The following is a 56,228-nucleotide window of genomic DNA, read 5'->3' as shown; positions in this document are numbered from 1 at the left end:
TCGTGGTCGTGGTGCGGGCCGCGACGCCGGTCATCTCGCTCAGGTCCCGCATCCGCAGGGGTTCCTCCGCCCGAGCGAGCATGCGCAGGGCGCGCAGACGGGCGATCGACGCCCCGCCGGTCCGCAGACGGGCCTCCACGAACTGGCGCAGCTGGTGTGTCGTTTCATACAGCTCGTCGACCAGGATGTGGTAGTCGGTGACCCGCCGGCCGACGCCTCCCTCGGACTGCCCGGAGAAGGCCGGCGATGCGTCGGGCGCTGTCGGGACAAGCGCCGCGCCCGTGCGGCCCTCGCAGCCGCTCGGGGTGCTGGTCCACGACCCAGTGGAGCCGGCCGTCGGTGATGTCCGCGGTCACGGTGACCGCGGGGAGTGGTCCGACGGTACGGATCGACGCCTGGAGGACCGCCTGGATGATCGATTCCAAGGATGGGTGGTCGTAGTGATCCCGTACTTGCCGGACGGACGGCGCGGCCCCATAGGCTTGGCCTCCGTCCTTACTGTCTGGGGGAGTTATGACCAGTAGGTTCACTGAGTTGGTTGTCGACTGCCACGATCCGGAGCGGCTTGCGGCCTTCTGGTGCGCGGTCCTGGGCTTCAAGGTGATCGACCGCAGCGAGGGCAAGGTCGAGATCGGCTCCTGGGTGCCGACCGTCGAGGAGGTCCGGGCCCGCCAGATGCCGCCCACTCTGGTGTTCATCCAGGTGCCCGAGGGCAAGACCGTGAAGAACCGGCTCCACCTCGACGTGAGCCCGATCGACGGCAGTACCGACGACGAGGTGGCCAGGCTGCTCCGCCTCGGCGCCGCCAAGGTGGACGTGGGCCAGGGCCCCGGCCGGAGCTGGGTGGTCATGGCCGATCCCGAGGGCAATGAGTTCGACGTCGTGCGCACCCTGGCACCGTCCCACCAGATGATCGGTCCTCAGGGTTAGTGACTGTAGGCGGTCAGCGAGCGCAGGACGGGCTGTCTGCGTGCCGTGACGCCTCCAGCAGGTCGACGGTGTTCATGTACAGTGCGGTGGCCGGGGATTTCAAGACTGGCGTAGCAACCGCACTTTGGGCTTCCTCGCCTGATGCGCGCAGCCGATCCCTTGGAATCGGCCATTCAGGATTCCGGCAGTGGCCTCCGGATGGCGCAGGAGTGGGCCCAGGTCACCAGTTCGGGAGCGTGCAGCGCTGGTAGCCACAGATCGGCTCGGGCGGCGCCGTCGCCCTGGGGCCGGGGACCGACGCCCAGGACCCGTAGTCCGGCGCGGCGGGCCGCTTTCACACCGGTCAGGGAGTCCTCGACAGCCAGTGCTCGGTCCGGGCGGACACCACAGAGCCGGGCCGCCACGGCATAGACGTCCGGGTGCGGCTTGGGACGCATGCCGTCCCCGGTGTCGGGGACGACGATGTGCTGGAAGTGCTCGCGCAGGCCGGCCCGTTCCAGGCTCCCTTCCACCACCACCCTCGGGCAGTTGCTGGCCACCGCCAACGGCAGTCGGACGGAGAGCAGCCGGACGAGCTGGACCGCGCCCGGCATCGTCGCCGGGTCGTCGGTGACGAGTGCAAGGAAGTGGTCGAGGAGCGCGGCCGTCAGGCCCTCCGCCAGCTCGGGCTTGTGCACCGACCGCGCCATCAGCCGGCCGCAGTCCTCGTAGTGCAGGCCCGTGGCCTTGTCGGCGAAACCGGGCGGTGGCTGGAGCGCGTACTCCCGGAAGGCGCGGTTGCGGGCTTCCTGCCAGTGGCGTTCGCTGTCCATCAGGGTGCCGTCACAGTCGAAGATGACGGCTTCGGGTGACCAGTCGAGCAGATCGTGGGCCGTGGTGGTCACAGGGGCCTCCTATGCATCCGCACGCACGACAGGCGGCATTTCCGGCTATCCACGGGAAACGGAAAGATAGTGATGGCTACGTTATTTCTTGTCTGTCAATTCGTGCAATAACTCGATTTAGTGACTCGACTGTGCCGGGATTCGGGCGTATGGCCGTGCGGCGGCGGGCAGCGGACGGTTGACGATCGGATTCGTCAATACTGCTGGTGGGCAAGTCAGTTGACGTATGTACCGGGGTGACTCGACACCTGGGGCGAGCCGCGCCCATTACCACTCGCACGCGTTCCCTTTCGAAAGAATTGCGTAATTACCGCGTGAGTGTGACCGCCTTTACCCCAGGCGCACGCTGGCGCATTAAATTCGTGGCCGGCGGAAAAATCGAGCGAGGGCGGACGGGGCGTTGCAGGAACGGGCGAAGACAACCCGCAGATCACTACTGGAAGCCGCTGCCCAGCTCTTCGCCGAACAGGGTTTCGCGGGCACCAGCGTCAACGACATAAGCGCCCGGTCGGGCCGGACCAGCGGCGCCGTCTACTTCCACTACGCCGGCAAGGAGGCGATCGCCGTCGCCGTCGTCCAGGACCGCTTCGCCGCCTGGTCGCAGCTCGCCCCCCGCTACACGGACGAGGCGGTCCCCCCGGTCGAGCGACTTGTCGCCCTCAGCTACGACATCGCCCGTGCGCTCGCCGAGGACCCGGTGACGCGTGCCGGTGCCCGCCTGTGGTCCGAGCGCGCCACCATCAACGCTCCCCTCCCCGACCCCTTCGCCCTGTGGACGGCCGCCGCCACGCGGCTGCTCGCGCGGGCCCGGCTCGCCGGCCACCTGCACCCGCATGTCCGCCCCGCCCGCACGGCCCGGACTCTGGTGCGTGCGTTCTTCGGCCTGTGCGTCCTGACCGAGGCCCTCGAAGACGCGGCCGTCATCACCGACCGCCTGACCGACTGGTGGCAGCTGACCCTGCCCTCCCTCGGACCCCAGGTGCGCGAGGACCCGCCGGCGGGCCGATGACGCCCGGCGATTCCAGTCACCCGGTGCCCTGTGCCCCGGCCATGGCACCAGACCTGGTCCCTGACCTCAGGGAACCCGCTCCGCCACTGATTCGATCCGGCCGCCGTGTGTCCCGCGGGGGGTGCAGCCATGGCGGATTTCCCTGTACCGGCTGCGTGGGTGGGCGGATGCGCGCGGTGATGGGCGGGTATCGGGCAGTGCCTCGACGCGAACGCGAGACGGCTGGCCCGCGGGTCGAACGGACGGCACTCATGTCCACATCGGGGGGCGTCTCATCCTCGCGATCCCCTTGCCCGTCAGGTACTTCGCGGATGAAGCCGCCGCCGGTCACCGCCACGCGCCGGCCCTGGGCGAGGGAGGTGGTGATGCTTGCGGGCATCCGGCGGTCCCGTGCCAGGGATTTCTGGCCGGTTGCCGTCGAAGACCGACCGACGAGGTCCGCCTGCGCAGCCGCGGCCGGTTCGCCTCCATGACGTCCAGTGCGACGCTCTTTCGGCTCCTGTTGCCGGAACGGCAACAGGAGTGGCAGACCGGGACGCGGGGGGCGACGGTGGTCCCGTGACCGACAACATCGCAGCAGGATCGCCCGCGTCCGGCCTTTCATCGCCTGGCGACGGATACCTGGGAGACCCCGCGGTGCGCGCGGAGTGGGACAGGCGGTACGCCGAGCGGCAACAGTTGTGGAGCGGGAAGCCCAATGGTGTCCTCGTGGCCGAGCTTGCCGGGCTCACGCCCGGCCGGGTTCTCGACGTCGGCTGCGGCGAGGGCGCGGACGCGGTCTGGCTCGCGCGCGGCGGCTGGGACGTGACCGCGCTCGAGGTCTCGGGCGTGGCGCTGGAGCGGGCGGCCGGGCACGCGCGGGACGCCGGGCTCGCGATCCACTGGGTACACGCCGCACTCACCGAGGCGGTGCTCCCGCCGGCCTCCTTCGACCTGGTTTCCGCGCAGTACCCGGCCTTGCTGCGCACCCCCGACGCTGCGGCCGAGCGGACGCTGCTCGCGGCCGTCGCGCCCGGGGGAGTGCTGCTGTTCGTACACCACGCGGGGATGGACACCCAGCAGACGCACGACAGCGGCTTCGACCCGGATGACTACGTCTGGCCGTCGATGGTCGCCGATCTCCTCGACGACGACTGGGAGATAGAAGTGGACGAGCAAAGGCCACGCTTGGCACCCGAAGGTGGTGCCGGCGCGCACCACACCGAGGACAGGGTGCTGCGCGTGCGTCGGCTGCGCTGAGACCACTCGGCTCACAGACCGCCGGGCAGCCCTCGCGGTGAAACCCGCTCGACCTGGCCACCTCCTTGAAGAGATATTCAGGCATGGAGTTCCTCTGCTACCACCGCGACCGGCCCGCCTCCCTGCCACTGCGCTACGGACTGCGGGAAGAGCATTGGTCCTACATGGACCAGTACGCGAACGCCCCCGGTGGTGCAGTACCCCGTCGCCGAGCCGAGTCCCGCCGAGCCGGTTTCCCTGGAAGCGGTCACCCTCCGGCTGCAGGCACTGGCCCATCCGGTACGGCTGCGGCTGCTGCGCACCTTGGCCCGCGGCCCGCACACCACCAGCGAGCTGGCCCACTTCTGGGAACTCTCACCCCCGGAGGTGTCCCGCCACCTCGCCGTCCTGCGCCGAGCAGGCCTGCTCGCAGCTCGACGGCACGGTCGGTACGTCCGGTACACCCTCAATGTGCCCGATCTGGCGGCCTTGGGCACCGACCTGTTGTCGGCCGTACTGCGCTGAGCAGCTTCCGTCTGCCGGAACGGGCTCACAGGGAGCGGGTCGTCGTCACCGTCGATGCGAGCAGGACCGCCCCTTGGCCCCAGGTGTCGTTACTCCGCCAAGCTCGTCGCCATCTCGGCACCTTGGAGTCGTCGGTGACAGAGCCGCGCGGCCCGCGGCGTGTCGCTCGCCTCACGCTCACGGAATGGAGTCGGCTGCCGCGGTCCGGAGACCGGCGAGCACGAACTCCAGGCCCCGAGCGAACTCCTCATCGGCGAACCGGACCCCCAGGCCCGCCAGTCGGGCGAGGGTGGGCAGTTCGTTCCCGGCGAGGTCGGCGACGCGCCCTGCGGCCTGTGAGGCGTTGCCGCGGGTCAGGAGGCCGGCTAGTTCGGCTTGGGCGACGCCCATGACGAACGCCATGACGGTCCTGAAGGCGGCCAGCAGGTCGGGACCGTCCAGTCCGCTCCGAGCAAGGGCGGCGGCCAGCGCCTCGGCGGGGGCGAGGGCGGCGGGCGAGGACGTACGACGGGTCAGGACGAGAGGGACGGCCGCCGGGTGTTCGCGGACGGTCCGCCACAGGGCGGTGGCGACGGCGCGCACGTCGGCGGGCCAGTCGCCGGTGGGCTCCGGTGTCGCGACCCGCGCGGCCACTGCGCTGACTACCAGTTCCTCCAGTTCCTCCCGTCCGGACACGTAGTTGTAGAGCGTCATCGGCCCGGTGCGCAGCGCGGTCGCCAGCGCGCGCATGGTCAGGCCGCCCAGTCCGTCGCGGTCGACGATCTCCAGAGCGTGCCGCTGGATCTCGTCCCGCCGCCCCGGCCGCCTACGAGGTGTACGTCTGGGCGACCGGCGTGAATCTGCGCCCCTGCCCGCGGGTGTCCGACGCGTGCCGGCCCACCGGCGTGCGCCTGGGACGCGAGTATGTCGCCGCCTACTGTCAGGTCCTCGCCGACCGCGTCGTCGACGGGCCGTACCAGAACGCCTACTGGGTCGAGGTCGCCGCCCGGGGCCAGGTCGGCTGGGTCAGCGCCGTGTATGTGCGCGGTGGCGACGACAACCAGCCCGTTCCCGGCATCCCGGGCCCCGACAGCTGTGTCTGACCCGTCCGTGTCCCGCCCCCCACGCCAGGAGACCGCCGTGCCCCGCTTCGCTTCCCTCCGCCGCTCCTTCACCGCCCCTGCCGCCGTCGCCGTCGCCACCGCGGCCGTCCTGCTGGCCACCGCCCCGACCGCCGGAGCCCGGACGGCCCCCACGGCCGCGGCCGACCGGTACCACCACACCTGGGCCACCGACGTGAACGTCCGGGTCAGCGAGGCCGATCCGAACACCTGCGGACGCCACCCGTCCGTCGCCAACTGCCCCGACGTGCGCGAACGCCTCCAGCCGAGCACGCCGTTCTACGTCTACTGCCAGGGCCCCGGGCAGGTCGTGGGCGGGAACCCGTACTGGCTGATGATCAACAGCGGTACGACGACGGGGTGGATGGCCAGTTACTACGTCGCCTATCCGGACAACCGGCTGCCCGACGTCCCGGACTGCCCCGGCATGAGCGGCGTGAGCGGGGCCGGCGCATCGGTCGCCGCGAGGAACGGACGCGCGCTGGGCCCCTACAGCGTCACGGCGTACGAGACCGTCAACATCCGCAGTGCGCCCACCACGTCGTCCCGGGCCTTCGACAAGATCCGGGCGGGGGAGACCCGTTTTGACGCTCTCTGCTGGACACGCGGCGAGACCGTCCGGGACCACGGCTACACCAACGATGTGTGGATCGGCTTCACCGAAGGCTGGGCCAGCGCGGTCTACCTGAAGGGAGACGAGTACGCCGGGCTGCCGGCCGACGCGACGTGCTGAGTCGGCGTACGGAGCGGGGGCGGGGCCGCGTGGCTCCGCCCCCACTTCCTCTCGCTCCCCGTCAGCGGCCCCGGTGGTCGGACAGTGCGGCCCGCATCCTGGCGAGGCCACGCATCCGGTTGCGCTGTACGGTCCCCCGGTGCGCGCCCAGGCGCTCAGCCGCCGCGTCGTGGCTGAGCCCCTCCAGGTCGACCAGGATCACCGCGGCGGCCTCCTTCGGCGACAGCAGCGACAGCAGCGCCAGCGCCGCGCACCGGGCCTCGCAGCGCTCGACTCCGCCGTCCCAGCCGGGTTCGGGGAGCCGGTCGGTGACCGTCTCCCGGCGGGACGGCCGCTGCCAGGCGTCCCGCAGCAGGTTCAGCGCGGTGGCCGAGGCGTAGGCGTACGGATGCTGCGGGGCGGCGAGGGTGCGCTCCCTGGCCCGGCGGGAGAGCCGCATGTAGGTGTCCTGGAGCAGGTCGTCCGCATCGTGCGGGTTTCCGGTCAGGGTCAGCAGCCGCCGGCGCAGCCGGGGCATGACCTCGGTGAAGACCGCGTCGAACTCGGCCGAGTTCATGCCGTCGAGCGGACGGTCGATGACGGTGTCGCAGGGCTCGGTGATGCTCATCGAACGTTTCCCCCATGGGCCCGCGGCGCCACTGGTCGGGTGGACGCGGGCTGTTGCTGTGTCCGGCCGGAGCCCGATGCGCCGGCCGCTGTGCGGACGAGTCCGGTGCGGACCGCCTGGATGCGGACCGCCTCGGTGCGGACGGGCCGGCTCAGGCCGGTGCGGCGGAGGTCCCCGTGCCGTCCGGCAGTGCCACGGGACCGTAGCGGGCCGCCCGCTGCCCGGACAGCAGCGCCCAGTACCGGTCCCCGTAGGACCAGTGCCACCACTCCGTGGGGTAGTTGACGAATCCCGCGGACGTCAGCGCCCGCCGCATGACCGCACGGTGGGCACGAGCGGTGGCGCCGATGTTCGGCGCGTCCGTACGGCACGCGTGGTCGCTCTCCTCCGGGGTCGCGTTGACCTCGGTGCCCAGCGGCAGTTCGGTGCCGTCCATGGTGCACAGGGTCAGGTCGATCGCACCTCCGCTGACGTGCGGGGCGACCTCGGGCGGCGAGATGTAGGCGCTGGCCAGTTCCCGGATCCGGGCCGGGGACGCCTCGGGGTGTGCGGCCCGCAGGGTCGCCGAGTACGCCTCGAAGTAGGCGCGTTGGAGCGCCGGCGGCCGGTACCCCTCGACCACCAGGAACCGCGTCCTCGCAGGGAGCGCGCGCTGTGCCTGGAGAAGCCTGCCGAGGACGCCGGTCCGGGTCCGGGCGTAGGCACCGAGGCCGTCGGCCTTCCGGTCGTCGAGCAGCAGGTCCGGCATGTGCCGGATGTCGACGAGCGGTTCGGTGCATTCGTCCAGCGGAACGGCCGCCACGCGCGGGTCGGAGAGGGTGATGATGTCGGTCACGTACCGAGGGTCCCGGGCGTCTCTGCAAAACCTCTGCAGGTGCTCTGCAAGCACCCGGTTCGCTACCCCGAAACAGCTCGGTGCCGGTGAGCAGGGCAGGGACTCGGCCCGGCCGGACAGCGTTGCGCGCAAGAGCCCCCGCCCGGCACCGTTCAGCCGCGTTCCTCCCACGCCTCCCTGGCACCGAGGGCCCGGAACGCCGCGTGCGCCTGACGACGGGCCTCCTCGGCGGCCGGGTGGTCGCCGTGCGCCGCGTGCACCTCGGCCAGGTCGCGCAGGGTGCGGGCGCGCCAGAGCGGCAGGGCGAGCCGTTCCCAGAGAGCGAGCGCTTCCCGCAGCGGGGCCTCCGCGCCGTCCGGGTCTCCCCCCGCGAGGTGCCACTCGCCCCGGGTGCGCAGCACCAGCGCCTCACCGAAGCGGTCCTGCCGCTCCCGGGCCACCTTCAGGCAGCGGCCGAGCCGCTGGTCCGCCCGGTCGAGCACGCCTTGTCTCAACTCGACCTTGGCCAAAGCCTGTTCGGCGTACATGAGGCCGAAGGAGTCACCGAGACAGATGAAGATGCGCAGCGCCTCGTCGAGCAGCGCGGTGGCGTCGGACAGCGCGCCGCGCGCCCGGTCGCACAGGGCGATCGAGCGCAGGGTGAGGCCTTCGCCCTGGTGGTCGCCGACCCGCCGGAACAGCTCCAGGGACCGGGCCAGCGCCTGACGGGCCTTGTCGTCGCGCCCCTGCTCGCGATGGACGTAGCCGATCCCGTACAGGGTGCGGGCCAGACCCGCGTCGTCTCCGAGCGCGGTGTACCGCTCCAGGGCGGCGCCGAGCGCTTCGGACGCCTCGCCGAACCGGGCCTGTTCGCGGCGGATGGTGCCGATGCCGACCAGGGCGGTGGCGCTGCCCCGCAGCGCGTCGCGCGCGGCGTCGCCCGGTGGCCCCCCGGCGCCGCCCGTGGTCGGCGTCTGCTCGTCGAACAGCCCTCGCGCGCGCTCCAGGCAGGCGTGCGCCTCCTCGAACCTGTCCTGCTCGTAACGGAGGTGGCCGAGGCCGACAAGGAGCCACGCCTCGCCCTCGCCGTCCCCTTCGCGGCGCACCGCGTCCAGGGCGACGCTGTGGGTCTGCGCCCAGACGTCGAACTGGTTGTACAGAGCGGCGGAACTCGCTATCAGGGCGCCCGCCAGTTCGCGCGCCGCTCGGGTCATGCCGTGAGCGGCACAGTGGTGAACGGCCGCCACCAGACAGTTCTGTTCGGCGGCGAACCAGGCGGCGGGCCGCGACAGCAGCCGGTCCCGGACCTCGGGGTCGAGGCGGCACTCCGGGTCGGACTGCGGCAGCAGCCAGGAGACCCCGCCGGGTCCCCGGACGGCCGCGCGGTCGGCGAGCGTGAGCCACCAGGAGACCAACCGCCGGACGGCGGACTCGCGTTCGGCGGGGCTTTCCTCGGCCAGGCAGCGCTCGCGGGCGTGTTCCCTGACGAGGTCGTGGATCCGATACCGGTTCTCGCCGGTGCCGTCGGCGCCGAGCACCTCGATGAGGTGGCAGTCGACGAGCCGTTCGACGGCCTCCTCCGCCTCCTCGGTGCCGAGGTCGAGGAGCGGCGCGGCGATCCAGACGGCGAAGTCGGGCAGGTCCATCAGCGCGAGGCGGCGCAGCGCCCGGCGTTCGGGCGGGTCCAGTTCCGCATAGCCCAGTTCGAGGCTGGTGCGCACCTCGAGGTCCCCGGCCCGGAGTTCGTTGAGGCGGCGGCGTTCGTCGCGCAGCCGTGCGACGAGTTGTCCGGGTCCCCAGTGCGGCCGCGCGGCGAGCCGGGCGCCCGCGATCCGCAGGGCGAGCGGGAGCTGGCCGCACAGCGCGACGATCTCGGCGAGGTCGCCCGGCTCCGGGTGCGTGCCGGTGCGGTACGCGACCGTGGTCAGCAGGCGCAGTGCCTCGCCGGGGTCGGGCACCGACAGGTCCAGGCGGACCGCGCCCTCCAGCGCGCTCAGCCGCCGCCGACTGGTGATCAGGACGGCCGAACCGGCGCCGGGGGGCACCAGAGGCCGCAGCCGGGCCTCATGGGGAGCGTTGTCCAGGACCAACAGGATCCGGCGGTCCGCGAGGTGGGTCCGGTAGAGACCGATCAGGTCGTCGGTTCCGGAGGCGGGCTCGGGGTCGACCCCGAGCGCCCGCAGCAGCCGGGCGAGGGCGTCGGCGGTGCTCAGCGGGGTGGTGTCAAAGGCGCGCAGGTCGAGGAAGAGGCGGCCGTCGGGGAAGAGGTGCGCCGCGCGGTGGGCTGCGTGGACGGCGAGCGCGGTCTTGCCCATACCGGGGCGGCCGGAGATGACCGCGAGGGGCGGAGCGGTCCTGGCAGGGTCGCGAGCCTGGTCGAGAAGTGCGGTGACCCAGGTGACCTGGCGGCTCCGGCCGACGAAGTCGGCGACGTCCGGCGGGAGATGGGAGGGCGCGCGGAACGTGCGGCCATCGGTCGCGGGCGTGCCGGGGCCGGCCGGGTCCGCCGGGGGCGCGGGCACCGGGATGCCCAGAGCGGCGGGCGCGGGAACCTGCGGGTCGACGGACGCGGAGCCGGAGCCGCCGGGTGCGAGGGCCTCGGCCGACCTGGGGTGTCCGGCGGCGAGCGCGGGGTCGTTGCGCAGCACGGCGAGGTGGAGCGCGCGCAGTTCTGATCCCGGGTCGATGCCGAGGTCGGCGCGGAGTATGTCGCGGCCCTCCTGGAAGACCCGCAGCGCGTCGGGCGCCCGGCCGACCCGGAACAGGGCGGTCATCAGCTGGGCGCGCGGCCGTTCGCGCAGCGGGTGGGCGGCGACGTGGGAGAGCAGCGGGGCGACGACCTCGCCGTCGTGCCCCATCCTCAGCCGCAGTGCGAAGAGGTGCTCCTGCGCGATGAGCCGCAGTTCCTTCAGCCGGGCCGCCTCGATCCGGGCGAAGGACTGGGTGACGCCCTCCAGGGCGTCCTGCCCGCGCCACAGGGCGAGGGCGTCGGTGAGCAGGCCGACCGCCTCGGTGTCGTGTCCCGCGTCCGCGGCGCGCCGTCCGGCCGACAGCAGGCGTTCGAACCGGCGGGCGTCGACCTGGTCGGGAGTGAGGTCGGCGAGGTAGCCGGGGGCCCGGGTGCGGATCGCGGAGGCGGCGCTGGCCGGTGCCAGGGCGCGGCGGACGGCGGCGACGTGCGAGGCGACCAGCGCGCCCGCGGTGGCGGGGGCGCGTTCCTCCCAGACGAGGTCCACCAGCCGTGCGGTGGACAGGACTTCACCCAGCTGCACGACGAGCGCGGACAGCAGCGCCACGGGCCTTGATCCGCCCAGGGGCAGGCTTCGGGCCCCGTCGTCCCACACCTCGACCGGCCCCAGCAGCCGCACTTCGATCATCGTTCCCCGGCAAGCATCGATCCGCGCGTCAGGCCTGACAACGATATCCGCAGGCCGGGTGCGGGAGTCACGGATCGCCGGGCCGCTGTCCGGTTTCGAGCGGTCCGGTGGCACGAGGCTCCGGCCGAGCGATGAGCGGGAGCGTTTCCGCCCCTGTCTCGGCGCGAGCGGGCATTGGCCGGTTTTGGTGATGCCCCGGCCCCGGGGTGCGGGGCATCTGGGGGACGCGGCGGGCGCCCCCCTCGTATGACCGCGTACGAGTGTCACTCATACGTGACGGAATCGTGTCCCGTCCGCCTTGTGACAAGGAGTCACCGAGTAAGGAGACGACGATGACGAACCCCCTGCGCACGGCACCGCGTTCACTACGGCGCGCGGTCCCGGCCGGCGCCGTCGCGACGGCCGCGGCACTGGCCCTGCTGCCCTGCACGGCGGCTCGGGCGACCACGTCGGACACCCAGGTGTACGTCTGGGCGACCGGTGTGAACGTACGGGACTGCCCGGAGGTCTCCGCGGCCTGCCCGCCGATCCAGGGCGCGCAGATCGGCAAGCGGTGGGTGACGGCGTTCTGCCAGCGCCAGGGCACCGAGGTGGTGGACGGCCCCTACCGCAACAACTGGTGGGTGCAGGTGAACGCGGGCGGCCCGATCGGCTGGATCAGCGCGGTGTACGTGCGTGGCGGTGACAACGACCAGCCGGTGCCCGGTCTGTCCACCGACTCCTTCTGCCACTGATCCCGCAGGACGGCGGCGCGGACGCTCATACGAGGGACTCGGGGACGCCGTCACCCTGACGACACGTCACCGTCCGTCCATCGACACCGAGAGGGGCACTTGCTGTGACCTCGAAGTCCACGACCCGTCTGTTCTCCTTGCGGGCGCTGTGCGCCGCTCTGCTCGGCCTGACCGCCGTGCTGGGTCTGATGTCGGCTCCCGCGCAGGCCGACGTCACGACGTCCCCCGTCCACATCTGGGCGAGTCAGGTGCGGGTGCGTCAGTGCGCGAGCACCACCTGCGCACTGGCCTCGCAGGAGCGGCTCACCAACGTCACCGTGCAGGCGTTCTGCCAGCGGTGGGGCGACCGCGTCACCGACGGCTCCTACTACAACCACTACTGGGTCGAGATCATCACGCCGCAGGGCTGGCTGGGCTGGGTGAGCGCCGTGTACGTCAGCGGCGGCTCCAACGACGGGCCGGTGCCCGGCGTGCGGGTCGAGACCGACTCCAGCCCCGTGTACTGCGAGTACCCGTAGTCCACGGGGTACGGGCCGGCAACCGCATCACAGGAAAGGCAACGTCATGAACGTGCAGAACCTGACCTCCGGGCGGCGGCTGCGCCGGGCGGTCGTCGTCCTCGCCTCCGCCGCCTGTCTGAGCACGGCTGTCGCCGGCGTCGCCAGCGCCGGCGATCCGTCGCCCGACGGGAGCCGGGTCGCCCCGGCGGGCCCCGTTTCGGCTGCGGCGGTCGAGCACTACGGCAACATGGCGACCGGCGGCTGCCTCGACGACAGCTTCCCGTACGGCTTCCGGGGCTTCGGCTGCAACAGCAGCGACTTCCAGAACTGGAGCGTGCGGGTCTGGCAGGAGGACGGTACCCGCCAGTTCCGCAACGTCTCCACCGGCCGCTGCATCTACGGTGGTGTCGCCGCCGGTGCCCACCCGGACACCCGGTCATGCGACTCGTCCCAGCAGCAGAGCTGGTGGGTGTACAAGCGGGGCGACCAGGTGAGCTTCGAGAACCAGGCCACCGGTCTCTGCCTCGACGACAGCGAGTACGGTCTGCGCATGCTGGCCTGCTCCTACAACCGCAACCAGACCTGGCGCTGACCACCCGCCGGGGGCACCGGCGTCGGGGGGACCGCAGACAAGTCCCTCCGGCGCCGGCCCGGTCATGTCCGGACCAGGCCGGTCAGCCGGTCGGGGACGGCGCCGACGGCGAACCGGTACTTGTCCTGTATGACGGCATTGCGCCAGCGGTCCTAAAGGGCGGCCTGGTTCGGGGTGGCGCGGGCGGAGCCGAGCAGGTTCAGGGCCTCGGCGCTGGGGCTGCCGGGTTCGGCCTGGTAGACGACAAGCTGCCGGCCCGGAGCGTCGCGTCGTCGTCCGTCCCGCCGCAAGCGCTCAATAGCCTGCGGCAGCGCCATACGTGTCGCACACAACTGCAGGCAGCCCGCAGCGGTGAGCGACCCAGTAGTCTACGGGGCCGCTGTAGCGGTGCTGAGGCGCGATCCAGGTCTCTCGGATTTCGGCGGTTCGCGGATGTCGAAAACGTGTCACGGCTTCGTCCCATGGACATCAGCGGGACCACCGGCCGCACGAGGAAGAAGGAGAAACCAGCATGGCGATCCAGCGGATGGACAACGTCGGCATCGTCGTAGAGGACATGGATGCCGCCATCGCGTTCTTCGTGGAACTCGGTATGGAGCTCGAGGGCAGGGGGGAGGTCGAGGGCCTCTTCGCCGACCAGTGCACCGGACTCGAAGGTGTCCGCTGCGACATCGCGATGGTCCGGACACCGGACGGTCACAGCCGGCTCGAGCTGGCGAAGTACCACAGCCCCGCGGTGACCAGCGCCGGGCCGCGCAACCGGCCGCACAACATTCCGGGCACGCACCGCGTCATGTTCGCCGTCGACGACATCGAGGACACCGTTGCCCGACTGCGCCCTCACGGCGCCGAACTCGTCGGCGAGATCGCGCGGTTCCAGGACAGCTATCTGCTCTGCTACCTGCGCGGCCCGGAGGGGATCATCGTCGGACTGGCCGAGCAACTGCGCTGAGAAGGAGGAACCGAACCGGGCGGCCGGCGACTTCGTCAAGACTCTGAACTGACCGATCAGCCAGGGGTTGCCGGCGCGTGAGGTGACCCGCTCGGCGACGCCACCAAGGGCTTGCCCCCCCGTACGGTGCTCCACCGCAAGCCGGTTTGCCCGGTCGTCAGTGATCGTTCCCGTGCGCCCTCTTGCGGGAACGCGAAGAAGATGACGGGGCCGTCGTAGCCCCGGAGGTTGTATCGCGTTCGTCTCTTCCACCGAGGGGAAGCTCCTCCTATATTGGGAGCGCTCCCACCCCGGGGTTCACACGATTCACGGCTGATGGCCGTACGACGACGTCGCCCGACGCCGTACGGTCGACTCCGCCGCTGTGCGCGCACCGATGGCCGAACCGGCTCCGGCGCAGGTGGAGCGGGCGCTCCTCGTCATGACTGTAGGACTCAGCCACCAGCCGTACTGCGATAGGAGAACCATGTCTCGACTTCTCGTACCCACCGGAGCACTGGTGGCCTTATGCGTCGGGTTGCTGACGGTCCAGTCGGGGCCGGCGTCCGCCGACGTGCCGACCGCGGACGCACCGGCCGCGGGAGCCCAGATCGCCATCAAGACGATCAACGGCTCCGGATGCCCCGCGGGCACGGCCGATGCCACGGTGTCGCCCGACAACTCCACGCTCACGGTGAAGTACAGCGCCTACACCGCCCAGGCCGGCGGCGGTGCCGCATCGCCCGACGCGCGGAAGAACTGCCAACTCGTCCTGGACGTCAAGGCCCCGGCGTCTTACACCTACGCCCTCTTCGGGCTGGACCACCGCGGCCACGCCTCGCTGCGCGCGGGCGCGACGGCCACCGTCGAGTCCGACTACTACTTCCAGGGGACGACCGACGACGTCTTTCAGTCCCACTCGCTGACGGGTCCGTACCAGGACGACTGGGCCTTCTCCGACAGCGTGCCGGAGGACCGGCTGGTCTGGGCACCGTGCGGCTCGCAGCGGTATCTCAACGTCAACACCTCCCTGCAGGTGAGCGCGGGTGCGGACGACCGCGCCAGCGTGGTCACCATGGGTTCGACCGACGTTCCGGGCGCCTCCTACCGGCTCATCTGGAAGCGCTGCTGACGCCCTCGTCGGGGCCCCGGCCACCGCCTCCGCACAGCTCGCCACCGGCGCCGGACGCGGGAGACCGTGCGGAGAACGCTCGCCGGGGACCACGCTCGGGCCGGAGCGTCCTGCGGGCCGTCCGAGGGCGTGGACAGTACTCGGCCCGGGCAGCGCCCAGAGGCAGGGCGGTGCCGGGGCCGAGCGTGGAGGGCCTGACGCAGGACCGATCAGGTGACCGAGGAGACGCAGGCCCGGGCGAAGCGGGTGCTGATGTGCGCCTCGTGGAGGTGTCCGGCGATGGCATGGTCGCCTTCGACGCCCATGACGACGTGGACGAGGACGAAGCCGTCACGGATCTCGCCGGCGTCGGTCATCTCTCGTGTCACTGTTGTGACTACATCGAGGAGGAGGTCTTGCAACGGCCGCCGTTGCAGATCTGCACCCGCATGCCCAGCAACGGGTCCTGGCCCCTGAAGACGCCGTTCCACACCTGGTAGGTCCCGCAGCGCTGGGTGTACTTGTGCCACGGTCCGTTGTGGATGTACGTGCCCTGGGTCGAGCTGTACTGCCTCGCCTGAATGCGCATCTTGGGCTTCTTGCCGTCCCCGCATGCGGTGTCCTTCACGGACATGCTGTTCCTGCCCGCTGGGTGCGCGTCGTGCGTGCTGGTCGTGAACGCCGCCCACGGATTCGACCGGCGTCTCGTCGCGGCGGACGGCCCGGCGGCTGCCGCGGCGCAGGAAAACCGTCCTGGAAGTGCCCCCCGGGAGCAGGCGCCGCGAGCCTTCTCCGTTCGGCTCCGGGGAACGGCAGACGGGCCGGCCGGCCGTATCGGGTACGGACCCGGCACCGGCCGGGACGGCGGACCGTGACCTGCACGCGGAGACCGGGTCCGCGTCCTCCCGGCTCCGCGCGGGCGCAGATGCCCCGGCCACCTCGCCGGAGGCTCGTACCGTGCGGAGGCCGGCACGCGCGCGACCGACCCTCGACGTCACCGGCCGATGAACGGAGCGACGCCCGCCCCGGGCGGCGCTCCCGGGCCGGGGGACACCCAGCTCTCACCATTCGGCCGGTGCCGAAACCCGTCCGGCCGGGCTCGTTCCCGGTCGGTACGGGCACTGCTCCATGTGCGCGCACACCTCCTGCACTCATACGTAGTTGTTCACAGAATGGTCGAAACGACCTCGGTGACTGCCCTTTGTGTGTTCGTGGTGTATTCGCGTGAGGAGACCGCGTGGATGTCGGGCTGATCAATGGCCTTCCCGGCCATCCTTTCTTCGTTCACGGCGCCGCGGTGCTGGTTCCGCTGACGGCGTTGGCGCTTGTGGTCTGTGCGGTGTGGTCTTCGGCGGCGCGCAGACTCAGCTGGGTACTGCCGGTAATCGGGCTGGTCACTCTTGTCCTGGTGGTGCTGACCACCGAATCCGGTGAGTGGCTGGAAGACCGGGTGCAGGAAAGTGCGCTGGTGGAAGCACACGCCGAGATGGGTCCGGGTCTCACTCCATGGGTGATCGCCCTGTTCGTGATGACGGTCGCCGTCTGGCTGCTCGGCCGCGCCGGTCCCCGCCGGGAACGAGAGCACAGCGGCGAGGCCGTCGGTCCCGCCAGGGGCAACGCTGCCGCCGTGGCCCGGCTGGCTTCCTCTGGTCTGGTACGTGTCGTGGCGCTGGTGCTCGCCCTGGTCGTGGCCGTCGGCGCGGCCGTCCAGGTGTACCGGATCGGTGACTCGGGTGCGAAGGCGGCGTGGCAGGGCCGCTTCTCGACGAGCCGGTCCGGCGCCGGACGGTGACGCGGCAGCGGCCGCACGGGGGGTGGTCCGGCCGGCCTGTGTGAGGCGTCGGCCGGCCGGACTGCCTCGCGTGACGCGCGCGGCCGGTCAGCGTCCAGGGCGGTCAGTGCAGCTGTTCGAGTGCCTTCTGGAAGGCGGCGGCGTGCCTGGCCTCGTCCGCGGCGGTGTCACGGAAATAGCGGGCGGCGGCGGTGTCACCGACGGCGGTGGCCCGCTTGGCGAATGCCGGGTACAAGGTGGTCGCCTCGTTGTGTTCACCGGTGATGGCCTTGCCCAGGTTCGTCTTCGTGGTGCGGACCAGGCCGGCCAGGACGGCTTCGCCTGCGAAGTGCTCGTGCAGTTCGACCTTGGCGGTGCCCTCCCACAGGCGGGCCAGCGCGGTGTTGCCGGTCTGCTGGGCGTGGGCGGCGAAGAGCATGTACTTGGCGTGGGCGAGCGCCTCGCCATGCAGGGCGGTGTCCAGGTTGGCTTTGGTGCGGGCGGCCTTGACCTTCGGCGGTCCGGCGGGCACCGGCACCGCGTCGGCCTTCGGGGGCGCCGGGACGGTGCTGCCGCCGGTGGTGACGGCCGTGAGGGCCGTGCGGAACGCGTCGCGGTGGCGCCCCTCGTCCGCAGCGATCTCGCTGAAGAGTTTCGCGGCTGCGAGGTCACCGTCGGTGCGGGCCTGCTCGGCGAAGCTGCGATACATGACCTGATGCTCGTAGGTCTCGCCGCTGATGGCCTGGCGCAGGTTCGCTGCGTTCGATCCGACGGTTCCGGCCAGGGCGGCAGCCTCGCGCAGGTGTTCGTTCAGCTCGGTCTGCGCCGTGCTGCGGAAGAGCCGGCCGACGGTCGGCAGGCCCTGGCGGTCGGCCTCGGCGGCGAAGAGGTTGTAGACGGCGTAGGCGTACGCCTCACCCTTCATCGCGGCGGTCAGGTCGGTCAGCGTCTGCGTGTGCAGAGCCCGAGCGGCGGTGTGGGGCGCCGGCGATGGTGGGCCCCCGGCCAGGGCCGGTGACGTCGGCGCGGCCGCGGCCAGCGCGCACAGACCTACGATGAACGAACGTGTCGAGTGGCGGAACACGAGGTCCTCCTTCCGGGTCACACCCGTACGGGTGCGAACGCCTCCCCTCATGCCACCCGCACACGCGCACCTTCGCTCTCTCACGTAACCCACCCGAGTGAATACAGAAAGTAACCACATCGCTAGGCTGCGCCCTTGCCGCTGGCGCGCTCTGGCCTTTCTGAGGCCAGCATGTGTTCCCGGCCATCCGGGCCGGAAGGCGGGCTTGTTGGGCGATCATGCTCTGCGTCAGACTTCTACAGTAATGTAGACGTCGGCGGGGCTGCCGGCTGCTTGGTTCGGCCCCCGTCCGTGGAGAGGACGCAGATCTGATGTTCGGCCTGAGTGAGCTGGCGTTGATCCTCCTCGTGGTGGTCGTCGTTCTCGGCATCAAGAAGTTGCCCGAGCTGACGCGGTCCGCGGGCAAGGCGGCACGGATCTTCAAGAGCGAGGCCAAGGCGCTGAAGGAGCAGGAGCCCGCCGGGCCGCCGCCTTCCGGAGCGGTTGTGGAAGGCGCCGTCCTGCAGCGTGACGACGAGCCCCCGAGGGTCTGACGCCGCGCCGCGGGACCGTGAGGCCGGGCGGGAGCGGGCGTCAGTCCCGGGACGTGCCGAGCGGCAGCCGGTCGCCGATCAGCGGGGCGAGCGCACCGCCGATGGCCGAGCCCAGGTGGCGGCGCCGGAAAACTCCCGCTGACGGGACGATCGAGGAAGGTCGCAGACAGCCGGCCGCCGAGGAATGCGCCGGCGATGCCGGTGACGGTGGTGCCGATGCGTCCGCCGGGGGTGTGTCCGGGCGGGACGGCCTCGGTGATCGCACCGGCCGGATGACCCACGTGTGACTGGCGGAAGGGAGAGGACATGAGCGACCGTCGGCAGCGTCCCCGGCGACGGGGACAGGGCGAGCTGGAGGGGCTGGTCCTGTCGGCCCTGCGCGAGGCGCCCGAGCCCGCGCCGGCGGGTTGGGTGCAAAAGCGCTTGGGCGGAGACCTCGCCTACACGACCGTGGTCACCATCCTTACCCGGCTGCTGGGCAAGGGCGCGGTGACCCGGGAGCGCGCGGGACGCTCCTTCGTGTGGACGCCGGTGTCGGACCAGGCCGGGCTTGCCGCGCGCAAGATGCGCAAGCTGCTCGATGGCGAGAGCGACCGGGAGGCGGTGCTGGCCCGCTTCGTCACCTCCCTGGAACCGGACGACGAACGTCTGCTGCGGCAGCTGCTGGGCCGGCTCGGCCCGGAAGGGAAAGACCGAACCTGATGGGGGTGTTCGTCTTCCTGCCACTGGTGCTGCCGTTGACGGCGTGGCCGGTGGCGCGGCGGGCCGAGCAGCATCTGCACCCGCGGACAGCGACGTGGCTGTTGTCGCTGACAGCCGCGGTTCTGGCGGTGTGCAGCACGGTCTGCCTGGCGCTGCTGATGGTGGTGGGCACTGCCCAGCTGCCGGGCAACCCGCTGCCGGACGGCTGGTCGGACGAGGAGGTGCGCGAGGCCGTCCCGTACGACGAGATCGCGGGCAAGGCCGCCATTCCCGCCCTGCTCGCCGTGGTGGTGGCCTGCTCGCGGGTGTTGTGGCGGCACCGCCGCATCCGGCGGGGAGCCGAAGAAGCATTGGCGAGGCTGCCCAGGAAGCCGGTGGCGGTGCTGCCCGACGAGGTGCCTTATGCCTATGCGCTGCCCTCGGGCCGGCGGGGCCGGGTGGTGGTGTCCACCGCCATGCTCTCCTGCCTGAACGGGCCGGAACGGCGGGCGCTGTTCGCCCACGAGCGGGTGCACCTGACCAGCCGCCATCACCGGTTTCTGCTGGTGGTGCAGCTGGCGGCGCAGGCGAATCCGTTCCTGCGCCCTTTGCGCGCGGCGGTCACCTACACCGTGGAGCGGTGGGCGGATGAGGAAGCGGCACAGGCGATCGGAAGCCGCCGTGTGATGGCTGTGGCGGTCGGCAAGGCGGCGCTGGTCTCCCGGGGTGCCCCGACGGCGACACTCGCCGGTTTCGCGGCCGGGCCGGTGCCGCGCCGGGTGGCCGCCCTGCTCGGCCCTGCTCCCGCCGTGTGCGTGTGGCCGCCGGTCTTCACCGCGGTGGGCCTGGCGGCGTGGACCGCGGCCGCGGGTGCCACGATGTCCGCGCTGTCGTCGGCGAATTCGGCCGTCACGCTGTTCTTCGTGTTGAAGGCAGCCACCCCGCTGTAAGACGCGTGGGCCGTGCCGCCGGTCGGCAGCACGGCCCACGCCAGGGGGTCGTGGTTAGAGGTCGAACTCGTGCGGCGGCAGGTCGAGGGTGAAGCACGCCTCGCGGACGACGGCCTGCTCGTCCTTGTCGAAGTTGCCGTCCGCGCCGCCGATGACGATGCCGATCTGGATGACCGCCCGGGCCTCGGCGGGCTTCTTCTTCGCCTTGGCGATCTCCTGCAGCACGCTGACCTTGCCGAAATCGAAGTCGGCGGTCAGCTTGTTCAGGTTTTCCTCGAAACGGCGCCGCAGGTCGTCGGCGGGGAAGTTCTGCAGCACCTCGTTGGTGGCGATGAGCTGGGCCACACGCTGCCGCTCGGCGGGGTCGATGGTGCCGTCGGCGGCCGCCACAAGCGCGCACATCGCCATGGAAGCGTCGCGGAAAGCGCCGCTCTTGAGATCGTTCTTCTTCGCCACCAGCTGGGTCTGCATGGTGGTGGCGGATTCCTTGATGCGGTCCCACAGGGCCATGAGCACTCCACGTCTCGAACACAGGTCCCGGGCCGCGTCGACGGCCCGGAACTTAAATCTACAGTTGTGTAGAAGCTAGCAGGAGTGAGTCATGCCTCGTTCAGTCTTCTCCTTCGTCTTCGTCCTCGTCCTCGAAGAAGTCGCCCACCTCGTCGACGACTTCGGCCGCGACCATGCCGCCGACGACACCGACCGCCAGGCCCGCGGCGCCGGCGGCGATGGCGGTGCCCATGCCGGGTCCGGAGCGGTGGTGCCCGTCGTGATGGTCGTCGTGGTGGCTGTAGTGGCCGCCGTGGCCGTGGCCGTGGTCCGCGTACGGGTCGCCGTGCCCGTAGGAGGCGTGGTGTTCCAGTAGTTGCCGGATCCAGCCGTCGACCAGCGTGTTCCAGTCCTGGTGGGCGGCGTCGTGGGAGACGGTGAAGCGGGTGAGCGCGTCGTGGCCGGAGGTGAAGAGGCCACCGCGCTTGTCGGCCTCCAGTACGACCTCCAGGCCGCCGGGACCGGCGAGGAAGGTGACCTCGAGCTCGTTGAGCCGGTGGGCGTACTGCGGGGCCGGGGTGAGCTCGATCTCCTGGTAGAAGGGCAGCCGCTGGCCGGTGCCGCCGACCTGGCCGAGCTCGAGGTCGGCGGACTTGAACCCGAATCCCAGCTGGCCCAGGGCCTCCAGGATCGCTTCCTGGGCGGGCAGCGGGCGCACCGCGAGCGGGTCGAGGTCGCCCTTGTCCTTGGCGCCGGTGACCGCCAGCTCGGTGCGCACGCCGAGCACGATGCCCAGCGGCTGCCCGTGCAGTTCGGTGACCGGGGTCTCCCACGGCAGACTGATGCGGAAGGGGACGCTGCGGTGGTCGCCCTCGCCCAGGCGGAAGCCGCCGCCGACGGTGAACCTCTCGAAGACGACCGCGCCTTCGCCCTCACCGTGCTCGTGCTCCGCCTCGACGCGGGCGACGAGTTCCAGGGTGATGTGGTCGATGTCGAAGTCGGCGCTGCCGCCCTGGAGGTGGACCTGCCCCGCCAGATGGCCGCCGGGAAGGGCGGCGCCGGGGTCGAGGACCGTGTCCACCGTGGGCCCGCCCACGCCGAGTGAGCCGAGCAGCCGTTTGAACACCATCGGGCGTTCACTCCTTTGCGTGCGTGTCACTTGCGTCGCGCGGGCAGGGTGCGGCGGCGCACGCCGGGGAACGATGCCGGCTGCCGGTGCGTTGACCCGTCACCGGTCGCACGCGGTCTCTCGCACCTCATCGTGGCGCCCTCCCTACCCGGCGGAATGCCTGCCGGGGGAGTACCTGGAGACCTGGCACTCCCTTTCGCTTCTTTCTACATGCTTGTAGAAGCATAGGCGGCGCGCAGCCTTCCCGGGCCGCATGGCGGCGCACCCGGAACAAACGGCTGAAAAGAACCCCCGGATGGCAGGCGCAGCCCGCTTGAGGTGGACGCTTTGCAGGCCCTTTACGGTAGGCGCGGGAAGAACGACTTGCTCGGACCGGGCCCGGACCTGACTGCTACGGCCAGGGCGGTCCGTCGCCCGCGCGGCTCGCAGGGGAAGTGGCGCCGCGGTTCCAGGGGCGGGCGGCCGGAGCGTTCTGTTCCAGGCGGGCGCCAAGGGTGGCTGCGAACTCTTCTGCGCGGGCCAGTTGGACCCGGAGCTTGTCCACCTGCGCGGCTGCGGCCCGCTCGTAGGTTCGCACGCGCTCCAGCAGTGCCTCGCGCTCGCCGTCGTCGAGAGCGTCGCGGCTGTCCAGGCGGTCGGTGGCGTCCAGCAGGTCGCGCATCTGCTCCAGAGTGAAGCCGAGCGGTTTCATCCGGCGGATCACCATGAGCCGGGCGACGTCGGTCTCGGTGTAGAGGCGGAAGCCGCCCTGAGAGCGCGCGGAGGGGATGACCAGGCCGGTCTCCTCGTAGTGCCGGATGGTGCGCAGGGACAGCTCGGTGCGCGCGGCGACCTCGCCGATCTGCATGTGCCTGTCGTCCACGCCCGTGGTCCTGGCCCTTCTCGTCATGGCGGGCCGCTTCCCGTGTGACCTCACCGATCTCTACTCTAACGTTAGGGTAGGGTTATGGACGGTGAGGGCGGCGCGGCTGCCCCGCTGCTGCTGTTCCGGGGCCGATGGCGCCCCCGGCGAAGATCCGATTCTTGCAGGAGAGAGCGTGCGCGAGCCCACGACGCCGATCGCCGCCGCCTGCCCGCCGTGACCCTTCGCCTGCGGATGTGAGCCACCCGGCCGCCCGTGCGTGCCGTCCCGCCTCGCCGTCCCTCCCCTCTCGACTTCCGGCCCGCCGTGCGGGTCGTCCGCGGGGTGCCGACCCGGCCCCCGCACGTCCCTCCCGCACGTCCCCGCCTGCCGGCAGGGTGTGCCCGAGCACGACAGGTACGCATCTCCTTGTCTTCTGCTGCTGTGACTCCCGCCGCGCGGCTGCGCGGCCTCAAGCCGGACTGGCTGGACAACCCGAAGGTCTGGCGCACCGAGGTCCTCGCCGGCCTGGTCGTCGCTCTGGCACTGATCCCCGAGGCGATCTCGTTCTCGATCATCGCCGGTGTCGATCCCGCGATCGGGCTGTTCGCCTCGTTCACCATGGCCGTGACCATCTCGATCGTCGGCGGCCGCCGGGCGATGATTTCCGCAGCCACCGGCGCGGTCGCTCTCGTGATCGCACCGCTCAACCGTGAACACGGCTTCGGCTACCTCGTCGCCGCCGTCATCCTCGCCGGGACCTTCCAGGTCGTCCTTGGCGCGCTCGGGGTGGCCAAGCTGATGCGGTTCGTTCCGCGGTCGGTGATGGTCGGCTTCGTCAATGCCCTGGCCATCCTGATCTTCATGGCTCAGGTACCGGAGATGCATGCCGTCCCCTGGGCCGTGTACCCGCTGATCATCAGCGGTCTGGCCCTGATGGTGTTCTTCCCGAAGATCACCAAAGTGATCCCGGCCCCGCTCGTCTCGATCGTCATCCTCACCGTTGTCACGGTGTCGGCCGGCATCGCGGTGCCGACCGTGGGTGACAAGGGCGCCCTGCCTTCCTCCCTGCCCGTCCCCGGTCTGCCGGACGTGCCGTTCACCTTCGACACCCTGAAGGCGATCGCCCCGTACGCGTTCGCGATGGCTCTGGTCGGCCTGATGGAGTCTCTGATGACCGCCAAGCTGGTCGACGACATCACCGACACCCACTCCTCCAAGACGCGTGAGTCCATCGGACAGGGCATCGCCAACATCGTCACAGGCTTCTTCGGCGGCATGGGCGGCTGCGCCATGATCGGCCAGACGATGATCAACGTGAAGGTGTCCGGCGCCCGCACCCGCGTCTCGACCTTCCTCGCGGGCCTGTTCCTGATGGTGCTGTGCATCGCCTTCGGCCCGGTCGTCTCCGACATCCCGATGGCCGCCCTGGTCGCCGTCATGATCATGGTCTCGTTCGCGACGTTCGACTGGCACTCCATCGCACCGAAGACCCTCAAGCGGATGCCGACCGGGGAGATCGCCGTCATGGCCATCACCGTGATCGTGGTGGTCGCCACCCACAACCTCGCCATCGGCGTCGTCGTCGGCTCCATCACCGCCATGGTCGTCTTCGCCAAGCGCGTCGCCCGTCTCGCCGAGGTCACCGCCGTCACCGACCCCGACGGCGGCTCGGTCGTCTACCAGGTCACCGGTGAGCTGTTCTTCGCGTCCTCCAACGACCTCGTCGGCCAGTTCGACTACGCCGGCGACCCCGACAAGGTCGTCATCGACCTGTCGGCCGCCCACGTCTGGGACGCCTCCTCCGTGGCCGCCCTGGACGCCATCGAGATCAAGTACGCCCAACGCGGCAAGACGGTGGAGATCACCGGCCTGAACGACGCCAGCGCCGACCTCCACGGCAAGCTCACCGGCAGCCACTGACCCGCGCCGCACGCCCACAGCAAGCCCAGTGGTGGTCCTGCCGGAGGAGACTGCTGCGGTGCCGTGCTGTCCCATGAAGCCGAGGCGAACTGTTGGTGCTGGTGTTCCCGCGCCTGGCGGTCAGGACGGCTGGACTCGGTCGAAGTGGGCGAGGGCTTCGGCGGGGTCCGGGCTCACGAGGCGTTCCAGACCATCCGTCGTGATCTTCGCCCACCGGCCGGCCCGTGCCCACATCTGTTCCTCGAAGGCGCGGACGGCCTTGTCCAGATCTCCCGGGCCGGTGGCGATGGACTCGGCGAGTTCGGCACCTTCCAGCATCGCGAGGTTCGCGCCCGCCCCCAAGGGGGGCATCAGGTGGGCGGCGTCGCCCAGGAGGGTCACTCCGGGGACGTGGGCCCAGGTGTGGGCCACGGGCAGGGCGTAGAGGGGGCGGTGGACGAAAGCGCTGCCGTGGTGGAGGAGGTCGAGGACGGGAGCGGCCCAGCCGTCGAACAGGGCCAGCAGGCTCGACCGGAGGGCCTCGACGTCGGCCGGGTCCAGGTTCCTGTGCCAGTCCAGCGGTGCGCGGAGCCTGGCGTGCACCTTGACGTGGCCGCCGCTGTTGCGCTGGGCGACGAGGGAGCGGTTCACGCCGTACACAGCCACGGAACCGTCGCCGATCAACCGGGCGAGGCCGGGGTGGCGGGTGTCGACGTCGTCGAGGGAGGTCTCGACCGAGGTGACGCCGGTGTAGTGCGGCGTCACCGGCGAGACCGCCGGGCGGATCCGGGACCAGGCGCCGTCCGCGCCGACGACGAGGTCGAACGTCTCCTGTCGCCCGTCCGCGAAATGGACCCGTGTGCCGTCCCGGGTCCCCGGCACCACCCGCGTCACGCTTCGGCCCCACTGGACATCGAGAGGGCCGATCAGCAGGTCACGGAGTTGCCCGCGGTCGATCTCGGGGTTGGCCCAGTCGTCCGGACGGGGGCGCCAGTCACGCAGGACGGTCCCGTCCGTGTCCAGGATGCGCATGGCCTGCCCCTCGGGACGGGACAGCGCCTGGAACTCCGCCCGCAGCCCCGCCTTGTCCAGCGCGAGCTGGCCCAGCCCCTCGTGAAGGTCCAGCGTGCCGCCCGGCGGGCGGGCGTCGGGGGCGGGATCGCGTTCGAGGACGGCGACAGGGTGGCCATGGCGGTGCAGGACGCGGGCGACGGTGAGGCCGCCGGGGCCGCCCCCGACCACTGCGATGCGTTGTCTCATGTCGATACACTGTATTGTTCCGCTACGATGAATAGCAACAGTACGATGACAGCATGACTGTGTGGGACCGGCCGGAGCCGCCGCCCCGCCCCGTGCCGCTCGACCGGGAGCGGATCGTGGCCGCCGCCATCGCGCTGGCCGACGAGGGCGGGCTGGAAGCGGTGTCGTTGCGGAAGGTCGCCGCCCGGCTGAACGCCGGCCCGATGCGGCTGTACGGATACATCTCCACCAAGGAAGAGCTGTTCGACCTCATGGTGGACGAGGTCCAGGCCGAGATTCTCCCCGAGGAGCAGCCCGGTGACTGGCGGGAGGCGCTGCACATCCTCGCCCACCGCACCAGGCAGACCGCCCTCCGCCACGAATGGCTGGCCGACCTGCTCGGCGGCCGCCCGACCCTGGGCCCGAACGGCCTCGCCGTGACCGAGGCCACGCTGGCCGCCCTTGACGGCCTCGCCGACATCGACACCGTCATGCGCGCCGTGGAGACGGTCAGCGCCTACTTCACCGGCGCGATCAGGCGCGAGATCGCCAACCTCCGGGCCGAGCGCGCCACTGGCCTGTCCAAGCGCGACTGGCAGCGCGCCTTCGGCCCGCATGTGACGAGGATGCTGTCCACAGGACGCTTCCCGGCCCTGGCCAAGGCCGTGCACGACGGCACGGACGTGGACGCCGAGGCATCCTTCGCGACCGGCCTGGACTGGGTCCTCGACGCGGTGGCCGTCAAACTCACCACGCCGCCGCAGTGACGCTTTGCTGTTGCCCGAGCGTCGGGCAACGCGCGGAAAGTCGGTCGCGGTGGTCCCTCTCGGTCACAGGCACGCAGTGCGTGGCGATCAGGGCCATGACCGTGGCGGCGGCTTCCGCCTCGTCCTGAGCCGGTTCCGCCGGCGCGCCCTGCAATCCGGCTGCGCCTGCGCGCGTCCACCAGCTCCTGCCCGCGGCATCGGGCGCCGCCGGGACAGCCAAGGCCTTGACGGACATGTGAGCTGCAGCGAGGAGCAGGTGCTCACCAGGGGAGAGGTCACCTGGCTGGTCGGCCGGATGGAAGCGGCCGGCCTGGTGGAACGGGCGGCGGACCCCGGCGACCGGCGTGCGCGGCACCGGTGGCCGGCCTCGTCCGCCGCGGCCGACTCGCCGTCCGCCTGCACCGTCAGCCGGGCCGATGGCGGCTGTTCGACCAGGCCGATGACTCTGGGGGCGTTCTGCTTCGGTGATCCGATGCTTGCGGCCCTGACCTGCCAGACCCTCCAGCCCGTCCTGCTCCGAGCGGTGGAAGCGGTGCAGCCGGCGGCGGACCGTCTTGGGGCTGCACCTCAACTCATCCGCGACCACCCCGATGCCATCCGTGTCCGGCATGGCGACACCGTGAAGGAGGCCGCTTTCTGACGCGCCTCGGAAAAAGGTTGTGGATCGCTGTCGATCCGGCCGCGTCCCGTTCGACGTCATGGTGTGCGGCGCCTTGCCACACGACGACGTGACAGGACCTGACGAGGAAAGACGTGAATCAACTACTGAGAGTGATGAATTTCGGCGTTTCGAGTGACGGATTCGGTGCCGGTGAGCACCAGAGTCTGGAGCGGCCGTTCGGCTACGACGCCCCCGAGAGGCTGTTCGCCTGGGCCGGAGCCACGGCGAGCTGGCCCATGCGCACGGATCCCGGGGGGAGCCGGGGCCTCGACGACTACTTCACGCGAGACTTCGCCCGCAACATCGGTGCCGAGATCATGGGCCGCAACAAGTTCGGGCCCCAGCGCGGACCCTGGCAGGATCATGAGTGGCGGGGCTGGTGGGGACAGCAGCCCCCGTTCCGCACACCGGTGTTCGTCATGACCCATCACAAGCGCCCGTCGTTCACGCTCTCCGACACCACGTTCCACTTCGTCGACGGCGACCCGGCCACGGTCCTCGAACGGGCGCGGGAAGCGGCGCAGGGCCAGGACGTCCGACTCGGCGGCGGGGTCACCACCATTCGGCAGTTCCTCGATGCTGACCTCGTCGACACGCTGCATGTGGCGGTCTCGCCGGTGAAGCTCGGGTCCGGCCTGCGGCTCTGGCAGTCCCCCGATGAGTTGCTCGACCGGTTCCATCTGGAGGTCGTGCCCAGCCCGAGCGGGGTCACGCACCATCTGTTCTGGCGAAGGTGACGCGAGGGCCGACTGAGGTCCCGTCATCCTGATTCCCACTGGTGAGCGGTGCCGGTGCGCCGTCTCGACGGGGTTCTCGTGCTGATGTCCCAGGTGCCCCGACGACGAAATCCTCGTCGTCGGGGCCGACGACATGCCTGTGCCGCCGGGTGCCATGGGCGCCCTGCTCACCCGATGCCCGGGGCCGGATGTGTGGGCATTCGTGGCGCTGGGCGGCAAGACGACAGAAATCCGTCGTCTGCCGGCAACTGAACCCCGCCGCTGCTGCACGCCGCGATGTGTTCGGCACCGACTGCGGGTCAGGCCACCAGTCCCGCGACGTGGGCGGTGACCGTGTCGAGGATGTCGGTCCACGCCGACTCGTCGCCCAGGACGAGGTAGTTGAGGGTCAGGCCGTCCATCACGGCGGCGAGGTAGCGGGTCAGTACGGAGACGGGGACGCGGAGTTGGATCTCGCGGCTGTGGCGCAGCTGCTCGATCAGCTCGGTGTAGGCGATGCCGTACAGCTCGTACTGTCGTCGGGCCAGGTGCTCGAACCCTGGCTCGCGCAGGGCGTACTGGGTCAGTTCGTAGGTGAGCATGTGCTCCTCGGGGCGGTCGCGGACGTGACCCCAGTACGCTTGGAAGCCGGCCCGGACGGTCTCCTCCAGCGTGGCCCTGGGGCGCAGCGCCTTCCGCACCACGGCCACCGAGTGGTCGGTGAGGGTGGTGATGACGGACTCGATCAGGGCCTGCTTGGAGTCGAAGCAGTAGTGGAAGACGCTCAGCGACACGCCCGCCTCAGCGGCGATGGTCCGGGTAGTCGCCTTGGCGACGCCGTCCCGGGCCATCGTCCTGATCGCCGCTTCCGTCAGCTGTCGGCGCCGCTCGGCCGACGGCATGCGTGCCATTCGTGAACTCCCGCCTCAGGCGCTGTGGACACCGACCTCGTACAGCGAGTATCCCCAGTCGGTGCCGCGGTCGAGACCGTGGACCCGGACGTAGCGGGCCGGGGTCCCGGTGAACCGGGCCGTGTCCAGGCCGCCGTCGCCGCTCGTGGTGGACCAGGCGGTCTGCCAGTTCGTGCCGTCGGTGGACAGTTCGATGCGGTACGACGTGCCGTACGCGCGCTCCCAGGCGAGCGTCACCCGGGAGACCAGGTGGGTGGAGCCCAGGTCGACCTGCCACCACTGGTCGTCGCTCCAGTCGCTGGCCCAGCGGGTGGAGTCGTCGCCGTCGACGGCACGGCCCGGCCGGTAGCTGGTGAACGGGTTCGACTCGGACGAACTGGACGTCGCCGGCTGCCCGTTGGCGAGGTTCACCGAGGACTGGTGCTGTTCGGTGGCGCCCCAGGTGTCCAGGTAGGACTCGGCGCCCCGGAACAGGTCGTTCACCACGCCCTGCCCGCCGACCTGCCGGATGTCCTCGATCCAGTCGGGGATCATCCCGGCGTGGGCCGCGCCGTCGGTGTTGATGTCGAAGGTGCGCTCGCCGGAGGTCTGCCGGTCGATGACGGAACCGCCGTCGACGCTCTTGAAGGGGTACGTCACCTTGTGCGCGGCGTCCGCGCCGCGCGGGGCGGGGTGGTCGCCGATGCCGTTGAAGTCGGTGCCGTAGCCGTATCCCACGCCGTACTTGTCGCGCAGTGCCTTGGTCCGTGCGGCTTCCGCGACGAAGCCCTCGGAGCCGTGCATGTACTGGGCGACGAAGCCGCCGAGGGAGTAGACCCGCTCGGTCCAGTTCAGGTCCATCCAGCTGTGTGAGGAGATCACGCCGGGGTAGGACGCCGACTCGAGGATGTCCAGGGCCTGACCGACGGCCTTGACGCCCATGTGGTCGATCTCCAGCATCATCTTGCGCTTCATCATGCCGCGCACGGCGTACTCGCCGAGTGCGGTGAGGCCGCGCTTGTTGCACTGGGCGTCCGGATCGTACGAGGGGACGTCCACGCCCGCCGGCAGGTCCGACTCCGCCTCCGACGAGGCGGTCCCGATGGGGTTGTCGTGTTGCGTGCCGGTGCACTTCTCGGTCTGCCAGAAGGTACCGGTCGACAGGAACTGGCCGACGTTGATGGCCGTTCCGAGACCGCCGGAGTCGAAGCGGACGCCGCACAGCGCGTTGTCGAACTTGTGGCACAGGAACATCGAGCGGACGCCGAGCGCGTAGAGCTCGTCGAGTCCCTTGTCGATGTCCTCCTTGCCGCACTGAGGGATGTCGAGGATCTGCTTGCACCCGAAGGGTTCGGAGGTCTCGACCCCGAGGATGACGGCGAGTTTGCCCTGCTCGATGACCTCACGCGCCTGCGCGCTGTCGGTGACGACGCGGAACCAGCCCTTGCCTGTGCCGCCGTACATCGTGTCGATGTACGCCTGGAGGTCGTACGTCATCTTCGCCTGCAACCGGATCGACGTCATTTCGTCGCAACTGCGGTCCTTGAAGAAGTAGACGGAGCAGATCACGCCGTTGGTGACGAGGTCGTTGACGAGGACGCGCTGTCCGCCGCGCCAGGCCCGCTCCACCCACGCGTAGTAGTCGGCCTGATGGGTCATCGAGTCGTACGCCGGCCAGTCCTCGAAGGTCGGCCAGCCGGCCGGGTCGTGCTTGCCGTCACCGCCGTGGGTGATGTAGTCGAAGATCGCGAGCGTCCCGTCGGGGTAGTGCTCGGGGCAGTCCTTCAGCGCGTCGGCGACACCGGCCTCGGAGAAGACCTTGCCGCAGATCAGCCGGCCGCCGAAGGCCTCGTTGCCGAAGAGGTGGTTGTGCGCGTCGACGAACCCCTCCACCTCTCCTGCCGAGTTGGCTCCGGTGAACGGCTCGCCGGTGACGTTGATCTGGACGTCCGGAGCGGGTCGTGCGGTGGGGATCCACCAGTCGGTGCCGGCCGCCGAACTCGGCGTGGGCCCGAGGACAATGGCCAGTACCAGGAGCAGCAGCGACAGCACGGTGGCGTTTCTGCGTCTGCGGTACGAGCGTCGAATCGGTGTCACGGCCCACGTCCCTCGGTCGGCGGGAGGGCGCGGCCGGCGAAACCCTGAGGTTGTCATGAACCGCGCAATATCTGGGACGAGGATCGGGCCGCGCGCCTGCCGAGTCAAGTGTCCGGGACGCTTGACCTGATGACTCAGCGGCTCAACTCCCGGGCCCAGTGGCCCAGTACGGGCACGCACCGCTCGGCGAAGTACTCGTAGTCGGCCGGGGTGTTGTAGACGTGGGCGGAGACCCGCAGGTAACCGATGCCGTCAAAGCTGGTGAAGGCGGCCTCGACGGCGAGTTCGCGGGCCACCCGGTCGCGCAGCGCGTCGGCCTCGATCCGGCTGCGCCCGAGGCCGACGGGCAACCGCACCAGGCGCATACCGGGGACCGGCATCCCGACGTCGGCCCGGCTGTCCTCACCGGTCAGTCCCTCGAAAGCGGCACCGATGACATGCCCGGCGTAGTCCGCGAGCCGGTCCATGTAACGGCGGGCGGCCGACCAGCCCCAGGCGCGCTCCACGAAGGCGAGGGATGCCGGCGCGGCCAGATAGGAGGTGGCGTCGAGCGTGCCCTGGTGGTCGAAGCGGTCGGGATACGGCTCCCCGGCGCCCCAGGAGCCGATCAGCGGGTGGAGCAGGTCCCGCAGAGGACCGCGGGCGATCAGGGCAGCGGTGCCGCGCGGGGCGCAGCCCCATTTGTGGAGGTTGCCGGTCCAGAAGTCGTACGCCGCGTCGGCGAGCGGCGCGGCGAGCAGCCCCGGGGCGTGCGCGCCGTCGACGAGCATCGGTACGCCCCGGCGGCGTGCCTCCACGCCGATCCGCTCGACCGGCAGCCGGCGCGCGGTCGCCGAGGTGATCTGGTCGATCACGACGAGGTCGGTGGCCTCGCCGATCTCGGCGGAGACGGCCTGGTAGGCCTCGTCCTCGTCGGCGCCGAGCGGCACCCGCGCCGTGCGCACCCGGCCGCCCCAGCGGCCTGCCAGCCGCTCGGCTCCCATGGTGACGGCCCCGTAGCCGTGGTCGGTGACGACGATCTCCCCGCCGCGGCGGCGTTCGAGGGCGCCGTAGACCACGCTGGCGCCCGCGCTGGCGTTCGGCACCAGGGCGAGGTCGCCCGCGTCGACGCGCAGGAAGCCGGCGAGGTCGGCCCGGGCGGCGGCGAGCCGCTCCGGCAGCCCCGGGAACCACACCACCGGCGCGCGCTCCATCTCGGCGCGCAACTGCGTCTGCCGCTCCTGTGCCACCAGCGGGACGGCACCGAACGATCCGTGGTTCAGGTGCCTCAGGGCCGGGTCCAACGACCACGCCTCGATGGCGAGCCTGCCGTCGGACAGCAGCAGGGGGTGCGGCGCGACGGCCACCCCGGTCTCACTCACGTCAGCACACCTCCGGAAACACAGGGGATCACCGGCATCCTGACACGACGTGATCGCGACCGGGGGAGGGGCGGGACGGCCTCGTGGTCCGCCGCCCGCGTTGTGCCGACGACCTGCTCCCCGCCAGGATCTTCGCGCCCACCGGTAGGTTGAGCAGGAAGACCGCCCGCCAGCCGGCCGTCTCGGTGAGCAGCCCGCCCAGCACCGGACCCGCGGCCATCGCCACCGAGCATGGAGCGATGAGTTCCGACACCAAGACAGGTCTTCTTGGGGGGGACGTCCTCATGAGGTGCCGGTAGAGGCGCCGGCCAGTCTTCGGATCGTGAGTACGTGCGAACTCGACCAAGCTTGACAACTGGTGAGGAGACTCCAGCGTGAGCGACATCGTGGTCCAGAACATCGTCCGGCCGGTACGGGCAGTATCGGGCCCGTGGCTGGAGGTGATCGCCTCGAATCTCGACTACCACCGAGCGACCTTCTTGTGGAAGTGCGAGGGCCTTTCCGATGCACAACTGCGGCTACGTCCCGTGCGGTCGTCGGCGTTGACCCTGCTGGGACTCATGCGCCATCTGCAGGGGGTCGAGCGTGCCTGGTTCCAGCGCACGTTGGCAGGAACGACGCCTCGCTTCTCGGCCTATCGGACCTACGTCACCGCTGACGGTGGCGAGTGGTACGACGAGTCGGACGCCACGCCGGCCAGAGATGTCTACGAGGAATACCTCAAGGCGTGCGAGGAGTCGCGGCAGGCATACGCGAAGGTGACCGCCGACGTCGCGCGCATCGTGCCGAACCCGGAATTCGGCGACACCGATGTGCGGTTCGTCCTTGAGCACGTGATCGAGGAGTACGCCCGCCATATCGGTCACGCGGACCTCCTCCGTGAGGCCATCGATGGCGAGACTGGCGAGTAGCCGAGACAGATCCCGACCGGTACCGGCAACGCCAAGCCCACCGGTGACAAGCCGACCGGCAAGCCCAAGACCGGCAAGAAGCCGCAGGGCGGCTCCGAGCAGCTCCCGGTCACCGGCAGCCTCGCGCACACCGGCGCCTCCTCGGCTCTGCCGTTGATCGGCGCCGTCGGAGGTGCCGCCGTCGCCGTCGGCGCGGGCGAGGTGTCCACGGTGCGGTGCCGGAAGGGTGTCGGCGAACCCCGCCGCGTAGGCACGCTTCAAGCCCGAGGGGCCTGCGCCCGCCACAAGGCGCAGGTCCCTTCGCGCGTACCGGCACACGAGGCTTCGACGACGCCCGAACAGGCCCAGCAGACGACGAGAGGAGCGCGCGCAGCCTGATGCACCTGCACATCGAGGTTCCCTGGATCCTGCAGGTCGCCGAAGCCGCCGGAGCGGACGACCCGGCCCCCGACGACTACGGCGTCCCCGTCTCGGCGGTCGCACGCCACCGGGCCGAAGTGTTCGAGCAGCCCGTCTACGGCGGCCCCTGTGCCAAAGCCGCCGCGCTGGTGCACACGCTGGGCCGGTGCCGCTGGCTGGAGCGTTCCGACCTGGCCGTCGCCGCGGCCACCGGCGTCATGTACCTCGAGGCCGCCGGGATCACCGTCCAACCCGCCCGGGAGGACGCCATCGCTCTCAAGGACCTGCTTCTCGACCCCGCCTGCACGGCCGGGAAGATCGCTGCTCTGCTGCGGCCCTGCCGGCCACCACCTGACGCCCGCACGCCGTGGCCCCGCCCCTCTCGGACGGGCGTGTGCGGGGCGGCCCCCGGGATGTGAGCCGGTCACCCGATCACTGTGGGGGAGGAGGCCGGGCAGGGAAGGCGCCGAACCCGGTCGCCCCGGACCGGGCGGTCCGGGCACGGGAGACTTCCCCCGGGAGCGCCCGAAGGTACCTTCCGCGCTGCGCGCGGCAGGCGTATTCGTGGCGGGGTACACCGTGCCACGCCGACGGAGGGAAGAAGTCCTATGCGTTCCTACGAGCCGGACAGGGCGCAGCAGGACGCCCGGCCGGGCCGTGCTCCGGCTGCCCGCTCCCGCGGGACCGGGCTGGGACCGGTCCGGCCCGGGGCGGGCGGCATGGACAGGGGCGCGCTCCTCGCCCTGCAACGCAGCGCCGGCAACGCCGCGGTGCTGCGCGCTCTGGACGAGACCGAGCACGCGCACGGCGCCGGATGCGGTCACGAGCAGACGACGCCGCCTGCGGTGCAGCGTTCGACGGTGCACGAGGTGCTGCGTTCGTCCGGTCGGCCGCTGGAGGAGCCGCTGCGGGCGGAGATGGAGGCGCGGCTCGGCGCGGATTTCTCCGACGTGCGCATGCACACCGACAGTGTCGCCCGGCGCTCCGCGCAGGAGGTCAACGCGCGGGCCTACACGTCGGGCAGTCACATCGTGGTCGGCGAGGGCGGCGCGGACAAGCACACCCTCGCCCACGAGCTGACCCATGTCATGCAGCAGCGTGAGGGCGCGGTGGCCGGTACGGAGACCGCCGCAGGGCTGAGCGTCAGCGACCCGGCCGACCGGTTCGAGCGCGCGGCCGAGGCCAACGCCACTGCGGCGATGAACCGCCCGGTCCCGGCCGCCGGGGAGGCGACCGGCGCCGCCCATCCGTCGCCCTCCGGGGGCGATGCAGCGGTGCAGGGTGCGTCGGGTCACGCCGCCCCCGTGCAGCGGGCGCTGACGTACGGTGGGGAGAAGCTGACACTGGAGCAGGCGCGCGGGCACGTGCTCGGGGCCCAGTCGGCGGCTCTCACTCCGTCCGAGACGGAGGCGCTGAAGGCGCTGGTCGAGGACTCGACACAGAACCACGACCTCAGCAGCGGCGAGGAGCTGGTCCGGCTGCTGAGGTCCCAGCTCCGCGCCGAGTGGGGTCTGACCCCTGAGCAGATAGACCTCTTCGACAGGTACCAGGGCGGCGCGTACAAGGCCTGGAACAAGGCGCTGCGCAGTGGAAAGGTCCCCGAGCGGTACCAGGTGGCCGAGAAAACGTCCGAGATGATCAAAGGTCTGGCGCAGACCGCCAAGACCAAGCAGAAGGTGCAGCGCACCCTGTCCTTCGAGACCCGCGAGCAGTTCAACGCCTACGTGAGGCAGTTCCAGGAGGGCAAGGAGTACACGGCGGTGCAGTTCGAGTCGACGACGCGGCGGCTCGGCGCGACACTGGACCTCCCGGAGAAGGCGGTGTACGTGGTCACGCTGTCCATCGACGCGCAGGGCCATCACGGCGGCGAGATGTCGTCGGTGATCAGCGTGGTCCAGAAGAGCGAAGGTGAGACGGTCTTCCCGCCCGGTACCAGGTTCAAGGTCACCCGGGCGCCTGAACAGCCTCCGGAGGACAGGGAGTTCACCACCACGAGCCCATTCCAGACGACCGCCGAGATGACCGAGCTGGAGGAGCTGGACACCAGCAAGCAGCGGATGCCCACCAAGGAGGAGAACCGCGCGGCCACCATGGCGGCGCTGCTGGGCGGCTCCGGGATGCCCAGCCGTCCGGCCCCGGCCGCGGGAAGCTCCAGGAAGAGATCTTTCTGAACGAGGGCTCCGGGGCGCGGCCGGCGCAAGGCTCGCCCCCCCCGAGACCGGGCACACCCTCATTGATGTGGAAGAGCCGACTGGCCGTGGGGGCGGGGACGCAGCAAGGGTCAGAGGAACTCAGAGGATGTCGCACAGTCAGCGGTAAGCCGGTGATGCACTACTGCGTCACCGAGCGGACTACGTCGTTGATGCTTCCCTGACGTCGCCCGCGCCCGCGCCCGCGCCCGGACCCGAGGCACGGAAAGTGCGCCTGTACACCGACGGGCTCACCCCCGCCTCCGCCGCCAAATGCCGCCGCAGCGAGGTGGCGGTGGCGAAGCCGACCTCGTGGGCGACGCGTTCGACCGGCAGGTCGCTGGACTCCAGCAGGTGCCGCGCTCGCCGCAGCCGCTGCTGGGTCAGCCAGCGGCCGGGGCTCAGCCCGGTCTCCTCCCGGAAGCGCCGGGCGAAGGTACGGGTGCTCATCGCCGCATGCGCGGCCAGCTCGTCCAGCGACAGAGGCAGTTCCAGCCGCTGCAGCGCCCAGTCGCGGGTCGGCCCGCTGCCGGTTGCGCTCGCCGGCGGCAGCGGCCGCTCGATGTACTGCGCCTGCCCGCCGTCCCGATACGGCGGCACGACGCAGCAACGGGCGACCTGGTTGGCCACCTCGCTGCCGTGGTCCTGACGCACCAGGTGCAGGCAGACGTCGATACCGCTCGCCGCCCCCGCGGAGGTCAGCACATCACCGTGGTCGACGAAGAGCACGCCGGCGTCGAGCTCGACCCGGGGAAACAGCTCCTGGAAGTAGTCGGTGAGCGCCCAGTGGGTGGTGGCCCGGCGCCCGTCCAGGAGACCGCCTACGGCCAGCAGGAAGGCGCCGGTGCAGATGGACACCAGACGGGTCCCGGGGCGAACGCGGGACAGGGCGGTGAGAGCCTGCGGGTCCGGGATCGGCGAGATCGCGTACGGAGGGATGACCACGGTGTCCGCCTCGGCCAGCACCTCGGGACCGTGCCCGGGGATGACGGTGAGGTCCGCGTCGGTACGCACGGGCTGCCCGTCCACGCTCGCGGACAGCACCTCGTAGCGGCCATCGGCGGAACCCAGGACCCGGTGCGGGATACCGAGTTCGAAGGGGTAGACGCCGTCGAGGGCAAGTACGACGACCTTGTGCGCGCCGGGCCGCGGGTCCGGGCTCATCCGGCGTCCCAGTTCCGCCGCGCGTTCGGCAAGGTCACGGGCCCGTGAGGGCGCGGCGGAGGGGCGGACGGTGGAAGTGCTGGAGGCGCCGGGAACGGGAACGCAACAGGCGGCAGAGGTGACGGGCATGGCGGGAATGTATCGGAGGCTGACCTTCTTGCCATCGCGCCGGGCCGAACCGAATGGCCAGGATCGAGGCATGACTTCGACGGACACCTCTGAGAACCTCAACTCCCCGGGCCCTGCGGCCGCCACGGACTCCTCGCGTCCCGCCGCCCGGGACGGCACCCCCGTGATGCTCGCCCTGCACCAGACGGCCCTGGGCGGTCCCGAGGTCTTGCAGCTGACCGAGCTTCCCCGGCCCGCGCCCGGCCCCGGGGAGATCCTCGTCGCCGTGCACGCGGCCGGACTCAACCCCACGGACTTCAAGCACCGCGCCCTGAGCATTTTCCTGCCGCCCCCGCCGCTGACCCTCGGTTGGGACGTCTCCGGCACCGTGGTGGAGACCGGCTTCGGCGTCACCCTCTTCAAGCCCGGCGACGAGGTGTTCGGCATGCTGCCCTATCCATACGGGACCGGCTCCCACGCCGAGTACGTGACCGGCCCCACCCGCGCCTTCGTCGCCAAGCCCGCCGGGATCGACCACGTCCAGGCAGCCGCTCTGCCCCTGGCCGCGCTCACCGGTTGGCAGGCCCTCGTCGAGACCGCGGGCCTGAAGCCCGGGCAAAAGGTGTTGATCCACGCCGCGGCCGGCGGGGTCGGTCATCTCGCCGTACAGATCGCCAAGGAGCGCGGCGCGCACGTCACCGGGACGGCGAGGGCCCCCAAGCACGACTTCCTGCGCGAGCTCGGCGCGAATGCCTGCATCGACTACCGATCTGAGGACTTCACCGACACCGAGGCGCGCTACGACGTCGTCCTTGACGCCCTCGGCGGGGAGAACGCCACCCGTTCCGTGGGCGTGCTCCGCCCCGGCGGCGTTCTCGTCTCCCTGCTGCCGGGTGCCGAGGACACTCTGGCCGCGGCGGAGAAGGCACAGGTCCGCGCCGTCACCCTGCTTGTTGAGCACGACCAGGCCGGGATGCGCGCTGTCGCCGAGCTTGTCCACCGGGGCAGGCTCCGCGCCCACGTCTCCGGCGCCTTCCCCCTCGCCGAAGGCGCCCGGGCCCATGTCCTGGCGGAGACGGGCCGTACCACGGGCAAGCTGGTCATCACCGTGCGCTGAGGCGGGATGGCTCGGGGGTTCGTCACAGGCTGCGACAGGGGACGCGGGTCGTCCCGCGCCGTGTGTGCTTCCGTCCCGTGCCACGCCTCAAAGACGGCCGTTCAGCAGATCGCCGACATGTTCGGCGTACCCTGGCCGACGGTGTACGGGTACCTCGACAAGACCAAGACCGTCCCCCGACGGCCCAAGATGAACGTCAAGGCGAATCCCTGGAAGCCACTGGCAGGTTACTCGCTCCCTGGTGCGCCGAGAGGACTCGAGCGCGCTTGTCGCGTGAGTCCTTCTACCGGGCCTCGCGCAGGACCCGGGCGGGGGTGCGGGACTCAAACTCCAGGCCGTTTCGTCACGGCGAACGGTATCGGGCTCGTCGACTTCTGCGTGTCCAAGCTCCCTTTGTCCTGCTCGGCCTCCACCACTGCTTTCCCCACGTGGTAGCCGAGTGCGGTGTAGGCGTTGAACTTGTCCACGTCGAAGAACTGATCGCCGGTGGCGTCGTACGGAAACAACTCGTGCTCAGCCGCATAACGCTTGATCCACGCACCCGAAGCCGACCTGAGCGGCGGAGGCTGCCGCGCCCCCGCGCCGCAGCTCATCCAGCTTGGCGCCGCAGCCGCCGCCCGGTGTCGACCGACGAGCCGGCCGGTGGCTGCTGCGGCTCGTGACCGGCCTCGACACGCCCGCGTGTGGAGCCACGGCCGGAACAGGGGACCGGCTGCAGCCCCACGTGTTCGGTCCGGCACCGGCCCATGTCTCCTGGGCCGGTCCGCGGATCGCCCGGTCGGACGGCGGGCGCGGCCGTTCCGGTGGTCCCGGCAGAGCGATGAGGTGGTTTATCCGATGTATCTGTCTGCTTGCTCGCCGGGTTCAGGGACTAAGGAAAGGAAACGGGAGGAACACCGCGGTGCCTTCCTTGTCCTAGAACCGGAAAGAACGATGCAGATGAGTCCTGGATACCGAAGATCCCGTCACGGGGCGCTGCCCCGCCGGGTTGCCTGGCTGGCCGGCGGCACCGTCACCTTGCTCGCTGCGGGGGTGCTGTCGGGCCTCGCCGGGACCGCACAAGCCCAGCAGCCCCCCCGGACGGCCGGAAGCGTCGGCCAGTCTTCACAGGGAACCGGGTGCCCGCCGCTGGACTGGTTCCACGGTGGCCACTGCCACGAGGGACCTGTGGGCCCGCCCGGTCCGTCCGGCCCTCCCGGACCGACGGGACCTTCCGGACCCTCCGGCCCTCCCGGACCGACGGGACCTGCCGGACCCACCGGGCCCACCGGACCCACCGGGCCCACCGGGCCCACCGGACCCTCCGGACCCTCCGGCCCTCCCGGGCCCACGGGACCCACCGGGCCCACGGGACCGTGCCTCCAACTGGCCGGTTACAACCCGAGCACCAGTCAGGAGGTGGCCACCGCCGTCCGGAACGGGCAGACGTTCGTGGGGATCCGGTCGGTCTCACCGACCGTCAGCCCGTTCCAGTGGTACGACCTCAGCAACGGGTTGAACTACCCCACCGACACCTGCTCGGCGACCGTCAACAACCTCGGCGGCAACATCGCGGTGCAGGTGCTGACCACCGGCGGGGAGTTGTGGGAGATGGCCTGTACGGCGATCGCGGGGACCCCGCCGACGCTCAGCTGCAGCAACGTCTGGACGCCACTGGCGGCTCCCCCGGCGTCCCTGCGACTGAAGACCGGCGCCCCGCCGGCCGACCGGAGAAAGACCGCCCGGTGAACGTCCGTCGGAGAAGCAGCCGCTCCGCCTGAGCTTGGCGGACCTGCCCGTACACGTGTGCCGCGCCCCGTGCCGGTCATCCCACACGCGCCCGGTCCACGCCGGTGCGTGCCGACGGGAAGCGCTGCACGAAGAGGAGCCGGTGTGCGACGTGGCTGCACACCGCGAGGAGAAGTGCGCCGCAGGCTCCGGAAGGCGCTAGCCCATCCGGGTTAATTCGGGTCCCCGCCCTGGCGTTCCAGGATCCCCCGCCTGCCTACTGGTATGGCTGACTGCGGGCTACCGCATCAGCGGCCGCGTTCTGATGCGTGACGGGAATGGTGCCGCAAGACCTACGCGTGCGCTCGCACGACGTACCCGCACGACCGCGGCACCGGGCAGCCAGTCCACTGTGCGGGCCTTCAATGTACCGGAGTCACGAGAGGGCCGCGCCATGATCTCCACCGTCATTCGGGTGACTTCGTCCGCCGCCTTTCCGACGAGGCCGGGGCAGTGGTCCTGACGGCCAGGGTCGCTCCGGACGCGCCGCACGAGACCACTCCGACCGGCACCGTGACGTTCGCGGTCGACGGGAACGACGAGCCGCTGTCCGCGTCCCTCGACGGCGGTACCGCCACGGTGACCACCGGCCCCCTCGGCTCCGGCACACACGAGATCACCGCTACCTATCACGGCGACGAGGTCTTCGCCGGATCGACCGACGTGCACACCCTCGTCCGGATCCCGACCAGCATGACGATCACGAGCGTGCCCAACCCCTCGGCCTCCGGGCAGCCCGTGACCATCACCGCCACCGTCACCCCGCAGACCCCGGGCCACGGGGTGCCCACCGGCCGCGTGGTGTTCACCCTGACCGGTATCGGGAACTTCATCGTTCCGCTGAACGCCTCCGGCCAGGCCATCCTCACCACCAGTGCTTTCACCGCGGGCGTGTACACCATCACCGGCAGCTACACCGGCGACGCCACCTACCTGCCGATCAGCCAGAGCATCCCGCACTTCGTCAGCGCCGCCGCCACCACGACGACGGTCACCTCAGCGCCGAACCCCTCGGTCTTCGGGCAGCCGGTGACCGTCACCGCCCACGTCGCCCCGGTCCCACCGGCCACCGGAACGCCCACCGGGACGGTCACGTTCACCATCGACGGCGCCGGCGGTGGCACCTTCACCGCCTCCCTGAGCAGCAGCGGGGCGGCGACCGTCTCCCTCAGCACACTGGGCGCGGGCCCGCACACCGTCACCGCGGTCTACAACGGTGACGCCTTCTTCGACGGATCCACCGGCATGGAGGTCCACACCGTCGGCCAGGCGTCCACCACGACCACCGTCACCACCTCGCCGGACCCCTCCGTCCACGGTCAGCCCATCACCGTCACCGCGACGGTCGCCCCCGTCCCGCCGGGCGCGGGCGTCCCGACCGGTTCCGTACTCTTCACCTACGACGGCGGCAGCCGCACGGTGACGCTCGACGCGCACGGTACCGCCTCCTTCACCCTCACCACCCCGCTGAGCGCCGGCGACCACATCATCACCGCGGTCTACGGCGGTGACGTGAACTTCACCGGTTCCACCGGTACCCACACCCAGACCGTCCAGCGGGCGTTGACCTCCACCGCGGTGACCTCGGCGCCGGATCCCTCGCACTTCGGTGAGACGGTCACCCTCACCGTCACCGTCACCCCTGTCGCGCCGGGCGCGGGCACCCCGACCGGGACGGTCACCCTCACCGTGGACGGGCCCGGCGGGTTCACCCGGACCGTCCCCCTGGGCGGCGACGGCACCGCCGTGGTCACCACCGACACCCTGGGCGCCGCCGCCCACACCGTCACCGCGGACTACAACGGCGACACCGACTTCGCGCCGTCCTCCGGCACGGACACCCAGACCGTCGACAAAACCGCGACCACCACCACCGCCACCACCTCGCCGAACCCCTCAGGCGTCGGCGAGCCGGTCACCCTCACCGCCACCGTCACCCCTGTCGCGCCGGGCGCGGGCACCCCGACCGGCACGGTCATTTTCACCGTCGCCGGCAGCGGTGGCGGCACCTTCGCCGGCACGCTCGACGCCAACGGGGTGGCCAGCGTCACCGTCGACACCCTCGGCGTCGGCGACCACACCGTCACCGCCTCCTACGGCGGCGACGCGGACTTCACCGGCTCGAGTGACACCACCACCCACACCGTGGGCACGCTCACCAGCGCCACCACCGTGAGCCTTCACGGCGACGGTGGCGGCGGTGGCGCCGGGCACGGGGACCCCGACCGGCAGCGTCGGCTTCAGCGTCGACGGCGGAACCCCCGTCGTCGTCCCGCTGGACGGTTCCGGCCGCGCCATCCTGACCACCGACGCCCTGGGCGTCGGCAGTCACACCGTCTCGGCGGTGTACGGCGGTGACGCGGACTTCACCGGTTCTTCGGGCAGCGGCACCCAGACGGTGAACCAGGCGGCGACCACCACGACGGTCACCTCGTCCCCGGATCCGTCCACCTTCGGGCAGCCGGTCACGATCACGGCGACCGTGGCCGCCGTCCCGCCCGCCACCGGAACGCCGACCGGGACGGTGACCTTCACCGTGACCGGTACCGGCGGCGGCACCTTCACCACCCCGCTCAACGGCAGCGGTGTGGCGACCGTGGCCGTCAGCACGCTGGGCGCCGGCACCCACACCATCAACGCCGTCTACAGCGGCGACGGCAACTTCACCACCTCGACGGGCACCGACACCCAGGCGGTCGACCAGGCGACGACCACCACGACGGTGACTTCCTCGCCCGATCCGTCGTCCGCCGGGCAGCCGGTCACCGTCACGGCGACGGTCGCGGTGGTCGCGCCGGGCACCGGGACACCCACCGGCACGGTGTCGTTCACCATCAGCGGCACCGGCGGCGGCACCTTCACCGCCACCTTGAACGCGAGCGGTGTGGCCACCATGACGATCAGCACGCTGGAGGGTCGGGCAGGCGGTGACCATCGCGGCGACCGTGTCACCGGTTCCGCCCGCCGCCGCCACCCCGACCGGCACGGTGACGTTCGTGGTCCAGGGTCCCGGCGGCGGTACCTTCGTGGTCCCGCTCACCGGTGGTCAGGCCATCCTGACCATCAGCACCCTGGACAACAGCGACCACAACATCACCGCTACCTACAGCGGTGACTCCAACTACACGTCCTCCTCAGGCACGACCAAGCAGGTCGTCCGGAACTGATGCGGAGCCCGGCACCCGCTGCCCCACGCCGACCCGGCGCGGGGCAGCGGGCGTTTCGGCCGGACCGGTCACTCGTCCGAGTCGGGTTTGCCGGCCGCCCCCGCGTACGCCTGGGCCGGGGTTATCGCGATCCCAGCAACCGAGGGCATGAAACCGCAGATCTGGGCCTCAGGCCTCGCAGGTGCCGGCATGCAACAGCTCGAGGGGTGTCGCTCACTGTGGTTCCAGAACGTGCGGTGCTGCAGAGTCGCATCGGCTGCGCATCTGCAGCGTGTCCCGCAGTCCGGCCCTGGCCCGCGGTAAGCCGCCGGCCCTGGCCGGACGCGGGTGCACACAAGATGCCCCAGGTCCAGGCTGGAGCACGGGAACTGGATCCCTCATCGGCAGCCACGAACCATCAACTGGCCTATCGGAAGAGCGAGTTGCTGCGGGAATGACTTGACACCGCCTCGCTGCACCGCAAGTATATGCTTATGAAATCCATTTTCAATAGGAGCTAGTCGTGCGCGTTGCCTTCGTGGGCAAGGGCGGCAGCGGCAAGACGACCCTGTCCGCCCTGTTCTCCCGTCACCTGGCGCACTCGGGTGCGCCCGTCGTCGCGATCGACGGCGACATCAACCAGCACCTGGCGTACGCCCTCGGCCTCGGCGAGGACGAGCTCTTCGCCGCCCCGCCGCTCAGCGCGCGGTCCGGTGAGATCAAGGACTACCTGCGGGGCGACAACCCGCGGATCCCGTCCCGCGACGCTATGGTCAAGACGACCCCACCCGGCCGCGGCTCCCGGCTGCTGCGCCTGCTGGGCGAGGATGAGGTCCACTCCCGCCACGTCCAGCAGGTCGACGGTGTACCGCTCATGGTGACCGGGGCCTTCGACGAGAGCGATCTCGGCGTGGCCTGCTACCACTCCAAGCTCGGCGCGGTCGAGCTGTACCTCAACCACCTTGTGGACGACACCGGCGAGTACGTCGTCGTCGACATGACGGCCGGCGCCGACGCCTTCGCCTCCGGCCTGTTCACCCGCTTCGACCTGACGTTTCTGGTCGTCGAGCCGACCCGCAAGAGCGCCTCCGTCTACCGCCAGTACCGCGATCACGCGGCCGAGTTCGGCGTTCCGGTAGCCGTCGTCGGCAACAAGGTCACCGGCGAGGACGACCTGCTCTTCCTCAAGGAGCACGTGGGCGACGACCTGCTCGCCCACTGCGTGCACTCCACGTACGTGCGCGCCCAGGAACAGGGCCGCCCGCAGGGCGAGCTGGAACAGCACAACGCCCGCACGCTGGAGCGGCTGCGCGAGGCCGTGGACGCCCGCCCCAAGGACTGGGTCGCCTTCCAGCAGCGCGCCGTCGAGTTCCACCTGCGCAACGCCATCGCCTGGGCGAACGAGGCCACCGGCCAGGACCTCGCCGCCCAGGTCGACTCCGACTTCCAGCACGGCCCCACGGCACTGGCCGCCCTCGCCTGACCCCGCCCGCCTCAACGACACAACGACAGAACAGGACAGCCCTTCATGTCACTCGACGTCTCCCCGCAGCTGCTCGCCGAAGCCGAGAACGGCGAGGTGCGGGAGCAGGACTTCGTGGAAACGGTCCGCGCGTCCCTGCCCTACGCCTACGGCCTCGTCGCCCGCTTGGCCGCCGAACTGGGCTCCAGCACCGCGGAGTACACGGAGATGCCGTCAGGCGTCGTTCTCCCGGGCAGGGGTGACGATCTCGTCGACAAGCCAGCGGGCGGCGTTGTCCGGATAGGGGCGTGGCAGCGCGAGCACGACGTGCCGGATGCCGGCGGCGGCGAGTGCGCGGACGTGGGCGCGGGTGGTGGCGGGGTCGGCGTAGTCGACGACGATCTGTGCGGAGCGGGTGATCTCGGCGGGGTCGCGGCCGATCGCGGCGCATTGCGCGTTCAGGACGCGGGCGCGCTCGGCGATCCAATCGGTGCTGTTGTGGGGAGGGCCGGGGACGTTCCAGATGTCGGCGTGTTCGGCGATGATGCGCAGCGTGCGGTCGCCCCAGCCGCCGAGCAGTAGCGGTGGGCCGCCGGGCCGGACCGAGCCTGGGCCGTTGCGGATGCCACGCAGGGTGGTGAAGGGGCCTTCATGGTCGAAGACCTCCTCGGTCCACATGCGGCGCAGGATGGTGATCGTTTCGGTGAGGCGGGCCAGGCCCTCGCCGGGACTGGGGAGCGGGAGGCCGTAGGCGGCGTACTCGGAGACGGCCGGATTCGGGCCGTCGGGCTGTCGGGTGCCGCCGACGCCTAGGCCCATGATCAGGCGCCCTTTGGAGATCACGTCCACGGTGGTGGCGATCTTTCCCAGGTGGGCGGGGGCGCGCAGCCTGTTGCTGGTGACGAGCAGGCCGAGGCGGAGCCGAGTGGTGCGAGCGGCCAGCGCGGCCAGCAGCGTCCAGCCCTCCAGGACGGCGCCGCCGGGCGGTCCGGCCAGCGGCATCAGGTGGTCCCACAGCCATGCGTCGTCGAGTTCGGGCAGCTCGTCGGCCTCCTCCCAGACGCGGAGTATCTCGTCGTAGGCCAGGTGCATGGGTGTCGTCTTGACGCCGAAGCGGAGCGTGCGCTGGGGTGCATCAATAGGCATAGCCGTCACCATAGATGATCGTCAGCTCTACTGACCATCAGTCAGTTGTAAGATGCCGGAATGGCGGAGAATGACGAAGGCGGCGCCGCGGTCGAGGAGCTGCTCGGCACGCGGCTGGGCTACCTGCTCAAGCACACGCAGCTGCGGCTGGCCGAACGGGCCGGGCCCGCACTGGCCCCGTTCGGGCTGGACGCACGGGAGTTGGCGGTGCTGGCGGTGCTGACGGCGGGCCGCCCGCTGTCGCAGCTGGAGGCCGCGCGGCGGCTGGGCGTGGACCGCACGACGATGGTCGGGCTCGTCGACGCGCTGGAGAGCCAGGGGTTGGTCGAGCGGCGCCGCAGCGAGGAGGACCGCCGCCGCAACGTCGTCGAGTTGACGGAGCGGGGCAGGCGGGTGCGGGCCGATGCGGAGGAAGCCCGCGAGGCGGCGGAACGCGAGTTCCTCGCCCCGCTCGGCGAGAAGGACGCGGCGCGGCTTGTGAAAGCGCTGCGGATGCTGATCAGAACTCCGAGCAGGCCCTGAAGGCTCTCATTCGATCGGAATGTCTCGGCGGAGATCGCGGGGCTGTACGAGAGCCACGGCGCGCTCGGTTCTGGCGGGCCATGATGCCCGGCGTCGAGACGGGCACGTACGGGGCGGTGGAGGACCTGCCCGCAACCGGGTCAACCTGAACAAGGTGATCACGCCCCGGCCGGAGGAAAGCTCGCAGCCGGAATCGCGATCTCGATGTCTCCATGAGAGCGCGTCTGCCTGCCGCGGAACAAGTCCAGCGCCCAGCCCGCGGCCACGTACCAGGGCGTGCTGATCCCGGCCAGCTGCTGCGCGACCTCACTCGGGGTCCAGCAGAACGACCACCTGGCAGGGAGGGCCTCGATCTCGTCGGGTGACAGCTCGACGCCCCCGCTGGGTAGTTGCTCGCTCACCGCAGGGAATCTATCAGCGGAGTCGAAGGTCCCGGGCCCTGGAGTCGTACGCCACTGGCGATCACACAAAGTCACCAGTCGATTGGACACCTCGACGAACTCGCGACAGTTGAATACGCGAGCCCACGAGTATCGACCCCCTAGACCCACGCGAGTTCACAGCTAAGCCGAGAAATCAATTCAGCAGCGCCAGCCAGGTGTTGGGTCCGACGATGCCGTCAGGTGTGAGCTGGTTGTGGGTCTGGAAGGCGATCACGGCGTCGTGGGTTGCCGTGCCGAAGGCGCCGTCGACCGACAACGATGCGCCGCGGGCGTTCAGTTCGGCCTGCACCGCCTTGACGGCCGCGTTGTGGTCACCCTCCTTGACGGTGGCGACGAGGGCCTGCCAGGTCTTGGGTCCGACGATCCCGTCGGCGGTGAGCTGGTTGTGGGTCTGGAAGGCGATCACGGCGTCGTGGGTCGCCGTGCCGAAGGCGCCGTCCACCGACAGCGCGGCACCGTGGTAGTCGAGGAGGTACTGAACGGTGGTCACCTGGCGGCCGCTGTAGCCCTGCTGGACGACCGGCCATGCCCCGGCCGGTGGCGGGGGCGGCGGCTGGTAGGTGCCGTTGGCGGCGAATTCCCGAAGGTCCTGCTGCGCGCCGTTGAACAGGTCCTGGTCCCCGGGAAAGGTTCCGGAGTCGGACGTCTGCCAGACGGCGTAGGTGGACCAGCCGTTGGGCAGGGGATGAGCGGTGCCAGTGTAACTCCCGATCCAGAGCAGGTTGGTGGCACCGAACGCGGGGGAGTTGCCGGTGCACTGCGACCACCACGACATGTTGGTGTTGATCACCGGGTGACGGCCGGTGCGGCTCAGGTACTCGTCGTCGAACGAGGTTATCCAGTCGACCATCGCGGCCGGCCCGAGCCCGTAGCAGGTGGGCAGGTTCGGGGAGGGCTCGATGTCCAGGACACCGGGCAGGGTCTTGCCGTCGGGCTGCCAGGCCTCGCCGTGGTCGATGAAGTAGTCGGCCTGCGTGCTGCCCGAGGACTTGTCCGGCCTGGCGAAATGGTAGGCACCGCGGATCAGGCCGGCTGCCGCTGACCCGTCGTACTGCTGACGGAATTGGGAGCTGATGTACGAGATACCCTCGGTCGCCTTGATGTAGGCGAAGGAGGCCCCGTCGGCGGCCACCGAGGACCAGTCCACGTTTTCCTGGTAGCCACTGACGTCGAGCCCTCGCACGGCGGCATCCGCGGCCGCCTGACGCGGCAGCGTTCCGTGGGCCCGGCCGATGCCGCTCGAGCCCCGGTCGGAGCTGTTGACACCGTTGTGTGCCCGGGGCGTGCCCAGCGCGGCCGACGCCGGGGCCGGGACCGCCAGCAGGGCGGCGGTCGCGATCACCGCGGTCAGTGCGCCGAACACCGCCGCGTGCAGGCGGCGTTCACCACGGGGAGCAGTCGTTCGGGACGATTGCGGAGCTCTCAGGTCATGGGCCATCCGTGAATGTCCTTTCGGTCGTCGGCCCGTCTCGGCGGTGGTCGTGCCACCGCGGAGCCGCGGCGGGCATACGGCCGGGAGGCCGTATGCCCGCGCCTGCTTGCTAGGCATGTTCCGGTGGCACCCCCGTCGCCGCCGGTCACGGAACAGGGTTCTGGATGGGCTCGTTGTTGCGCACCCGTCAACCGCCCCTGAAACAAACGTTCCTACGGCCGGCTACGGTCCCCGAACGGCTGGAACGTGCCGTTCGGGGATGCGGCCGACATGGGGCGGTGCGAGGGTTGTGCCGCACTGCTCATGCACTGTTCGCGCTGACCAAGGGGGATGTGATGGGACGCCGTGAGAGCCCGTTGGACCCGGCAGCCGGGCCGGTTCAGCGGTTCGCGTTCGAGCTGCGCAAGTTGCGCCGGAAGGCGGGAGGTCCGACGTACCGGGTCATGGCGCAGAGCACGGACTACTCGGTGGCAACGTTGTCGAGGGCGGCTGCGGGTGATCAACTGCCGTCCCTGGCAGTGACGCTGGCCTATGTGCGGGCATGCGGCGCAGACCCTGAGGAGTGGGAGCAGCGCTGGCGTGCGACGGCTCAGGAGGCGGCCGCCGAGGGTGAGGACGTCGACGATACGGACGCCCCTTACCGGGGACTGGCCCGGTTCGAGCCCGACGACTGGGACCTGTTCTTCGGGCGCGACCAGCTCGTGGCTGAACTCGTCGAGCGCGTGCGCACCTGTCGCATGGTCGTGGTGGTGGGCGCGTCCGGCAGCGGCAAGTCCTCCCTGCTGCGCGCGGGACTCATCCCCGCCCTCCGCGCCGGTGGCTCACCGGGGTGCCGCCTGGCGGCCATCAGGATCCTCACCCCGGGACCACGCCCGTTGTCCACGCACGTCGACGCGATGACGGCAAGCCAGGAACCCGGTGACATGGTCCTCGTGGTCGACCAGTTCGAGGAGATGTTCACCCTCTGTGCGGATCCGGCTGAGCGTGCGGCCTTTCTCGACCAGCTGGTGACCGCGGTGGAACCGGAGAGCAGGCTGCGGGTAGTGCTCGCGGTGCGGGCGGACTTCTTCGGCCGCTGCGCCGAGCACCGGCCCCTCGCCGCGGCGATCAGGGATGCCACCCTCGTCCTCGGTCCCATGGGCCCCGCCGAACTACGCGAAGCGATCGTCAAGCCCGCCGCAGCCGCAGGACTGATCGTCGAGCGCACTCTGACCGCGAAGATCGTCGAGGACGTCGTCGACGAACCCGGCGGGCTGCCGTTGATGTCCCATGCCCTGCTGGAAACCTGGCGCCGTCGCAAAGGCCGTACCCTCGCGCTGGCCGCCTACCAGGCAGTGGGCGGTGTCCATGGCGCCCTGAACCGCACCGCCGAAGAGCTGTACACCCGGCTTCCCCAGGAACAGGCCGAGGCCGCGCGGCGCATCCTGCTACGGCTGATCACACCGGGTGAAGGAACCCAGGACACCAGTCGCCCCGCCGACCGCGCCGAGCTACAGGCGCACGGCTCCACCGACCGGCCCGGCGACACGGCCTCCGTACTGGAACTACTCGCGCGCGCACGGCTGATCACCCTCGACGGCGAAACGGTGCACCTGGCCCACGAAGCGTTGATCACCGCGTGGCCGCGGCTGCAGGCCTGGATCGACAGCGCTCGCGACCGCCTGCGCGTCCACCGCCAGATCACCGAGGCCGCTCGCGCCTGGAACGCACTCGACCGGGATCCCGGGGCCCTGTACCGCGGCACCCGACTCGCCACAGCCGAGGAGTGCTTCACCGGGCATCGCGAGGAACTCGCCCCGGTCGAGTGTGCGTTCCTCGCCACCAGCGTCGCCGCCCGGGAGCAGGAGCAGCGGGCGGCAGCCCGCACGGCCCGGCGCTTCCGCGTACTGCTGGCCGCGGTGACCGCACTGCTGCTGCTCGCATCGACGGCCGCCGTCGTCGCCTTCCAGCAGCGCACGTTGGTCCGCGCCGGCCGCGACCGGGCGGTGGCCGAGCAGATGGTGGCCCGGGCGGGTCAGCTCAGCGCGACCGACCCGTCCCTGGCCGCACGGATGTACGTGACGGCACACCGGCTCCGGTCGGACCCCGAAGCCGCCGCGGGGCTCCTGGACAGCCAGAACCTCGCACTGTCCTCCGTACTGACCGGGCATACCCAGGCGGTGTACGCGGTGGCGTTCTCCCCGGACGGACGCACCCTCGCGACCGGGGCCGGTGACGACACCATCCGGCTCTGGAACCTGGCCGACCCCGCGCACCCCGTCCCGCTGGGCAGACCGCTGACCGGGCACACAAACTGGGTGTACTGGCTGCAGTTCTCTCCGGACGGCCACACCCTGGCCAGTGCGAGCCGGGACGGTACGGCACGGCTGTGGGACGTCCGGGACCTGCTGCACCCGAAGGCCCTCGGGAGACCGCTGACCGGGCACAGCGACTACGTCTTCTCCGTCTCGTTCAGTCGCGACGGCCGCACGCTGGCCACCGCCGGCCACGACCACACGGTACGGCTGTGGGACGTTTCCGACCCGGCCCACGCCAAGGCCCTGGGCCACCCGCTCACCGGGGCGAGCGACTCCGTCGCCTCGGCCGCTTTCAGTCCGGACGGCCGCACGGTGGCGGCACCCAGCCACGATCGCAAGATCCGCCTGTGGAACGTCACCGACCGGACGGATCCGAAGCTGTGGCGAAAGCCGCTGAACAACCCGGACGTCGTCTACGCGGTCGCCTTCCGACGGGACAGCCGGCTGATGGCCAGTGTGGGCAACGACCGCAAGGTGCGGCTGTGGGACGTTTCCGACCCGGCCCACGCCAAGGCCCTGGGCCGACCGCTGACCGGCCACAGCGACACCCTGCTCGCGGTGGCGTTCTCCCCGGACGGCCGGACACTGGCGACCGGTGGAGCGGACCACACCATCCGGCTCTGGGATGTCTCCGACCCTTCGCATCCGGCCGCACTCGGACAGCCGTTGATCGGTCACGCCGGATTCGTCAACTGGCTCGCGTTCAGCCCTGACGGCCGATCGCTGGCCAGTGCGAGTGACGACCACACCGTACGGTTGTGGCATCTGCCGCTAACCCTTCTCACCGGCCACATCGGTGCCGTCACCAGCGTCGCGTTCACCCCCGACGGCCGCAGCATGGCCGGCTCGGGCAACGGGACGGTAAGGCTGTGGGACGTCCGCGATCCGGGACACGGCAGGCAGCTGAGCGAGTTACCGGGCGAGCGCTCCGCCACCCGGGTCGTGTTCCACCCGCGGGGTCGCTTGCTGGCGAGCGCTGACAGTGACGGCACCGTGCGGCTGTGGGACGTCTCCGACCCGCGACGCCCCCGGCATGTCGGCACGGTCCGTACCGGCGGCGCCGACCAGAGTGACGTGCTGGCCTTCACGCCCGGCGGGCGCGTACTGATCACCGGCGGCCCGGAGTACAGCCTGCGACTGTGGAACGTCACCGATCCCACCCGCCCCGCCGCCCTCGGCGACCCGCTGACCGGGCACATCAGCTTTGTCCACTGGGCGGGTGTCAGCCCGGACGGCCGCACCCTGGCCAGCACCAGCGAGGACGACAAGGTCCGGCGATGGGACATCCGCGATCCGGTACATCCCCGAGCCCTGCCGGACCTCCGCACGGGCGACACCGGCGGCACCCGGTGGGGCGCGTTCAGCCCCGACGGACGGCTGTTCGCCACCGCCGGCGTCGGCCACGACGTGCGCATGTGGAACGTCTCGGTCCCCGCGCACGCCACGGCCCTCGGCCGAGCACTGACCGGCCACACGGGCGAGGTGACCTGGGTGGCCTTCACTCCGGACGGCCGTACGCTGGCCGCCGCCGGCGACCGGAGCGTCCTGCTGTGGAACGTCACCGACCCGGCCCGTCCGGTTCCATGGGGCAAGGGACTCACCGCCGGCCACACCGGCACGATCGACACGGCCGCCTACCGCCCTGACGGGCAGATGCTCGCCACAGCGGGATCGGACGGCGCGATCGAGTTCACCTCCCTCGGACTCGACCAGGTGATCCGCCGGATCTGCGCGAGCACCGCCGGTCTGCTCACCCCGGCGCAATGGCCGGACTACATACCGGAACGGTCCTATACCCCGGCGTGCCGCGACTGAGGAGGCGTCCCGCGCATCAGCGCCGGCCCGGCTCCGCGCCGCTCAAGCGTCGCAACCGGTCGCTCCACACGGGCACCAGCCCCGGAGGTTTGTTGCACACGGCGGCACCGGGGTGCGCAACAACGGACTCCCGCGGAAGTCTTGAGCACGGCCGGCGCCCCGTCATACGGACGCGGGCCGCATCCGCCGGACGTACGACAAAGGAGAAGTCCTGTGGCTTTACACATCAAGCGGGCCAGACTGGCCGCATGCGCAGTCGGCACGTTGACCGCCGTCACCCTCGCGCTGAGCGCCTCACCGGCCTCCGCAAGCGGCACCTACAGCGGTCTCGCCTACGTCTACGGCGCCGGAGCCTTCGGGAACGACTGGGATGACGAAGGCGTCCTGTCGACCGGCGCGAACACCTCCTCGAATGCCACCTGCCTGTGGCAGAAGATCCTGTGGGCGGACGGCAGCCTCACCTCCTCCTCCGACATCGACGGCGTCTTCGGTACGAAGACCAAGGCCGCGACCAAGGATTGGCAGAGCGACTGGGACGCCAGTCCTGACGGAGCGGTCGGCAAGGAGACCTTCGGCAAGGCCGGCGAATGGCTGCGGGACACGGACGGCGACGGAGCGGTGGACACCTACATCGGCTCCGCCCACTCGATCAGCGTCAGCCGCGACGACCAGGGCCGTTATCACTTCTACGACGGCGGCGGCAACGGACGCATCGCCGGCTACGACTACCTGACCTGCGGCTGATGCCCGCAGGCATCGGCGAACCCACGCGATGCCTGGTCGCCAACGCGCCCACCTGCTACTAGTGGACGCGGTCGGCCGCGCTGACGCCTCGATCCCGATCGTCTGCTCACGCCGGCCTGGAAGGTGCACCACCGTGCCGAGGATCCGGTCCAGGGGGAAGTAGCCCACCTGGCGGGAGTCGATGCTCGCGCCGGGGTTGTCACCCAGGAGCACCAGCCGCCCGGGCGGTACGCGAGTCTCGGGGGCTGCCGCGAGGGCCGGCACTGTGGTCCGCGGCACCGGGTCGCCGGGGACCGCGACGATGCGCTTGATGATCCAGTGACGGCCGCGGGCGGCTTGGGGGGAGGCACCCGGCGGGAGCGGCGGAAGGCGCCGGCCGCCGTCCGGGCAGCTGCGTTCCAGGACCACCACGCGCCCTGGCGCCAGTCGGCCCGGACGGCTCACCAGGACCCGGTCGCCGTCGACGTAGCCGGGTTCCATGCTGCGTCCCCGGACCGTCACCGCCGTCAGCCGCTGCCGCAGCAGTACCACGGCACCGGCCGCGCAGACCCCCGCGGCGGCGCCCGGCACGACCGCGCGGGCCCACAGGGCGAGGACGGGTGTGGGCGCGTCCGGTCCGGGTCCGCTCATCAGCATCCTCCCGCGACGGTGTGCGTCCCGGCGGCGTCCTCGTAGCCACGGGCTTGCAGGGCGAAGAGCCGGGCGTACTCGCCGCCCAGCGCCATCAGACTCCGATGGTCGCCGTGCTCGGTGATGCGGCCGCCGGACAGTACGACGATGCTGTCGGCCTCGCGCACCGCTCCCAGTCGGTGGGAGATCAGCACACTTGTCCGCCCCCGCCGGTGACGCCCCAGCGCCGCGTGGATCTCGTGCTCCGCCGCCGCGTCGAGCCCGGCGGCCGGTTCGTCCAGGATCATCAGGTCGCTGCGGTCGCGCAGGAACGCCCGGGCGAGCGCGAGCCGCTGCCACTGCCCACCGGACAGCTCCACTCCGGATGGGGCGTCACCACCGCCCGGAAACGTACGCGACAGGAGCGTGCCGTAGCCATCGGGGAGGGCTGCGACGGCCGGGTGGATGCCGGCCCGCTGCGCCGCGCCCTGGAGGCGCTCCGGGTCCTCAAGGGCGGTGAGGTCGCCCATGGCGATGTTCTCGGCGGCTGTCAGGTCGTAGTGCATGAAGTCCTGGAACACCGCGCCGATGCGAGCGCGCAGGCGCACGGGGTCGAGGTCGCGGAGATCCACGCCGTCCCACAGGATCGCGCCACGCGTCGGGTCGTAGAACCGGCACAGGAGCTTCACCAGCGTGGACTTCCCGGCCCCGTTCAGACCGACCAGAGCCAGGGAGGCACCGTACGGTAGGTGCAGGGTGATGCCTCGCAGTACCCACGGGTGGCCGTCCGCGTAGCGGAACCACACGTCGCGGAACTCCACACCGTGCCGCAGCGGTCCGGGGTCGGCTGCCTCACGGCGCACCGGCAGGTCGGGGCTGGCGCCGGTCACCCCTCCGTAGTGCCCGAGCATCAGCAGCGCCTGGTGGGCGCGGGCGAACTCGCCGGCCGTCGAGGCCAGCGCCGACTGCACCCCCGCGAGGGCGGCGACGAAGACCGCGACGTCCCCGACCGTCAGCGTCCCTGCGTGGGCGACGTGTAACGCCCAGACGAGCCCGGCACCGGAGACGGCCGCGGCCAGCAGGCCGAGCACGGTCTGCACACGGACCTCACGCACGTCTACCGCCCGGCGCAGGCGGTTGGCCGTGTGCCGCTCGGCGAGCATCCGGGCACGCAGAAACGCCCCTGTGCCGAACAGCCGGACCTCTTTGGCGGCTTCCACGGTGCCCAGCAGTTCGCTGTAGAAGGCTTCGCGCCGCTCTGCGGGGCCGATGTCCCAGAACATGCGGGCCCGGCGGCGCGAGAGGGCCACCTCGGCCAGCAGTACGGGCACGCCCGAGAACAGCACCAGGGCCGCCATGAGAGGGCTGACCACGAGCAGTGTGCCCAGGAAGCCGGTCACGGTGACCGCGGACTGCGCGATGCCCAGGAGGCCGTCCACGGCCTGGTTCGGAGACATCCGCCCGGCCTGTTGGGCCAGGCGGAGCCGGTCGAGGAACTCCGGGTCCTCGAAACGGCCGAGGCCGACGAAGCCGGCCACCGCCTCGAACAGCCGGTCCTGAGAGCGCAGACCGACGGCTCGTTCAAGTTCGGCCCGCAGGTACGTGGTCAACTGGGGCAGGACGCCCGCGACCACTCCGACGGCGGCCAGGCAGCAGCCGAGGTACGCCAGCTCACCCGCCGGGGCTCCGCGCACCAGGCCGTCCATGAGCCGCTTGGTCAGCCAGGCGGCCCCGACCGGGAGGGCCCCGCCGGTCAGGACCAGCGCGGCGTACGACGGCAGGACGCCGGGGGCGGCTTCGCGGGCCAGTGTGAGCGCCAGTACCAGGTGACGCGGGGCGCTCCGGCGGGTCCGAGTCATGCCGTGGCCACGGCCGGACGGTCCAGCCGCACGTCGTTGGCGGTGACGACCGTCCCGCCCGCGCCGTCGGGGGCGACTTTCAGCACGGCGGGAAAGGCCTTGACCTGGAAGGCGGTCGCCAGGTCGCCGTCGGACCGTTCGGAGACGACCAGGGCGACGGGGCGGAGACGCTCGATGAAGGACGCGGACTCCTCCGGGTTCCCGACCAGGGTCACCAGGACGCGGTCGCGAGGAAAGCGGCCGCCGCTCACGTGCTCGACGAAGCGCGGCAGTTTGTCCCGGCAGGGGCCGCAGGTGGGCGAGAAGAACGCCACGAGGGTCTCGTCCGTCACCCGTTGCGTCACTCGCTCACCGTCGACGGTGACAGCGTCGAACTCCCCGACACTCGCACCGACGTTGATGGTGTAGGTGTCCACGGCGGTACCGCTGGCCGCCAGCATCTCGGTGTGCTCACGCAGCCGCTTGACGACGCCCAGGGTGAGAATCAGGTCAAGTGCGCACAGGGCCCCGACGAGGACCAGGACCGGGATCAGGACGGACATGCCGTTTCTCCTCTTGGCGTGAAGACGGCCGCGCCGCGCTGCCGGAGCCGCTGGGAACGGGGCGGAACAGGGTGCTCAGGTCGTCCAAGCGGGTGATGAGAGCGCCGGCGGTGAGGCCCACGACGGCCGGCACGACGACGCCGGCCGGGGAGGGGGCGGGCCGGGCGGCGGCGGAGCACACCGCTCCGAGGACGGCCGCGCCTGCGAGCAGGATGTTGCGGACGATGTGCGGGGAGCCTAGGGGAGTCACGGAGGACCCGAAGCAACGGCACGGCACGGTGGTGCCTAGTGCCGCATCAGGCAATGTTTGCCCTGTCGACGACCGCGCGTAGGCGCCGGTCGTCGGCGTGGCGGTTCCGCCAGATGATGTAGCGGCGGAT

Annotated in this window: 50 protein-coding genes and 8 pseudogenes (1 of these 58 running past the window's edge); 33 read left to right on the top strand and 25 right to left on the bottom strand. The window is 70.9% G+C overall.

Annotated features, from left to right (window positions below; genetic code table 11):
• Window positions 1-139: the beginning of a MarR family transcriptional regulator gene (locus ABZX30_RS21500; RefSeq protein ID WP_355935595.1), read on the bottom strand. The gene continues 221 nt to the left of window position 1, outside the view; 139 of the gene's 360 nt are visible here — the first part of the coding sequence; it begins with the start codon at window positions 137-139; the stop codon falls past the left edge of the window.
• Window positions 140-513: 374 nt separating this feature from the next.
• Here ABZX30_RS21500 and ABZX30_RS21495 point away from each other — a divergent pair, with 374 nt between their 5' ends.
• Window positions 514-930: a VOC family protein gene (locus tag ABZX30_RS21495; RefSeq protein ID WP_355935593.1), complete on the top strand. Its 417-nt coding sequence runs from the start codon at window positions 514-516 to the stop codon at window positions 928-930.
• Window positions 931-1,103: 173 nt separating this feature from the next.
• Here the strand turns inward: ABZX30_RS21495 and ABZX30_RS21490 are convergent, their stop codons facing one another.
• Window positions 1,104-1,814 carry an HAD family phosphatase gene (locus ABZX30_RS21490; protein ID WP_355935592.1) on the bottom strand — a complete coding sequence of 237 codons (711 nt, stop codon included), beginning with the start codon at window positions 1,812-1,814 and terminating at the stop codon, window positions 1,104-1,106.
• 400 nt (window positions 1,815-2,214) lie between these two features.
• Between ABZX30_RS21490 and ABZX30_RS21485 the strand changes: the two genes are divergently transcribed.
• The 4 genes and pseudogenes from ABZX30_RS21485 to ABZX30_RS21470 form a co-directional block, all read left to right on the top strand.
• Window positions 2,215-2,823, top strand: coding sequence for a ScbR family autoregulator-binding transcription factor (locus ABZX30_RS21485; protein WP_355935590.1), 609 nt, complete (start codon window positions 2,215-2,217; stop codon window positions 2,821-2,823).
• Window positions 2,824-3,381: 558 nt separating this feature from the next.
• Window positions 3,382-4,062 (top strand): class I SAM-dependent methyltransferase, encoded by a 681-nt coding sequence (locus tag ABZX30_RS21480; protein WP_355935588.1) that lies wholly within the window; start codon window positions 3,382-3,384, stop codon window positions 4,060-4,062.
• 83 nt (window positions 4,063-4,145) lie between these two features.
• Window positions 4,146-4,241, top strand: a pseudogene (locus tag ABZX30_RS21475) (YciI family protein); the annotation flags it as partial.
• A 7-nt stretch (window positions 4,242-4,248) separates the two neighbouring features.
• Window positions 4,249-4,566 (top strand): annotated as a pseudogene (locus tag ABZX30_RS21470) (metalloregulator ArsR/SmtB family transcription factor); the annotation flags it as partial.
• A gap of 177 nt (window positions 4,567-4,743) precedes the next feature.
• Here the strand turns inward: ABZX30_RS21470 and ABZX30_RS21465 are convergent.
• Window positions 4,744-5,295, bottom strand: coding sequence for a TetR/AcrR family transcriptional regulator C-terminal domain-containing protein (locus tag ABZX30_RS21465; RefSeq protein WP_355935586.1), 552 nt, complete (start codon window positions 5,293-5,295; stop codon window positions 4,744-4,746).
• A gap of 128 nt (window positions 5,296-5,423) precedes the next feature.
• Between ABZX30_RS21465 and ABZX30_RS21460 the strand changes: the two genes are divergently transcribed.
• A complete protein-coding gene (locus ABZX30_RS21460) occupies window positions 5,424-5,648 on the top strand; it encodes a hypothetical protein (RefSeq protein ID WP_355935584.1) in 225 nt (74 codons plus the stop codon).
• Between the two features lie 37 nt (window positions 5,649-5,685).
• Window positions 5,686-6,399 carry an SH3 domain-containing protein gene (locus tag ABZX30_RS21455; RefSeq protein ID WP_355935583.1) on the top strand — a complete coding sequence of 238 codons (714 nt, stop codon included), beginning with the start codon at window positions 5,686-5,688 and terminating at the stop codon, window positions 6,397-6,399.
• A gap of 61 nt (window positions 6,400-6,460) precedes the next feature.
• Here ABZX30_RS21455 and ABZX30_RS21450 read toward each other — a convergent pair whose 3' ends face one another.
• From ABZX30_RS21450 to ABZX30_RS21440, 3 genes are all read right to left on the bottom strand, one after another.
• Window positions 6,461-7,006 (bottom strand): sigma-70 family RNA polymerase sigma factor, encoded by a 546-nt coding sequence (locus ABZX30_RS21450; RefSeq protein ID WP_355935581.1) that lies wholly within the window; start codon window positions 7,004-7,006, stop codon window positions 6,461-6,463.
• Window positions 7,007-7,157: 151 nt separating this feature from the next.
• Window positions 7,158-7,841: a M15 family metallopeptidase gene (locus ABZX30_RS21445; protein ID WP_355935579.1), complete on the bottom strand. Its 684-nt coding sequence runs from the start codon at window positions 7,839-7,841 to the stop codon at window positions 7,158-7,160.
• Between the two features lie 152 nt (window positions 7,842-7,993).
• A complete protein-coding gene (locus ABZX30_RS21440) occupies window positions 7,994-11,197 on the bottom strand; it encodes a BTAD domain-containing putative transcriptional regulator (protein WP_355935577.1) in 3,204 nt (1,067 codons plus the stop codon).
• A 332-nt stretch (window positions 11,198-11,529) separates the two neighbouring features.
• Between ABZX30_RS21440 and ABZX30_RS21435 the strand changes: the two genes are divergently transcribed.
• The 3 genes from ABZX30_RS21435 (at window position 11,530) to ABZX30_RS21425 (ending at window position 13,023) form a co-directional block, all read left to right on the top strand.
• On the top strand, window positions 11,530-11,931 hold the full coding sequence (locus tag ABZX30_RS21435) for a peptidase M23 (RefSeq protein ID WP_355935576.1): 402 nt from the start codon (window positions 11,530-11,532) through the stop codon (window positions 11,929-11,931).
• A gap of 104 nt (window positions 11,932-12,035) precedes the next feature.
• Entirely contained in the window at window positions 12,036-12,449 is a 414-nt protein-coding gene (locus ABZX30_RS21430) for a hypothetical protein (protein WP_355935575.1), read from the top strand.
• A gap of 46 nt (window positions 12,450-12,495) precedes the next feature.
• Window positions 12,496-13,023: an RICIN domain-containing protein gene (locus tag ABZX30_RS21425; protein ID WP_355935574.1), complete on the top strand. Its 528-nt coding sequence runs from the start codon at window positions 12,496-12,498 to the stop codon at window positions 13,021-13,023.
• A gap of 152 nt (window positions 13,024-13,175) precedes the next feature.
• Here ABZX30_RS21425 and ABZX30_RS21420 read toward each other — a convergent pair.
• A pseudogene (locus ABZX30_RS21420) lies at window positions 13,176-13,292 on the bottom strand (transcriptional regulator); the annotation flags it as partial.
• A 242-nt stretch (window positions 13,293-13,534) separates the two neighbouring features.
• Between ABZX30_RS21420 and ABZX30_RS21415 the strand changes: the two are divergent.
• Window positions 13,535-13,975, top strand: a complete 441-nt coding sequence (locus tag ABZX30_RS21415; protein WP_355935573.1) for a VOC family protein — start codon at window positions 13,535-13,537, stop codon at window positions 13,973-13,975.
• A 466-nt stretch (window positions 13,976-14,441) separates the two neighbouring features.
• Entirely contained in the window at window positions 14,442-15,086 is a 645-nt protein-coding gene (locus ABZX30_RS21410) for a DUF4360 domain-containing protein (RefSeq protein WP_355935572.1), read from the top strand.
• Between the two features lie 209 nt (window positions 15,087-15,295).
• Here the strand turns inward: ABZX30_RS21410 and ABZX30_RS21405 are convergent, their stop codons facing one another.
• On the bottom strand, window positions 15,296-15,442 hold the full coding sequence (locus ABZX30_RS21405) for a hypothetical protein (RefSeq protein ID WP_355935570.1): 147 nt from the start codon (window positions 15,440-15,442) through the stop codon (window positions 15,296-15,298).
• Between the two features lie 20 nt (window positions 15,443-15,462).
• A complete protein-coding gene (locus tag ABZX30_RS21400) occupies window positions 15,463-15,699 on the bottom strand; it encodes a hypothetical protein (protein WP_355935569.1) in 237 nt (78 codons plus the stop codon).
• 603 nt (window positions 15,700-16,302) lie between these two features.
• Here ABZX30_RS21400 and ABZX30_RS21395 point away from each other — a divergent pair.
• Complete coding sequence (locus ABZX30_RS21395) at window positions 16,303-16,857, top strand: DUF2231 domain-containing protein (protein ID WP_355935567.1); 555 nt, start codon at window positions 16,303-16,305, stop codon at window positions 16,855-16,857.
• Window positions 16,858-16,960: 103 nt separating this feature from the next.
• On the opposite strand, the gene ABZX30_RS21390 is transcribed toward ABZX30_RS21395, so the two are convergent.
• Entirely contained in the window at window positions 16,961-17,920 is a 960-nt protein-coding gene (locus ABZX30_RS21390) for a ferritin family protein (protein WP_355935565.1), read from the bottom strand.
• Window positions 17,921-18,231: 311 nt separating this feature from the next.
• Here ABZX30_RS21390 and ABZX30_RS21385 point away from each other — a divergent pair, with 311 nt between their 5' ends.
• The 3 genes from ABZX30_RS21385 (at window position 18,232) to ABZX30_RS21375 (ending at window position 20,084) form a co-directional block, all read left to right on the top strand.
• Entirely contained in the window at window positions 18,232-18,453 is a 222-nt protein-coding gene (locus ABZX30_RS21385) for a twin-arginine translocase TatA/TatE family subunit (protein WP_355935564.1), read from the top strand.
• Window positions 18,454-18,759: 306 nt separating this feature from the next.
• Window positions 18,760-19,155 (top strand): BlaI/MecI/CopY family transcriptional regulator, encoded by a 396-nt coding sequence (locus ABZX30_RS21380; protein WP_355935563.1) that lies wholly within the window; start codon window positions 18,760-18,762, stop codon window positions 19,153-19,155.
• Window positions 19,155-20,084 (top strand): M56 family metallopeptidase, encoded by a 930-nt coding sequence (locus tag ABZX30_RS21375; RefSeq protein WP_355935561.1) that lies wholly within the window; start codon window positions 19,155-19,157, stop codon window positions 20,082-20,084. The genes ABZX30_RS21380 and ABZX30_RS21375 overlap by 1 nt, the downstream gene beginning before the upstream one ends.
• 54 nt (window positions 20,085-20,138) lie before the next feature.
• Here ABZX30_RS21375 and ABZX30_RS21370 read toward each other — a convergent pair whose 3' ends face one another.
• The 3 genes from ABZX30_RS21370 to ABZX30_RS21360 all read right to left on the bottom strand — a co-directional run bounded on the left by ABZX30_RS21370 (window position 20,139) and on the right by ABZX30_RS21360 (window position 22,564).
• The gene (locus ABZX30_RS21370; protein ID WP_355935560.1) at window positions 20,139-20,594 is read right to left on the bottom strand and encodes a TerB family tellurite resistance protein; all 456 of its coding nucleotides are present in this window, start codon (window positions 20,592-20,594) and stop codon (window positions 20,139-20,141) included.
• Window positions 20,595-20,694: 100 nt separating this feature from the next.
• Window positions 20,695-21,702, bottom strand: a complete 1,008-nt coding sequence (locus ABZX30_RS21365) for a sporulation protein (protein ID WP_355935558.1) — start codon at window positions 21,700-21,702, stop codon at window positions 20,695-20,697.
• 391 nt (window positions 21,703-22,093) lie between these two features.
• The gene (locus ABZX30_RS21360; RefSeq protein WP_355935557.1) at window positions 22,094-22,564 is read right to left on the bottom strand and encodes a MerR family transcriptional regulator; all 471 of its coding nucleotides are present in this window, start codon (window positions 22,562-22,564) and stop codon (window positions 22,094-22,096) included.
• A 408-nt stretch (window positions 22,565-22,972) separates the two neighbouring features.
• On the opposite strand from ABZX30_RS21360, the gene ABZX30_RS21355 reads away from it, so the two are divergent.
• Window positions 22,973-24,466 (top strand): SulP family inorganic anion transporter, encoded by a 1,494-nt coding sequence (locus tag ABZX30_RS21355; protein ID WP_355935556.1) that lies wholly within the window; start codon window positions 22,973-22,975, stop codon window positions 24,464-24,466.
• Window positions 24,467-24,586: 120 nt separating this feature from the next.
• Here ABZX30_RS21355 and ABZX30_RS21350 read toward each other — a convergent pair whose 3' ends face one another.
• Window positions 24,587-25,705: an NAD(P)/FAD-dependent oxidoreductase gene (locus ABZX30_RS21350; RefSeq protein WP_355935554.1), complete on the bottom strand. Its 1,119-nt coding sequence runs from the start codon at window positions 25,703-25,705 to the stop codon at window positions 24,587-24,589.
• A gap of 53 nt (window positions 25,706-25,758) precedes the next feature.
• Between ABZX30_RS21350 and ABZX30_RS21345 the strand changes: the two genes are divergently transcribed.
• The 3 genes from ABZX30_RS21345 to ABZX30_RS21335 all read left to right on the top strand — a co-directional run bounded on the left by ABZX30_RS21345 (window position 25,759) and on the right by ABZX30_RS21335 (window position 27,849).
• The gene (locus ABZX30_RS21345) at window positions 25,759-26,451 is read left to right on the top strand and encodes a TetR/AcrR family transcriptional regulator C-terminal domain-containing protein (protein ID WP_355935553.1); all 693 of its coding nucleotides are present in this window, start codon (window positions 25,759-25,761) and stop codon (window positions 26,449-26,451) included.
• A 76-nt stretch (window positions 26,452-26,527) separates the two neighbouring features.
• On the top strand, window positions 26,528-27,091 hold the full coding sequence (locus ABZX30_RS21340) for a helix-turn-helix domain-containing protein (protein WP_355935552.1): 564 nt from the start codon (window positions 26,528-26,530) through the stop codon (window positions 27,089-27,091).
• Window positions 27,092-27,204: 113 nt separating this feature from the next.
• The gene (locus tag ABZX30_RS21335; protein WP_355935550.1) at window positions 27,205-27,849 is read left to right on the top strand and encodes a dihydrofolate reductase family protein; all 645 of its coding nucleotides are present in this window, start codon (window positions 27,205-27,207) and stop codon (window positions 27,847-27,849) included.
• Between the two features lie 299 nt (window positions 27,850-28,148).
• Here the strand turns inward: ABZX30_RS21335 and ABZX30_RS21330 are convergent, their stop codons facing one another.
• The 3 genes from ABZX30_RS21330 to ABZX30_RS21320 form a co-directional block, all read right to left on the bottom strand.
• A complete protein-coding gene (locus ABZX30_RS21330; protein WP_355935549.1) occupies window positions 28,149-28,739 on the bottom strand; it encodes a TetR/AcrR family transcriptional regulator in 591 nt (196 codons plus the stop codon).
• Between the two features lie 15 nt (window positions 28,740-28,754).
• Complete coding sequence (locus ABZX30_RS21325; protein WP_355935547.1) at window positions 28,755-30,815, bottom strand: discoidin domain-containing protein; 2,061 nt, start codon at window positions 30,813-30,815, stop codon at window positions 28,755-28,757.
• Window positions 30,816-30,949: 134 nt separating this feature from the next.
• Window positions 30,950-32,176 carry an aminotransferase class V-fold PLP-dependent enzyme gene (locus tag ABZX30_RS21320; RefSeq protein ID WP_355935545.1) on the bottom strand — a complete coding sequence of 409 codons (1,227 nt, stop codon included), beginning with the start codon at window positions 32,174-32,176 and terminating at the stop codon, window positions 30,950-30,952.
• Between the two features lie 374 nt (window positions 32,177-32,550).
• Here ABZX30_RS21320 and ABZX30_RS21315 point away from each other — a divergent pair, with 374 nt between their 5' ends.
• From ABZX30_RS21315 to ABZX30_RS21305, 3 genes and pseudogenes are all read left to right on the top strand, one after another.
• A complete protein-coding gene (locus ABZX30_RS21315; RefSeq protein ID WP_355935544.1) occupies window positions 32,551-33,087 on the top strand; it encodes a DinB family protein in 537 nt (178 codons plus the stop codon).
• Between the two features lie 377 nt (window positions 33,088-33,464).
• A pseudogene (locus tag ABZX30_RS21310) lies at window positions 33,465-33,821 on the top strand (fic family toxin-antitoxin system, toxin component); the annotation flags it as partial.
• A 273-nt stretch (window positions 33,822-34,094) separates the two neighbouring features.
• Window positions 34,095-35,657, top strand: a complete 1,563-nt coding sequence (locus ABZX30_RS21305) for a DUF4157 domain-containing protein (RefSeq protein ID WP_355935543.1) — start codon at window positions 34,095-34,097, stop codon at window positions 35,655-35,657.
• A gap of 180 nt (window positions 35,658-35,837) precedes the next feature.
• On the opposite strand, the gene ABZX30_RS21300 is transcribed toward ABZX30_RS21305, so the two are convergent.
• Window positions 35,838-36,839 (bottom strand): helix-turn-helix domain-containing protein, encoded by a 1,002-nt coding sequence (locus tag ABZX30_RS21300; protein ID WP_355935614.1) that lies wholly within the window; start codon window positions 36,837-36,839, stop codon window positions 35,838-35,840.
• A gap of 199 nt (window positions 36,840-37,038) precedes the next feature.
• On the opposite strand from ABZX30_RS21300, the gene ABZX30_RS21295 reads away from it, so the two are divergent.
• A complete protein-coding gene (locus ABZX30_RS21295) occupies window positions 37,039-38,064 on the top strand; it encodes an NADP-dependent oxidoreductase (RefSeq protein WP_355935542.1) in 1,026 nt (341 codons plus the stop codon).
• A gap of 323 nt (window positions 38,065-38,387) precedes the next feature.
• On the opposite strand, the gene ABZX30_RS21290 is transcribed toward ABZX30_RS21295, so the two are convergent.
• Window positions 38,388-38,657 carry a hypothetical protein gene (locus tag ABZX30_RS21290; protein ID WP_355935541.1) on the bottom strand — a complete coding sequence of 90 codons (270 nt, stop codon included), beginning with the start codon at window positions 38,655-38,657 and terminating at the stop codon, window positions 38,388-38,390.
• A gap of 805 nt (window positions 38,658-39,462) precedes the next feature.
• On the opposite strand from ABZX30_RS21290, the gene ABZX30_RS21285 reads away from it, so the two are divergent.
• The 6 genes and pseudogenes from ABZX30_RS21285 to ABZX30_RS21260 form a co-directional block, all read left to right on the top strand.
• Window positions 39,463-39,792, top strand: coding sequence for a hypothetical protein (locus tag ABZX30_RS21285; protein ID WP_355935539.1), 330 nt, complete (start codon window positions 39,463-39,465; stop codon window positions 39,790-39,792).
• Between the two features lie 492 nt (window positions 39,793-40,284).
• Window positions 40,285-42,189, top strand: a complete 1,905-nt coding sequence (locus tag ABZX30_RS21280; protein ID WP_355935537.1) for an Ig-like domain-containing protein — start codon at window positions 40,285-40,287, stop codon at window positions 42,187-42,189.
• Window positions 42,071-42,685, top strand: a pseudogene (locus ABZX30_RS21275) (Ig-like domain-containing protein); the annotation flags it as partial. The gene ABZX30_RS21280 and the pseudogene ABZX30_RS21275, both read left to right, overlap by 119 nt.
• Before the next feature lie 70 nt (window positions 42,686-42,755).
• A pseudogene (locus tag ABZX30_RS21270) lies at window positions 42,756-42,998 on the top strand (Ig-like domain-containing protein); the annotation flags it as partial.
• 502 nt (window positions 42,999-43,500) lie between these two features.
• On the top strand, window positions 43,501-44,460 hold the full coding sequence (locus ABZX30_RS21265) for an ATP-binding protein (protein WP_355935535.1): 960 nt from the start codon (window positions 43,501-43,503) through the stop codon (window positions 44,458-44,460).
• Between the two features lie 45 nt (window positions 44,461-44,505).
• A pseudogene (locus ABZX30_RS21260) lies at window positions 44,506-44,667 on the top strand (hypothetical protein); the annotation flags it as partial.
• A gap of 6 nt (window positions 44,668-44,673) precedes the next feature.
• On the opposite strand, the gene ABZX30_RS21255 reads toward ABZX30_RS21260, so the two are convergent.
• On the bottom strand, window positions 44,674-45,585 hold the full coding sequence (locus tag ABZX30_RS21255; RefSeq protein WP_355935533.1) for an LLM class flavin-dependent oxidoreductase: 912 nt from the start codon (window positions 45,583-45,585) through the stop codon (window positions 44,674-44,676).
• Between the two features lie 60 nt (window positions 45,586-45,645).
• On the opposite strand from ABZX30_RS21255, the gene ABZX30_RS21250 reads away from it, so the two are divergent.
• Window positions 45,646-46,107: a MarR family winged helix-turn-helix transcriptional regulator gene (locus ABZX30_RS21250; protein WP_355935531.1), complete on the top strand. Its 462-nt coding sequence runs from the start codon at window positions 45,646-45,648 to the stop codon at window positions 46,105-46,107.
• 158 nt (window positions 46,108-46,265) lie between these two features.
• Here the strand turns inward: ABZX30_RS21250 and ABZX30_RS21245 are convergent, their stop codons facing one another.
• Complete coding sequence (locus tag ABZX30_RS21245; RefSeq protein ID WP_355935529.1) at window positions 46,266-46,508, bottom strand: hypothetical protein; 243 nt, start codon at window positions 46,506-46,508, stop codon at window positions 46,266-46,268.
• Window positions 46,509-46,683: 175 nt separating this feature from the next.
• A complete protein-coding gene (locus ABZX30_RS21240) occupies window positions 46,684-47,913 on the bottom strand; it encodes a GH25 family lysozyme (protein ID WP_355935527.1) in 1,230 nt (409 codons plus the stop codon).
• A gap of 404 nt (window positions 47,914-48,317) precedes the next feature.
• Between ABZX30_RS21240 and ABZX30_RS21235 the strand changes: the two genes are divergently transcribed.
• Together ABZX30_RS21235 and ABZX30_RS21230 are read left to right on the top strand one after the other, a co-directional pair.
• Window positions 48,318-52,094 carry a helix-turn-helix domain-containing protein gene (locus ABZX30_RS21235; protein ID WP_355935525.1) on the top strand — a complete coding sequence of 1,259 codons (3,777 nt, stop codon included), beginning with the start codon at window positions 48,318-48,320 and terminating at the stop codon, window positions 52,092-52,094.
• 213 nt (window positions 52,095-52,307) lie between these two features.
• Entirely contained in the window at window positions 52,308-52,838 is a 531-nt protein-coding gene (locus ABZX30_RS21230; RefSeq protein WP_355935524.1) for a peptidoglycan-binding domain-containing protein, read from the top strand.
• Between the two features lie 138 nt (window positions 52,839-52,976).
• Here ABZX30_RS21230 and ABZX30_RS21225 read toward each other — a convergent pair.
• From ABZX30_RS21225 to ABZX30_RS21215, 3 genes and pseudogenes are all read right to left on the bottom strand, one after another.
• Window positions 52,977-53,468 (bottom strand): annotated as a pseudogene (locus ABZX30_RS21225) (S26 family signal peptidase); the annotation flags it as partial.
• Complete coding sequence (locus ABZX30_RS21220; RefSeq protein ID WP_355935522.1) at window positions 53,468-55,306, bottom strand: ABC transporter ATP-binding protein; 1,839 nt, start codon at window positions 55,304-55,306, stop codon at window positions 53,468-53,470. The pseudogene ABZX30_RS21225 and the gene ABZX30_RS21220, both read right to left, overlap by 1 nt.
• Complete coding sequence (locus ABZX30_RS21215; RefSeq protein WP_355935520.1) at window positions 55,303-55,848, bottom strand: hypothetical protein; 546 nt, start codon at window positions 55,846-55,848, stop codon at window positions 55,303-55,305. Before ABZX30_RS21215 ends, ABZX30_RS21220 begins: the two co-directional genes overlap by 4 nt.
• Window positions 55,849-56,228 lie beyond the last annotated feature (380 nt).

It is taken from the genome of Streptomyces sp. NPDC004542 (assembly GCF_040610035.1).
In the GTDB taxonomy this organism is placed as follows: domain Bacteria; phylum Actinomycetota; class Actinomycetes; order Streptomycetales; family Streptomycetaceae; genus Streptomyces.
This window is presented reverse-complemented; position numbering and strand designations above follow the sequence as displayed.

Excerpts from the sequence above, each read along its gene's own strand:
- ABZX30_RS21300 (WP_355935614.1), bottom strand. The coding sequence starts at position 36,839 with ATGAGCCCGGACCCGCGGCCCGGCGCGCACAAGGTCGTCGTACTTGCC.
- ABZX30_RS21220 (WP_355935522.1), bottom strand. The coding sequence starts at position 55,306 with ATGACTCGGACCCGCCGGAGCGCCCCGCGTCACCTGGTACTGGCGCTC.
- ABZX30_RS21380 (WP_355935563.1), top strand. The coding sequence starts at position 18,760 with ATGAGCGACCGTCGGCAGCGTCCCCGGCGACGGGGACAGGGCGAGCTG.
- ABZX30_RS21295 (WP_355935542.1), top strand. The coding sequence starts at position 37,039 with ATGACTTCGACGGACACCTCTGAGAACCTCAACTCCCCGGGCCCTGCG.
- ABZX30_RS21330 (WP_355935549.1), bottom strand. The coding sequence starts at position 28,739 with ATGGCACGCATGCCGTCGGCCGAGCGGCGCCGACAGCTGACGGAAGCG.
- ABZX30_RS21465 (WP_355935586.1), bottom strand. The coding sequence starts at position 5,295 with ATGCGCGCGCTGGCGACCGCGCTGCGCACCGGGCCGATGACGCTCTAC.
- ABZX30_RS21415 (WP_355935573.1), top strand. The coding sequence starts at position 13,535 with ATGGCGATCCAGCGGATGGACAACGTCGGCATCGTCGTAGAGGACATG.
- ABZX30_RS21425 (WP_355935574.1), top strand. The coding sequence starts at position 12,496 with ATGAACGTGCAGAACCTGACCTCCGGGCGGCGGCTGCGCCGGGCGGTC.
- ABZX30_RS21365 (WP_355935558.1), bottom strand. The coding sequence starts at position 21,702 with ATGGTGTTCAAACGGCTGCTCGGCTCACTCGGCGTGGGCGGGCCCACG.
- ABZX30_RS21290 (WP_355935541.1), bottom strand. The coding sequence starts at position 38,657 with ATGAGCTGCGGCGCGGGGGCGCGGCAGCCTCCGCCGCTCAGGTCGGCT.
- ABZX30_RS21440 (WP_355935577.1), bottom strand. The coding sequence starts at position 11,197 with ATGATCGAAGTGCGGCTGCTGGGGCCGGTCGAGGTGTGGGACGACGGG.
- ABZX30_RS21435 (WP_355935576.1), top strand. The coding sequence starts at position 11,530 with ATGACGAACCCCCTGCGCACGGCACCGCGTTCACTACGGCGCGCGGTC.
- ABZX30_RS21305 (WP_355935543.1), top strand. The coding sequence starts at position 34,095 with ATGCGTTCCTACGAGCCGGACAGGGCGCAGCAGGACGCCCGGCCGGGC.
- ABZX30_RS21370 (WP_355935560.1), bottom strand. The coding sequence starts at position 20,594 with ATGGCCCTGTGGGACCGCATCAAGGAATCCGCCACCACCATGCAGACC.
- ABZX30_RS21450 (WP_355935581.1), bottom strand. The coding sequence starts at position 7,006 with ATGAGCATCACCGAGCCCTGCGACACCGTCATCGACCGTCCGCTCGAC.
- ABZX30_RS21495 (WP_355935593.1), top strand. The coding sequence starts at position 514 with ATGACCAGTAGGTTCACTGAGTTGGTTGTCGACTGCCACGATCCGGAG.
- ABZX30_RS21215 (WP_355935520.1), bottom strand. The coding sequence starts at position 55,848 with ATGTCCGTCCTGATCCCGGTCCTGGTCCTCGTCGGGGCCCTGTGCGCA.
- ABZX30_RS21235 (WP_355935525.1), top strand. The coding sequence starts at position 48,318 with ATGGGACGCCGTGAGAGCCCGTTGGACCCGGCAGCCGGGCCGGTTCAG.
- ABZX30_RS21405 (WP_355935570.1), bottom strand. The coding sequence starts at position 15,442 with ATGACCGACGCCGGCGAGATCCGTGACGGCTTCGTCCTCGTCCACGTC.
- ABZX30_RS21345 (WP_355935553.1), top strand. The coding sequence starts at position 25,759 with ATGACTGTGTGGGACCGGCCGGAGCCGCCGCCCCGCCCCGTGCCGCTC.
- ABZX30_RS21250 (WP_355935531.1), top strand. The coding sequence starts at position 45,646 with ATGGCGGAGAATGACGAAGGCGGCGCCGCGGTCGAGGAGCTGCTCGGC.
- ABZX30_RS21410 (WP_355935572.1), top strand. The coding sequence starts at position 14,442 with ATGTCTCGACTTCTCGTACCCACCGGAGCACTGGTGGCCTTATGCGTC.
- ABZX30_RS21350 (WP_355935554.1), bottom strand. The coding sequence starts at position 25,705 with ATGAGACAACGCATCGCAGTGGTCGGGGGCGGCCCCGGCGGCCTCACC.
- ABZX30_RS21255 (WP_355935533.1), bottom strand. The coding sequence starts at position 45,585 with ATGCCTATTGATGCACCCCAGCGCACGCTCCGCTTCGGCGTCAAGACG.
- ABZX30_RS21400 (WP_355935569.1), bottom strand. The coding sequence starts at position 15,699 with ATGTCCGTGAAGGACACCGCATGCGGGGACGGCAAGAAGCCCAAGATG.
- ABZX30_RS21385 (WP_355935564.1), top strand. The coding sequence starts at position 18,232 with ATGTTCGGCCTGAGTGAGCTGGCGTTGATCCTCCTCGTGGTGGTCGTC.
- ABZX30_RS21375 (WP_355935561.1), top strand. The coding sequence starts at position 19,155 with ATGGGGGTGTTCGTCTTCCTGCCACTGGTGCTGCCGTTGACGGCGTGG.